General features: G+C 39.0%; 55 protein-coding genes and 2 pseudogenes (2 of these 57 only partly in view). 33 read left to right on the top strand and 24 right to left on the bottom strand.

Annotated elements, in window-relative coordinates; all coding sequences use genetic code 11:
- The 7 genes and pseudogenes from AC1M84_RS10025 to AC1M84_RS09995 all read left to right on the top strand — a co-directional run.
- A protein-coding gene (locus AC1M84_RS10025; RefSeq protein WP_481594918.1) for a PoNe immunity protein domain-containing protein crosses the window boundary here: on the top strand, positions 1 to 1,000 show its 3' portion. Its footprint begins 68 nt before the window's first position; 1,000 of the gene's 1,068 nt are visible here — the last part of the coding sequence; the start codon falls outside the window, past its left edge; it ends in the stop codon at positions 998 to 1,000.
- Between the two features lie 87 nt (positions 1,001 to 1,087).
- A pseudogene (locus tag AC1M84_RS10020) lies at positions 1,088 to 1,204 on the top strand (hypothetical protein); the annotation flags it as partial.
- Positions 1,205 to 1,208: 4 nt separating this feature from the next.
- A complete protein-coding gene (locus AC1M84_RS10015) occupies positions 1,209 to 2,276 on the top strand; it encodes a PoNe immunity protein domain-containing protein (protein ID WP_481594917.1) in 1,068 nt (355 codons plus the stop codon).
- Between the two features lie 93 nt (positions 2,277 to 2,369).
- Positions 2,370 to 2,477 (top strand): annotated as a pseudogene (locus tag AC1M84_RS10010) (hypothetical protein); the annotation flags it as partial.
- A gap of 5 nt (positions 2,478 to 2,482) precedes the next feature.
- Positions 2,483 to 3,550 (top strand): PoNe immunity protein domain-containing protein, encoded by a 1,068-nt coding sequence (locus tag AC1M84_RS10005; protein WP_481594916.1) that lies wholly within the window; start codon positions 2,483 to 2,485, stop codon positions 3,548 to 3,550.
- Positions 3,551 to 3,759: 209 nt separating this feature from the next.
- The gene (locus AC1M84_RS10000) at positions 3,760 to 4,827 is read left to right on the top strand and encodes a PoNe immunity protein domain-containing protein (protein ID WP_481594915.1); all 1,068 of its coding nucleotides are present in this window, start codon (positions 3,760 to 3,762) and stop codon (positions 4,825 to 4,827) included.
- Positions 4,828 to 5,255: 428 nt separating this feature from the next.
- Positions 5,256 to 6,044, top strand: coding sequence for a hypothetical protein (locus AC1M84_RS09995; protein WP_481594914.1), 789 nt, complete (start codon positions 5,256 to 5,258; stop codon positions 6,042 to 6,044).
- A gap of 131 nt (positions 6,045 to 6,175) precedes the next feature.
- On the opposite strand, the gene AC1M84_RS09990 is transcribed toward AC1M84_RS09995, so the two are convergent.
- A complete protein-coding gene (locus AC1M84_RS09990) occupies positions 6,176 to 6,457 on the bottom strand; it encodes a helix-turn-helix domain-containing protein (RefSeq protein ID WP_481594913.1) in 282 nt (93 codons plus the stop codon).
- Positions 6,458 to 6,821: 364 nt separating this feature from the next.
- On the opposite strand from AC1M84_RS09990, the gene AC1M84_RS09985 reads away from it, so the two are divergent.
- Positions 6,822 to 7,907 (top strand): Imm72 family immunity protein, encoded by a 1,086-nt coding sequence (locus AC1M84_RS09985; RefSeq protein WP_481594912.1) that lies wholly within the window; start codon positions 6,822 to 6,824, stop codon positions 7,905 to 7,907.
- Between the two features lie 87 nt (positions 7,908 to 7,994).
- Here the strand turns inward: AC1M84_RS09985 and AC1M84_RS09980 are convergent, their stop codons facing one another.
- Positions 7,995 to 9,707, bottom strand: coding sequence for an electron transfer flavoprotein-ubiquinone oxidoreductase (locus tag AC1M84_RS09980; RefSeq protein WP_481592064.1), 1,713 nt, complete (start codon positions 9,705 to 9,707; stop codon positions 7,995 to 7,997).
- Between the two features lie 183 nt (positions 9,708 to 9,890).
- On the opposite strand from AC1M84_RS09980, the gene AC1M84_RS09975 reads away from it, so the two are divergent.
- From AC1M84_RS09975 to AC1M84_RS09955, 5 genes are all read left to right on the top strand, one after another.
- Positions 9,891 to 10,502 carry a DUF1285 domain-containing protein gene (locus tag AC1M84_RS09975; protein ID WP_481594911.1) on the top strand — a complete coding sequence of 204 codons (612 nt, stop codon included), beginning with the start codon at positions 9,891 to 9,893 and terminating at the stop codon, positions 10,500 to 10,502.
- Between the two features lie 49 nt (positions 10,503 to 10,551).
- Entirely contained in the window at positions 10,552 to 11,436 is an 885-nt protein-coding gene (murI, locus tag AC1M84_RS09970; protein ID WP_481594910.1) for a glutamate racemase, read from the top strand.
- Between the two features lie 72 nt (positions 11,437 to 11,508).
- Positions 11,509 to 12,471, top strand: coding sequence for a DUF4062 domain-containing protein (locus tag AC1M84_RS09965; RefSeq protein WP_481594909.1), 963 nt, complete (start codon positions 11,509 to 11,511; stop codon positions 12,469 to 12,471).
- A 125-nt stretch (positions 12,472 to 12,596) separates the two neighbouring features.
- Complete coding sequence (hemH, locus tag AC1M84_RS09960) at positions 12,597 to 13,613, top strand: ferrochelatase (protein WP_481594908.1); 1,017 nt, start codon at positions 12,597 to 12,599, stop codon at positions 13,611 to 13,613.
- A gap of 14 nt (positions 13,614 to 13,627) precedes the next feature.
- Complete coding sequence (locus AC1M84_RS09955) at positions 13,628 to 14,272, top strand: MBL fold metallo-hydrolase (protein WP_481586765.1); 645 nt, start codon at positions 13,628 to 13,630, stop codon at positions 14,270 to 14,272.
- Positions 14,273 to 14,623: 351 nt separating this feature from the next.
- Here AC1M84_RS09955 and AC1M84_RS09950 read toward each other — a convergent pair whose 3' ends face one another.
- Positions 14,624 to 14,803 (bottom strand): DNA gyrase inhibitor YacG, encoded by a 180-nt coding sequence (locus AC1M84_RS09950; protein WP_035264978.1) that lies wholly within the window; start codon positions 14,801 to 14,803, stop codon positions 14,624 to 14,626.
- Positions 14,804 to 14,887: 84 nt separating this feature from the next.
- Here AC1M84_RS09950 and AC1M84_RS09945 point away from each other — a divergent pair, with 84 nt between their 5' ends.
- Together AC1M84_RS09945 and AC1M84_RS09940 are read left to right on the top strand one after the other, a co-directional pair.
- Positions 14,888 to 15,553: a class I SAM-dependent methyltransferase gene (locus AC1M84_RS09945; RefSeq protein ID WP_481594926.1), complete on the top strand. Its 666-nt coding sequence runs from the start codon at positions 14,888 to 14,890 to the stop codon at positions 15,551 to 15,553.
- Positions 15,550 to 16,776, top strand: coding sequence for a TIGR03862 family flavoprotein (locus AC1M84_RS09940; RefSeq protein WP_481594907.1), 1,227 nt, complete (start codon positions 15,550 to 15,552; stop codon positions 16,774 to 16,776). The genes AC1M84_RS09945 and AC1M84_RS09940 overlap by 4 nt, the downstream gene beginning before the upstream one ends.
- 24 nt (positions 16,777 to 16,800) lie before the next feature.
- Here the strand turns inward: AC1M84_RS09940 and AC1M84_RS09935 are convergent, their stop codons facing one another.
- On the bottom strand, positions 16,801 to 17,133 hold the full coding sequence (locus AC1M84_RS09935) for a HopJ type III effector protein (RefSeq protein WP_481594906.1): 333 nt from the start codon (positions 17,131 to 17,133) through the stop codon (positions 16,801 to 16,803).
- A gap of 119 nt (positions 17,134 to 17,252) precedes the next feature.
- Between AC1M84_RS09935 and crcB the strand changes: the two genes are divergently transcribed.
- Positions 17,253 to 17,633 carry a fluoride efflux transporter CrcB gene (gene crcB, locus AC1M84_RS09930; RefSeq protein WP_481594905.1) on the top strand — a complete coding sequence of 127 codons (381 nt, stop codon included), beginning with the start codon at positions 17,253 to 17,255 and terminating at the stop codon, positions 17,631 to 17,633.
- Positions 17,634 to 17,706: 73 nt separating this feature from the next.
- Here crcB and AC1M84_RS09925 read toward each other — a convergent pair whose 3' ends face one another.
- From AC1M84_RS09925 to AC1M84_RS09910, 4 genes are all read right to left on the bottom strand, one after another.
- On the bottom strand, positions 17,707 to 17,958 hold the full coding sequence (locus tag AC1M84_RS09925; protein WP_481594904.1) for a type B 50S ribosomal protein L31: 252 nt from the start codon (positions 17,956 to 17,958) through the stop codon (positions 17,707 to 17,709).
- Between the two features lie 77 nt (positions 17,959 to 18,035).
- Entirely contained in the window at positions 18,036 to 19,328 is a 1,293-nt protein-coding gene (locus tag AC1M84_RS09920) for an ABC1 kinase family protein (protein ID WP_481594925.1), read from the bottom strand.
- A 144-nt stretch (positions 19,329 to 19,472) separates the two neighbouring features.
- Positions 19,473 to 20,777, bottom strand: a complete 1,305-nt coding sequence (locus AC1M84_RS09915; RefSeq protein WP_481594924.1) for an MATE family efflux transporter — start codon at positions 20,775 to 20,777, stop codon at positions 19,473 to 19,475.
- A 99-nt stretch (positions 20,778 to 20,876) separates the two neighbouring features.
- The gene (locus tag AC1M84_RS09910) at positions 20,877 to 21,338 is read right to left on the bottom strand and encodes a DMT family transporter (RefSeq protein ID WP_481594903.1); all 462 of its coding nucleotides are present in this window, start codon (positions 21,336 to 21,338) and stop codon (positions 20,877 to 20,879) included.
- A 113-nt stretch (positions 21,339 to 21,451) separates the two neighbouring features.
- Between AC1M84_RS09910 and hemW the strand changes: the two genes are divergently transcribed.
- Both hemW and AC1M84_RS09900 read left to right on the top strand, forming a co-directional pair.
- Positions 21,452 to 22,606: a radical SAM family heme chaperone HemW gene (gene hemW, locus AC1M84_RS09905; RefSeq protein WP_481594902.1), complete on the top strand. Its 1,155-nt coding sequence runs from the start codon at positions 21,452 to 21,454 to the stop codon at positions 22,604 to 22,606.
- 125 nt (positions 22,607 to 22,731) lie between these two features.
- Positions 22,732 to 23,145: a hypothetical protein gene (locus AC1M84_RS09900; protein ID WP_179999230.1), complete on the top strand. Its 414-nt coding sequence runs from the start codon at positions 22,732 to 22,734 to the stop codon at positions 23,143 to 23,145.
- 59 nt (positions 23,146 to 23,204) lie between these two features.
- On the opposite strand, the gene AC1M84_RS09895 is transcribed toward AC1M84_RS09900, so the two are convergent.
- The 5 genes from AC1M84_RS09895 to hemF form a co-directional block, all read right to left on the bottom strand.
- Positions 23,205 to 23,810 (bottom strand): SRPBCC family protein, encoded by a 606-nt coding sequence (locus tag AC1M84_RS09895; protein WP_481594901.1) that lies wholly within the window; start codon positions 23,808 to 23,810, stop codon positions 23,205 to 23,207.
- Positions 23,811 to 23,981: 171 nt separating this feature from the next.
- Positions 23,982 to 25,805 carry an acyl-CoA dehydrogenase C-terminal domain-containing protein gene (locus tag AC1M84_RS09890; protein ID WP_481594900.1) on the bottom strand — a complete coding sequence of 608 codons (1,824 nt, stop codon included), beginning with the start codon at positions 25,803 to 25,805 and terminating at the stop codon, positions 23,982 to 23,984.
- A 380-nt stretch (positions 25,806 to 26,185) separates the two neighbouring features.
- Positions 26,186 to 26,974 (bottom strand): shikimate dehydrogenase, encoded by a 789-nt coding sequence (aroE, locus tag AC1M84_RS09885; protein WP_481594899.1) that lies wholly within the window; start codon positions 26,972 to 26,974, stop codon positions 26,186 to 26,188.
- An 84-nt stretch (positions 26,975 to 27,058) separates the two neighbouring features.
- The gene (locus AC1M84_RS09880) at positions 27,059 to 27,271 is read right to left on the bottom strand and encodes a hypothetical protein (RefSeq protein ID WP_035265018.1); all 213 of its coding nucleotides are present in this window, start codon (positions 27,269 to 27,271) and stop codon (positions 27,059 to 27,061) included.
- Positions 27,272 to 27,512: 241 nt separating this feature from the next.
- Positions 27,513 to 28,454: an oxygen-dependent coproporphyrinogen oxidase gene (hemF, locus tag AC1M84_RS09875; protein ID WP_035265021.1), complete on the bottom strand. Its 942-nt coding sequence runs from the start codon at positions 28,452 to 28,454 to the stop codon at positions 27,513 to 27,515.
- A 245-nt stretch (positions 28,455 to 28,699) separates the two neighbouring features.
- On the opposite strand from hemF, the gene hemN reads away from it, so the two are divergent.
- Positions 28,700 to 30,070, top strand: a complete 1,371-nt coding sequence (gene hemN, locus AC1M84_RS09870; protein ID WP_481594898.1) for an oxygen-independent coproporphyrinogen III oxidase — start codon at positions 28,700 to 28,702, stop codon at positions 30,068 to 30,070.
- Positions 30,071 to 30,157: 87 nt separating this feature from the next.
- Here hemN and ribA read toward each other — a convergent pair whose 3' ends face one another.
- Entirely contained in the window at positions 30,158 to 30,760 is a 603-nt protein-coding gene (gene ribA / locus AC1M84_RS09865; RefSeq protein WP_481594923.1) for a GTP cyclohydrolase II, read from the bottom strand.
- Positions 30,761 to 31,077: 317 nt separating this feature from the next.
- On the opposite strand from ribA, the gene dxs reads away from it, so the two are divergent.
- From dxs to AC1M84_RS09825, 8 genes are all read left to right on the top strand, one after another.
- Positions 31,078 to 32,982 carry a 1-deoxy-D-xylulose-5-phosphate synthase gene (dxs, locus tag AC1M84_RS09860; RefSeq protein ID WP_481594897.1) on the top strand — a complete coding sequence of 635 codons (1,905 nt, stop codon included), beginning with the start codon at positions 31,078 to 31,080 and terminating at the stop codon, positions 32,980 to 32,982.
- A 118-nt stretch (positions 32,983 to 33,100) separates the two neighbouring features.
- Complete coding sequence (locus AC1M84_RS09855) at positions 33,101 to 33,931, top strand: inositol monophosphatase family protein (protein WP_035265030.1); 831 nt, start codon at positions 33,101 to 33,103, stop codon at positions 33,929 to 33,931.
- Positions 33,932 to 34,339: 408 nt separating this feature from the next.
- Positions 34,340 to 36,154 carry a DEAD/DEAH box helicase gene (locus AC1M84_RS09850; protein ID WP_180028266.1) on the top strand — a complete coding sequence of 605 codons (1,815 nt, stop codon included), beginning with the start codon at positions 34,340 to 34,342 and terminating at the stop codon, positions 36,152 to 36,154.
- A 422-nt stretch (positions 36,155 to 36,576) separates the two neighbouring features.
- The gene (locus tag AC1M84_RS09845) at positions 36,577 to 37,395 is read left to right on the top strand and encodes an ABC transporter ATP-binding protein (protein WP_035265033.1); all 819 of its coding nucleotides are present in this window, start codon (positions 36,577 to 36,579) and stop codon (positions 37,393 to 37,395) included.
- Positions 37,392 to 38,171 carry a lipid asymmetry maintenance ABC transporter permease subunit MlaE gene (gene mlaE / locus AC1M84_RS09840; RefSeq protein WP_035265034.1) on the top strand — a complete coding sequence of 260 codons (780 nt, stop codon included), beginning with the start codon at positions 37,392 to 37,394 and terminating at the stop codon, positions 38,169 to 38,171. Before AC1M84_RS09845 ends, mlaE begins: the two co-directional genes overlap by 4 nt.
- Positions 38,171 to 38,851: an outer membrane lipid asymmetry maintenance protein MlaD gene (gene mlaD / locus AC1M84_RS09835; RefSeq protein ID WP_035265035.1), complete on the top strand. Its 681-nt coding sequence runs from the start codon at positions 38,171 to 38,173 to the stop codon at positions 38,849 to 38,851. The genes mlaE and mlaD overlap by 1 nt, the downstream gene beginning before the upstream one ends.
- Positions 38,852 to 38,870: 19 nt before the next feature.
- Positions 38,871 to 39,503, top strand: a complete 633-nt coding sequence (locus AC1M84_RS09830; RefSeq protein ID WP_035265038.1) for an MlaC/ttg2D family ABC transporter substrate-binding protein — start codon at positions 38,871 to 38,873, stop codon at positions 39,501 to 39,503.
- Between the two features lie 39 nt (positions 39,504 to 39,542).
- Positions 39,543 to 39,803 carry an STAS domain-containing protein gene (locus AC1M84_RS09825; protein WP_218945337.1) on the top strand — a complete coding sequence of 87 codons (261 nt, stop codon included), beginning with the start codon at positions 39,543 to 39,545 and terminating at the stop codon, positions 39,801 to 39,803.
- 110 nt (positions 39,804 to 39,913) lie between these two features.
- Here the strand turns inward: AC1M84_RS09825 and AC1M84_RS09820 are convergent, their stop codons facing one another.
- A complete protein-coding gene (locus AC1M84_RS09820) occupies positions 39,914 to 40,927 on the bottom strand; it encodes a CorA family divalent cation transporter (RefSeq protein ID WP_035265042.1) in 1,014 nt (337 codons plus the stop codon).
- A gap of 155 nt (positions 40,928 to 41,082) precedes the next feature.
- Here AC1M84_RS09820 and AC1M84_RS09815 point away from each other — a divergent pair, with 155 nt between their 5' ends.
- A complete protein-coding gene (locus AC1M84_RS09815; RefSeq protein WP_092768108.1) occupies positions 41,083 to 41,682 on the top strand; it encodes an LOG family protein in 600 nt (199 codons plus the stop codon).
- Positions 41,679 to 42,080 carry an NUDIX hydrolase gene (locus tag AC1M84_RS09810; RefSeq protein ID WP_481594896.1) on the top strand — a complete coding sequence of 134 codons (402 nt, stop codon included), beginning with the start codon at positions 41,679 to 41,681 and terminating at the stop codon, positions 42,078 to 42,080. The genes AC1M84_RS09815 and AC1M84_RS09810 overlap by 4 nt, the downstream gene beginning before the upstream one ends.
- 17 nt (positions 42,081 to 42,097) lie before the next feature.
- On the opposite strand, the gene AC1M84_RS09805 is transcribed toward AC1M84_RS09810, so the two are convergent.
- Positions 42,098 to 42,730, bottom strand: coding sequence for a ComF family protein (locus AC1M84_RS09805; RefSeq protein WP_092768104.1), 633 nt, complete (start codon positions 42,728 to 42,730; stop codon positions 42,098 to 42,100).
- Positions 42,731 to 42,797: 67 nt separating this feature from the next.
- Complete coding sequence (gene recG, locus AC1M84_RS09800) at positions 42,798 to 44,843, bottom strand: ATP-dependent DNA helicase RecG (protein ID WP_481594895.1); 2,046 nt, start codon at positions 44,841 to 44,843, stop codon at positions 42,798 to 42,800.
- Positions 44,844 to 44,896: 53 nt separating this feature from the next.
- Between recG and AC1M84_RS09795 the strand changes: the two genes are divergently transcribed.
- Positions 44,897 to 45,694: an NAD-dependent epimerase/dehydratase family protein gene (locus tag AC1M84_RS09795; RefSeq protein ID WP_481594894.1), complete on the top strand. Its 798-nt coding sequence runs from the start codon at positions 44,897 to 44,899 to the stop codon at positions 45,692 to 45,694.
- Positions 45,695 to 45,730: 36 nt separating this feature from the next.
- Here the strand turns inward: AC1M84_RS09795 and plsB are convergent, their stop codons facing one another.
- Positions 45,731 to 48,304 (bottom strand): glycerol-3-phosphate 1-O-acyltransferase PlsB, encoded by a 2,574-nt coding sequence (plsB, locus tag AC1M84_RS09790; RefSeq protein WP_035265057.1) that lies wholly within the window; start codon positions 48,302 to 48,304, stop codon positions 45,731 to 45,733.
- A gap of 301 nt (positions 48,305 to 48,605) precedes the next feature.
- Between plsB and AC1M84_RS09785 the strand changes: the two genes are divergently transcribed.
- Both AC1M84_RS09785 and AC1M84_RS09780 read left to right on the top strand, forming a co-directional pair.
- Positions 48,606 to 49,478, top strand: a complete 873-nt coding sequence (locus AC1M84_RS09785) for an acyl-CoA thioesterase (protein WP_035265059.1) — start codon at positions 48,606 to 48,608, stop codon at positions 49,476 to 49,478.
- Positions 49,479 to 49,646: 168 nt separating this feature from the next.
- Complete coding sequence (locus AC1M84_RS09780; RefSeq protein ID WP_035265062.1) at positions 49,647 to 50,900, top strand: dicarboxylate/amino acid:cation symporter; 1,254 nt, start codon at positions 49,647 to 49,649, stop codon at positions 50,898 to 50,900.
- A gap of 56 nt (positions 50,901 to 50,956) precedes the next feature.
- Here AC1M84_RS09780 and AC1M84_RS09775 read toward each other — a convergent pair whose 3' ends face one another.
- From AC1M84_RS09775 to AC1M84_RS09750, 6 genes are all read right to left on the bottom strand, one after another.
- Positions 50,957 to 51,901 (bottom strand): metal-dependent hydrolase, encoded by a 945-nt coding sequence (locus tag AC1M84_RS09775; protein WP_035265065.1) that lies wholly within the window; start codon positions 51,899 to 51,901, stop codon positions 50,957 to 50,959.
- A 133-nt stretch (positions 51,902 to 52,034) separates the two neighbouring features.
- Entirely contained in the window at positions 52,035 to 52,889 is an 855-nt protein-coding gene (gene yihA / locus AC1M84_RS09770; RefSeq protein WP_035265068.1) for a ribosome biogenesis GTP-binding protein YihA/YsxC, read from the bottom strand.
- 86 nt (positions 52,890 to 52,975) lie between these two features.
- Positions 52,976 to 53,422: an RrF2 family transcriptional regulator gene (locus AC1M84_RS09765; protein ID WP_035265081.1), complete on the bottom strand. Its 447-nt coding sequence runs from the start codon at positions 53,420 to 53,422 to the stop codon at positions 52,976 to 52,978.
- A gap of 106 nt (positions 53,423 to 53,528) precedes the next feature.
- The gene (locus AC1M84_RS09760) at positions 53,529 to 54,290 is read right to left on the bottom strand and encodes a globin domain-containing protein (protein ID WP_481594893.1); all 762 of its coding nucleotides are present in this window, start codon (positions 54,288 to 54,290) and stop codon (positions 53,529 to 53,531) included.
- Between the two features lie 149 nt (positions 54,291 to 54,439).
- The gene (locus tag AC1M84_RS09755; RefSeq protein ID WP_481594892.1) at positions 54,440 to 56,023 is read right to left on the bottom strand and encodes a helicase HerA-like domain-containing protein; all 1,584 of its coding nucleotides are present in this window, start codon (positions 56,021 to 56,023) and stop codon (positions 54,440 to 54,442) included.
- 12 nt (positions 56,024 to 56,035) lie between these two features.
- The gene (locus AC1M84_RS09750; protein ID WP_481594891.1) at positions 56,036 to 57,238 is read right to left on the bottom strand and encodes a PLP-dependent transferase; all 1,203 of its coding nucleotides are present in this window, start codon (positions 57,236 to 57,238) and stop codon (positions 56,036 to 56,038) included.
- Between the two features lie 152 nt (positions 57,239 to 57,390).
- Here AC1M84_RS09750 and AC1M84_RS09745 point away from each other — a divergent pair, with 152 nt between their 5' ends.
- Positions 57,391 to 57,671, top strand: partial view of a type 1 glutamine amidotransferase gene (locus tag AC1M84_RS09745; RefSeq protein ID WP_481593797.1) — the 5' portion only. 478 nt of this gene lie beyond the right edge of the window; the window shows 281 of its 759 coding nt (coding positions 1–281); its start codon is at positions 57,391 to 57,393; its stop codon lies beyond the right edge, outside the window.

Here is a 57,671-nt window from a genome sequence, read left to right as displayed (position 1 = left end):
AACAAAATTTAGAGATAATTTTTTAAATGCCCAAGATTATCATGAAAATTTTGAAGAACTTATAAATGGACTATATACCGTTGTAGATGGATTTAGTCATTATAAAAATGATTCTAAGTTTAGTGGATATATCGCAGCTGGTCACCAAAGAATTAGAGATGCTTTAGATTTGATGTCCTTACAATATTCAGCAGGTGGTGATTTAAATTTTACAAAAGAACTTTACCCGTATCTTCTTCATTGGACAGAAGAATATGCTGAAACGAGTCATCTTTATAATTTAAGCCCTGATGCAGGTGGACGTTATGTCTGGCATATTTCCTTGGGAACTGAAGATTATTGGTATATTGCTTTACGATTGATATGCTTTGGTTTACTGACAGGGTATGCAGATCAAATGAGTCGAATTATGACGATTATCGACTACACAGAAGCAACACCTGAAGGACAAGAAAAAGATGGCTTAATCGAGCGATTGGTTGCTCCATTTGTAAAAAATCGAGGCATACCACCGAATGATGCACGTCGTCATTTACCTTATCGTAAGCTCATTAAACTTTTTGATGCTGCACCTGAAAAACGTCCAGCGATGATGTTGCAATACTTAGAAGATTGGTATGAAGCCAGTCGTCGTGAACCTTATCATGATCAACATCCACAACCTGATATTAGATCAGGCATCAGTTATTTTGGTTATTGGTCATGGGAAGCAGCAGCAGTAACATGGCTATTAGATATTGACGATTCAACTTATCGAGAGCATCAATTTTATCCGAAAGATTTAGTCGATTTTGCTAGATCGCAAGCTGAATCGGTTTCAGCAGAAACCACTATAGAAAAAATTAAAATCAAAGGTGGAGAGCAATCCACGAAAACAGGTTTTTGGACGACTCCTGCCCAGCCAAATCAGCGTCAGCACTTTAGTAAAGGTGAGATTTTACCAATGCTTTCAGAGACAGATTGGGGTGAAGTATATTGGTATTTTGATGGTGAAGAATAATTTTAATTTGCCCTTCGGGGCATTATTTTTTATTTATAATAATATTCTCAGTTAGACATTTCAAATAACAAAAGTTTAGACATAACTAAATTTTATCATCAAGAGAAATGCAAAGAATTAAATAAAATTAAGTGCACACGGACAGTAACTGCACACGGTATTAAATTAGAATTTGTTTTACCAAACGAGATGTTGGAGAGATGAAAGTATGTCAATACAAGTAAATGATCAAGAAATAGATTGGCAAAAATGGTTGAGTTTAGAAGTAAAAGATACAAGTTTATTTAGAGATAAGTTGCTTGAGCAAGAAATGTATCACAAGAGATTTGATACGTTTGTTAATGGGTTATATACAGTTGTTGATGGATTTAGCCATTATAAAAATGATTCTAAATTTGGTGGATATATAGCATCTGGTCATCAAAGATTGAAAGATGCTCTGAACTTGATATCTTTACAATATTCAGCAGGCGGGGATTTAAATTTTATAAAAGAACTTTATCCATATCTTCTTCATTGGACAGAAGAATATGCTGAAACGAGTCATCTTTATAATTTAAGCCCTGATGCAGGTGGCCGTTATGTCTGGCATATCTCCTTAGGAACAGAAGATTATTGGTATATTGCTTTACGATTGATATGCTTTGGTTTACTGACAGGTTATGCAGATCAAATGAATCGGATTATGCCGATTATCGACTACACAGAAGCAACGCCTGAAGGACAAGAAAAAGATGGCTTAATTGAGCGATTGATTGCACCATTTGTAACAGATCGAGGTACACCACCAAATGAAGCACGTCGTCATTTACCTTATCGTAAGCTCATTAAACTTTTTGATGCTGCACCTGAAAAACGTCCAGACATGATGTTGCAATACTTAGAAGATTGGTATGAAGCCAGTCGGCGTGAACCATACTTTGAACAGCACCCAGAAACCGACTTAAGATCTGGTAGGAGTTATTATGGTTATTGGTCATGGGAAGCGGCAGCTGTTACATGGTTGTTAGATATTGATGATACAAATTATCGAGAGCATCAATTTTATCCGAAAGATTTAGTTGATTTTGCTAGATCGCAAGCTGAATCGGTTTCAGCAGAAACCACTATAGAAAAAATTAAAATCAAAGGTGGAGAGCAATCCACGAAAACAGGTTTTTGGACGACTCCTGCCCAGCCAAATCAGCGTCAGCACTTTAGTAAAGGTGAGATTTTACCAACGCTTTCTGAACAAGATTGGGGTGAAGTATATTGGTATTATGATGGTGAAGAATAGAATTAAAAATGCCCTTCGGGGCATTATTTTTATATGGATAATATTATTGCCCATTCTTAATATCATAAGTCCAAAGAAAAAAATAACTTCAACCATTATGAGAAATGTAAAGGCTTAAATAAGCCAAAATGTACACGTACAGTAACCGCACATGGTATTAAGTTAGAATTTGTTTTACCTAATGATATGTTACCGGAGTAATAAAATTGACTAATCAAGTAACTGATATAGATATTAATTGGGAACAATGGTTTAAGTTCGAAATAAATGATACGAATTATTATCGTGAAAAACTATTACCAGAAGAAATATATCATGAACGCTATTCAATTTTTCTAAATGGTATTTACTCTGTGACTGATGGATTTCAGAAATATAAATCTGGTGCTAAATCCAGTAAGAAAATGGCAGCGGGTCGAAGAAGAGTAATTGATGTACTAGATTTAATGTCACTACAATATTCAGCAGGTGGTGATATTGCTTTTATCCAAGAGCTTTATCCTTATTTATTAAATTGGACAGAAGAATATGCAGATGTTCATACACAATATCATCAAAGCCCAGATGCAGGCGGACGTTATGTTTGGCATATTGCCATGGGGACTGAAGATTATTGGTACATTGCTTTACGTTTAATTTGTTTTGGATTATTGACTGGTAATGCAGATCAAATGACGAGAATTATGCCAATTATTGATTACACGGAAGCAACGTCTGAAGGACAGGAAAAAGATGGCTTAATTGAGCGATTGGTTGCGCCCTTTGTAGAAGACCGTGGATTACCTCCTAAAGATGCACGTCGTCATTTGCCTTATCGTAAGCTCATTAAAGTATTTGATGCTACACCTGAAAAACGTCCAGCAATGATGTTGCAATACTTAGAAGATTGGTATGAAGCCAGTCGTCGTGAACCTTATTATGATCAACATCCTCAGGCTGATATTAATGAGGGTTTTTCATTTTTTGGCTATTGGTCATGGGAAGCAGCAGCAGTAACATGGCTATTAGATATTGACGATTCAACTTATCGAGAGCATCAATTTTATCCTAAAGACTTAGTTGATTTTGCTAGATCGCAAGCTGAATCGGTTTCAGCTGAAACAACTATTGAAAAAATTAAAATCAAAGGTGGAGAGCAATCCACGAAAACAGGTTTTTGGACGACACCTGCGCAACCGAATGGACGCCAATATTTCAAAAAAGGTGAGATTTTACCAATGCTTTCAGAGACAGATTGGGGTGAAGTATATTGGTATTTTGATGGTGAAGAATAATTTTAATTTGCCCTTCGGGGCATTATTTTTTATTTATAATAATATTCTCAGTTAGACATTTCAAATAACAAAAGTTTAGACATAACTAAATTTTATCATCAAGAGAAATGCAAAGAATTAAATAAAATTAAGTGCACACGGACAGTGACGGCACACGGCATAAAATTAGAATTTGTTTTACCGAATGATATTTTACCGGAGTAAGAAGATTGAATAGTCAAGTAAATGATATAGATATTAATTGGGAAGAGTGGTTTAAGCAAAAAATACTGATTAATAAAAATTACAGAGATAATCTATTACAACATGAAATGTATAGCCGAAGGTTTGATACGTTTCTTAATGGTATTTATTCAGTAACTGATGGTTTTCAAAAATATAAAACAGGTAGTAAAGCTAGTAAAAAAATGGCGGCAGGTCATCAAAGGTTACTAGATGTTTTAAATTTAATATCTTTACAATATTCTGCAGGTGGTGGTATACGCTTTATTCAAGAACTATATCCATACATTTTAAACTGGATGGAAGAATATGCAGATATTCATGCTCAGTACCATCAAAGTACAGAAGCAGAAGGACGTTATGTTTGGCATATCGCTTTGGGAACAGAAGATTATTGGGATATTGCTTTACGATTGATATGCTTTGGTTTACTGACAGGCTATGCAGATCAAATGAATCGGATTATGCAGATTATTGACTACACAGAAGCAACGCCTGAAGGACAAGAAAAAGATGGTTTAATCGAGCGATTGATTGCTCCATTTGTAACAGATCGAGGCACACCACCGAATGATGCACGTCGTCATTTGCCCTATCGTAAGCTCATTAAAGTTTTTGATGCTGATGCAGCAAAGCGTCCAGCCATGATGTTGCAATACTTAGAAGATTGGTATGAAGCCAGTCGTCGTGAACCATACCATGACCAGCACCCTCGGGCTGATATTGATGACGGTTTCCTTTATTATGGTTATTGGTCATGGGAAGCCGCAGCTGTGACATGGCTATTAGATATTGATGACACCATTTATCGAGAGCATCAATTTTATCCGAAAGATTTAGTCGATTTTGCTAAAGCACAATCAGAAAAAGTACAAACACAAGATTCGGTAGAAAAAATTAAAATCAAAGGTGGGGATAAATGTCCAAAAACAGGTTATTGGACGACTCCAGCCCAACCAAATGAGCGTCAGCACTTTAGTAAAGGTGAGATTTTACCAACGCTTTCTGAACAAGATTGGGGTGAAGTATATTGGTATTTTGATGGTGAAGAATAAAACTATATCGCTCAAGGGGAAACTTTCGTATTTATCGAAGTTTAATAAAAAAACTTTAGCGAGGGTTTTAAAAGACATTACATATTCGAATAGCTCATACTAGCTGCACCCTCATGTATAACCTAAGTAATTTTTTATAACGGATCTTTAGTTAAGATTAATTTGGCTGCGGAAAAATATCACCGTTTAATGTTGGATGATAAAGGCGTGTCTTTTTACATCAGGAATTAAAACTAATAACGAGGTGGAGTCAGAGCAAAGCAAACTTTCTCTTTGGAATACATCCAAGTAGTAATGAACGGAAAAATAACGATTTTTTTAACAAAAGTTTCAATATGAAAAATTATCTGAGTTTAATTTTTGGATTTTCGATATGTTGCCTATTATTGGCTTGTACTCCAAATACGAAAAGTAAAGGAAATGAAATCATGCCACCACAAAGTGCTATTTTACATTTTGGACAGCAAGGATTAAAAGATTTTATTCAATATAGTTATGCGCCAATAGACCGCCAACCTGCGGGGATGAATTTTTTGTCACTAGATTGGAGACCGCCCAAACTGGGACAGGTTAAAATTGTAACTGAACAAAGTAACTTTGAAATTGATAATGTTATTAGTGTAATGGGGACGCAAATTGCACGAATGGGCAATGATGGTGTTTTGATTATGGATGTAACCGCTAGTTTACATGCTAATGAATATACGACTAGAGAAGATGCATATCAGGCTTATGTAAAACTTATGAAGCAAATGAGTGAGAAAAACTGGAAGCAATATTTTTTACCTTATTCGGAACGTATAGATAAAAAAGATAATTTAAAATATATGAGTCAAAACATGGGAGAGGTTATTGACCCTAGCTATATTTTAAGTTTTAAAGAGTGGCAAGAAATGATGGATCTGACTAATGGCCATATGTATTTTAATTTATATAATAGTAATATTAATTTGGCGATATCTCTTTCTAAAACATATAAAGATGATAAAAAAGAACAGTATATGCTGAGATACAGTTTTGAGCATTTTAGATATACTGGTTTCAATGCTATTTCTAACTCAGATGAAATGACAGCAGAACAGTTAAAACAAGCCTTTTTAGATGAAAGAAGAGACAATGAAAAAGATCGTAAATTTAAGGAAGAAAAAATTAAACTAGAAGGCTATCATATTGATGACAGCTATGTAGACCCTGATGTTTGGCAATATATGAAATAGGATATTTGGTGGGCTTTGTTTTAGAAAGTTGTTTGTTAGGTTTGATTTAGCAATATAATTGTGAGACGAGTAAGCCCACACCTAAAATCTATTCGACATCCAACTGGCCTAATTACAATAAAAAGATTTAATTAATCGTGGAAATATTTCGATTTGTTTCGATCTTCAGACTCAATACCTTCGCCTTCAGGCAAACTCTTGGGTAAATTAAATAGATTGGACTTGATCAGGAAAGCCTCTACGTGGCGGACGATTCTTGAAGCCGTAGGCTCTGACACACCATAACTCGTTGCGACATGGAATAATGTTCGATATTCACGCCAATAACTTAAGCTCAGAAGGATTTGATCTTCTACACTTAACTTAGATGGTTTACCTTTAGCAGGTACAAGCATTTTTAGCTGTTCAGCCATTAAATCAAAGGTTGGCCATGAGATGCCTGTATATCGCTTAAACTGTGTTTCAGAAAGCTTTTTTTAGTCGATGTATTTCATTCGCAAATTATGCATGAATATTTAAAATTATTCGGTACACATAGTCAGCAAGTGATAGATCGTTTTTTGATTTATGAAAGAGATCTATTGATAAAGTTATTAAAATTCAAAATACAAATTGGAAGGATGCAATCTTACCTAAGGATACAACCGAAACTGTTGAATACCTATTAAATCGAGAAGCTTCAAAGAAAACAGTACAGCAGGGACAAATATTACATGCGACATCAAGTACTAGTCGTGCTAATTCAAGAGAGAGTAGTTCAAATAAAGCAGATAGATAATGAAAGTTGATCAAAAACTGAGATTTAGAGTAATTAATTTTTTAAAAATGATTACAAGTTATAGTTTTTTAAAAAAAATTTACTATCTCAATAAGGAATTTACTGTTGATTTTGAGAATGCTTTAAGAAAATCTAGTGAAGAGTTTGAATTATTAACTAGACATGAGAGAGAATTATTAATGTATCTCTATGTTCTAGATATTGAAGAAAAAACTTTATTAGATTTTCTAGGAAGTAAGTTCAAAAAAGAAGTCTATTCAGATTTTATATCTGAAAATATACACTCTACAATTTTTGGAAGATATGGTGATGAGCGCGGGCTTGAAAATGATCCTCTATATAAAAAATTAGGAATGGTCGGAAGGGATTCTGGTTGGATATTCGAAAATCTACATGAAAATGAAATAAAAAAGATATGTATTGCAAATGAGTTTACAGCATTTATAAAAATAACCCTATCTGATTTTGATAACGAATATTATATTCCTCATTATCCTTTTTTGTATAAAAAATGGAATTTTGAATCATTTAACAAGTTCGTGTATTGGAGTTTCATTCGCAGTATTAAAGTTGAATTAATTTTCGACAATAATCAAATAAATAGTGATATTGAAATTTTTTCAGGTGAAGAGATCCAAATTTCAGGTATATATGAACCTTGGTTTGAAAAATCCGTCTATCAAAAATTAACCAATGACCCTGAATATAATGTGTATGTTGGTTGCCCAAATTATTTTTTGGAAGGTTCGGAAGCTACTCAATATAAATTAGAAGGCACAGATGATTGGTATGACGTGAAATGGCGGCTTATATGGGAAGACAAACGCTATTTAGACGGAACAATTCCAGAAGAAGAAAAGAAATATATCTTTGATATAGAAAATATAGGAAAACATGCCAATCAACCCGAAACTGAATCAAATGAAAAATTAAGTATGGCGGCTGGGCAGGTTAGCCCTAAAGCAGGCTATTGGTATACAACAGCCAAATCAAATTCACGGCAATACTTTAAAAAAGGCGATATTTTTCCTGATTTTGAAAGTGATTGGGGCGAGATGTATTGGCAGTTTGATGGAGAAGAATAAAACTATATCGCTCAAGGTGAAAACTTTCGCATTGATGGAAGTTTAATAAAAAACCCGCTTTCGCGGGTTTTTTGATCTCAAACGAGATTACATATTCGGATAGTTCGGACCACCCGCACCCTCAGGTACAACCCAAGTAATGTTTTGTGACGGATCTTTAATATCACAAGTCTTACAGTGAACACAGTTCGCAGCATTAATTTGGAAACGCTTAGAACCATCATCATTTTCCATGATTTCGTATACGCCAGCAGGGCAGTAGCGCTGAGCAGGCTCATCCCATTGAGGAAGGTTAACGTTTACTGGAATTGATGGATCAGTTAATTTTAAATGCGCTGGCTGGTTTTCTTCGTGTACTGTATTTGAAACAAACACTGAAGATAAACGGTCAAATGTAAGCTTACCATCTGGTTTTGGATAGTTTGGTTTGAAGTTCACTGCATCAACAGTTTTTAAAGCACTGTAATCAGGTGTCAAATCACGTAAAGTGAACGGAACTTTAAATACATTTTGATCGATAAAGTTGAATGCACCACCGAAGAATGTACCAAACTTATGCATTGCAGGGCCAAAGTTACGAGCATTATATAACTCTTCTTTTAACCAACTGTTGTTAAATTTCTCTGTATATGACGTTAACTCTTTAGCAAAGAAATCTTCGCCTTCTGTCACACGAGCAATTGCAAGGTCGCCGCCTTTTTCTACACCAGCTTTAATTGCTTCAAATACAGCTTCACCACATAACATGCCTGATTTCATAGCAGTGTGTGAACCTTTAATTTTTGCAAAGTTCAAGAAGCCAGCATCATCACCAATTAAGCTTCCGCCTGGGAAGGTGAATTTAGGAAGAGAGTTAAAACCACCTTTAACTACTGCACGTGCACCATAAGAAATACGTTTACCGCCTTCCAATACATCTTTAATTAATGGATGTGTTTTCCAACGTTGCATCTCCATGAATGGATACATATGAGGGTTTTGGTAAGATAAGTCGACAATCATACCCAATGATACTTGGTTATTTTCAGCGTGATATAGCCACCAACCACCAGATGAACCAGTTTCAGTTAAAGGCCAACCTGCACCGTGCATGACTTTACCTGGTTTGTGCTTCGCTGGATCAATTTCCCAAAGTTCTTTAATACCGATACCGTAATGTTGAGGATCAGCATCTTTATCTAAGCCGAATTGAGCAATTAGGCGTTTACCTAAATGACCACGGCAGCCTTCAGCGAATAACGTGTATTTCGCATGGAGCTCATAGCCTGGGGTAAAGTTATGTGTTGGCTCACCATCTTTACCAATACCCATATCACCTGTTTGGATACCTTTTACAGTGCCATCAGCATGATACAGAATTTCCGCTGCTGCGAAGCCCGGGAAAATGGATACTTCAAGTTCTTCAGCTTTTTGTCCTAACCAGCGTACAACGTTACCCAGAGAGATGACATAGTTGCCGTCGTTGTGCATTGTTTTAGGTACAAAAGCATGAGGCATTTTTTGAGATTTTTGATCTGAAAGAAGGAAGTACGTTTCATCTTCTGTAACAGGTACGTTTAAAGGTGCACCTTCTTCTTTCCAATTTGGGAACAATTCATTAATAGCGCGTGGTTCAAGCACTGCACCAGAAAGAATATGCGCACCTACTTCAGAGCCTTTTTCAACGACACATACAGATAAATCGTTGAGGTTGTTTTCAATTGCAAGTTGACGGATTTTGATCGCAGCTGAAAGACCCGCAGGGCCCGCTCCAACGATTACAACGTCAAACTCCATCGATTCACGTTCGATGTGTTCCATAAAGGACTCCTCATAAAGTAAAGGGTGGCAACCGATAATTCCGACGGTGCTGCCATGAGTGTTCTTAGTTGCAGGTACAATTTTGCTCTCGTACCTTTTATATATTTTGCGCTAGTATAGGTTCAAACCTTGATCAAGCCAATTGGCTGAGTCGCTTTATTTTCCGTCAGCAGGGCATAAACCATGGTAAAACAAAATGATTCTATAACAGCACAGCCTGATTCACTTGTACCTGATGATAAAAACTTAATCAATATCGTACAATATCTAAAAGATGCACAGTCAAGTCACAAAAGGTCAATCCCACCTCTTGAACAATGGAACCCAAAGCGTTGTGGCTCAATGGATTTGAAAGTAAAAGCGAATGGTGAATGGTGGCACGAAGGTCAATTGATTAAAAGACAAAGCCTCATTGACCTATTCTCGACAGTACTGTGGAAAGAAGACAACAAATTTTACTTAAAAACACCCGTTGAGCAAATCGAAATTGAAGTCGAAGATGAACCTTTATTGGTCAATCAGGTAGATCAAGTCGAGATTCAAGGGCTTTCTTATCTACAGCTAACAACGACCACTCAAGATCTCATTATTGTGGATCAAGATCATCCGATCTTTATGCGTGATTTTCAAGGAGAGATGCGTCCTTATGTGCATGTGCGCTTTGGCATCAACGCATTGATACAACGTTCAGCTTTTTTTCATTTAGTTGAAATGGGGGAGTTGAGCGAAAATGAGCAAGGTGAATCAGTTTTGAATTTAAAAAGTGGTAATCTGCTATTGCAATTAGGGACTTGAGGTTTAAGCTTAGCCCATTCATTTAAGCATTATAAAAGTAGTCGTTGAGATGTCTGCAATTTTACCCCAACCGAGCTCTAATGAGCCTATGCCTCATGCACTTGAACATGCCCCTATTGGTATTTTCGACTCGGGTATTGGTGGTTTATCAGTTGCATTGGAAATAGCAAAATATTTACCCAATGAGCATATCCTTTACTATGCAGATACAGCTCATGTCCCTTATGGTCCGCGCGAAGATCAAGATATTCGTCAGCTCACAGCACATGCAATTGAGTGGTTGTATCGTCAAGGATGCAAAGTTGCGGTTGTTGCGTGTAATACGGCCTCAGCTTTTAGTCTGGATTATTTAAGGGCGCATTATGGTGAGCGATTTCCAATTATTGGATTGGTTCCTGCGTTAAAACCTGCAGTGTTACAGACACAGTCTAAAGTGGTGGCTGTATTGGCGACTCCAGCGACTTTTAGAGGTCAGTTAATCAAGGATGTAATGCAGAATTTTGCAGATCCTTTAGGTGTTAAAGTTCATCAAGTCACCAGTTTGGATTTGGTTCCTTTTGTGGAATCTGGGCAACAAAATTCGCAAGCCTGTATAGCAACATTACAACGAGTACTTGATCCCATCATGCAAGATCAAGCCGATTTTTTGGTGTTGGGTTGTACGCATTATCCATTTTTAAAATCTGCAATTGAGCATCTTTATGCAGAGCGACTGACTTTGGTTGATTCTGGATTTGCTGTTGCACGCCAAACAGCAAGAGTCCTTATCAAAAATAAATTCAATGCTACTCAACCATATGACAAATCAGTGCAGTTGCGTTGTGTCGTCAGTGGTGGAAATGCGCTTGAACTTCAGCCTGTACTTCAAAATATGATCGGGCATCAAATACTATGGTCAATTGAAAATTTAACTGATACATTCGAAGAAGAATGATCAATATCAAGCTATACATTTTAAGCCTTATGAATAGGGCATTTTTACCTAGATGCAGGATTGGATTAAGGCATGCTAGATAAGCGTTACCAAGTGTTTATTACAACTTCTGGTAAAGAGATGCAGCCAGAGCGTATGGTTGTGTCTCAAACGCTGATCGGTATGGGTTTTTTTTCCTGGGGTTTAGAACAAAGAACACCTGTAACAACCGCTTTTGCGCGCCGTCAAATTGATGATTGTGATTATGTACTTCTGCTTTTAGGAAGCCAGTATGGTGAGCAATCTGTCTCTGGTATTAGTTACATGCACTTAGAATATATCTATGCAGTGACTAAGCAAAAGCCCATTATTGTATTTATGCATGAACAGCCAGAATTGCGTGAGGCGCATTTACGAGAGCATGAAGTGGATCTTCAACAGCGCTTTCAAAATTTCCGTCAACAGATCATTAAAGAAGTTGATCAGGTCGTATGTTTTAAAAGTGCTCGTGAATTAGAGCTTGCACTCAGGTCTCATATGCCTCAAATGCTTGAGCGTTACCCTGTTTTGGGTTGGGTAAGACCACAAAGCATTCAAGCAAAACAAGATGAGATTGATCGATTAAGAGCTCAACTGGCACAAGCAAAAATGGAACAAGCCAAATCTGAAGTCGATCCTTTTCTATCTTTGCCTAGAATAGAGTGGGATGATCAATTCAGTTTTGATTATCGTATGCATGCCTATGTTGATAGTCATTTTAAAGAAATTATTTGTATACGATCCATGCGATGGCATGAAATTTATGCTGTTCTTGAGTCTCAATTTTCCCAAGCAACACCAGAAGATTTTTATTCTAAAGTGTTGAATCAGTATTTGACTGATACAGGTTTGGTCGATGCTCAATTGCAACTTCCTAGGGCACATATGGTATCTAGAGCACAGATTAATGTACGTGCATTGCATACCATCAAGCAACAAATGCGTAATAATGAATGGATCGTTCCTGTAGGACGAGATGATCGTCAGCGGATGTTATGGAAATGTATGAATAAATAGATCAAGTTCATATGATAGTTTTTCTCTGTCATTCACATTTTAAAAAGCAATCATAAAATCACGCCGAATTTACTTAGACTCTGATAAAGTATTTCTCAATTAAACAGTGAATTGATGTGGATCAGATGTCTGAGTTAAAGCCGAAAATCACCGTAATTATTGCCAACTTGGGAACACCAGATGCCCCTACAGTGCCTGCGGTACGAACTTTTCTAAAACAGTTTTTATCTGATCAGCGTGTGATTGAGATTCCATCGTTTTTGTGGAAAATTATCTTACATTGTTTTGTTTTACCATTTCGACCAAAGCATGTTTCTGAAGCATATGCGCAGGTGTGGAATGGAGATTCCCCTATGCGTGAAATTCTGTTGAAGCAAACAGATTTAATCCGTCAAAAAGTTATTCAAGATTATCCAGATTTTGATGTTCAGGTCGTTCCTGCGATGACTTATGGTCATCCTAGTATTCATGAGGTTCTAAAAAAACTTTCTCAGACACCGCAAGATCACGTCATTTTATTTCCACTTTTTCCTCAATATTCAGCGACATCTACAGCACCTTTGTATGATGCATTGGCGAAATGGGTTTTAACGCAGAGAAATTTACCTGGCTTAAGTTTAATACGCGATTATTATCAACATCCAAAATTTATTCAGGCTTTGGCAAAGAGTGTTCAGGTTTTTCAGGCGCAACACGGTAAAGCGGAAAAATTATTAATGTCTTTCCATGGGATTCCTCAGCCTTATGCAGATAAAGGTGATCCATATGCGGACCGTTGTAGAGTTACAGCGAAAAAAGTCGCAAAGGCACTGGGATTAAGTGAGGATGAATGGGCTATCAGTTTCCAATCACGATTTGGTAAACAAGAGTGGGTCAAGCCATATACAGATGCGTTGCTGACTGAGTGGGGACAACAAGGTGTTCAATCAGTCCATGTGCTCAGCCCTGCTTTTTCAGCAGATTGTTTGGAGACTTTAGAAGAGTTGGCTGTGGAAAATGCCGAAACCTTTAAAACGGCGGGTGGGAAAGACTATGCCTATATTTCTGCTTTAAACACTGATGCAGCACATATTGATTTGTTGGTCGATTTAGTAGAAGCTCAACTAGATGCACTCAAGATTACCCTCCAACATTCTGCATAAATTTAAAGGTTCCTATGCTTCAAGTTAAAATTATTCCTGTGACAGCATTTCAGCAAAATTGTTCATTGGTTTGGGATCAAGAGACCAAAGAAGCTGTGTTAATTGATGCAGGTGGCGAGCCTGAAAAAATTATGCAAGTTGTGCAAGAGTTAGGCTTAACAGTGAAGGAGTTATGGCTAACTCATGGTCACCTTGATCATGCTGGCGCGGTTGGAGCATTGGCGCGAGAGTGGGGTATTCCAGTAATTGGTCCTCATAAAGAAGATGCATTTTGGTTAGATATGATTCAGGAAGTTTCAGCACGATATGGTTTTCCGATACCTGAACCTGTTGTGGTTGATCAGTGGCTTGAAGGTGGTGAAACTTTAAAATTAGGAGAAGAGTCCTTTGAGGTTCGATTCGCTCCTGGTCATACGCCTGGTCATGTCATGTTCTATAATGCTAATTATGGCTTGTTATGGACTGGCGACGTTCTTTTCAAGGGTTCAATTGGACGAACAGATTTTCCAAAGGGAAATCATCAACAGTTGTTAGATTCGATTGAGAGAGAATGTTTTAGTTTGCCAGATGAAACACAGTTTATCTCAGGGCATGGTCCAATCAGTACCATTGGCTATGAGAAAAAGTTTAACCCGTTTGTGGCAGGTAAAGCTGGTTAATTAAAAACGAAAAAAGTGATCTCGATTGATGTCATTCAATTCCCAAAAGAGAAGGGCAGCGGCTAACACAAATAGTGCAGAGATTAAAATCAAGACGAAATCATGTTGATAAATGCCTAGACCTGCAAAAAGGAGGCCTAGGCAAGATAAAATTATACTGAGTGTGAATGTGAATTTATAAAGTCTCATGTATTTATGAAAGTAGAATTGTTGTTTTAATGTGATTATCATCACAATATCACAACATAAACTTAAATAAAATCACATTTATTGAGTTTTCTTAAAAAAGCTAATTTTTTTGTTTGTGTAAATATAATTGAATTATTCTTTTAATATTGAGCAAAGTTGGCATTATTCATGATATTCCCCTTGATCAGCTTGAGGAGAATCCTGTGTCGGAAGGCGATATTCATCATTTGCCCAAGCCCCTAAATCGATAAGTTTGCATCGTTCAGAACAAAATGGACGAAATTCATTGCCAGTCCATTGACTAGGCTGTCCACAGCGTGGGCACGGAAATGTTTTTGGCATAAATGAATCCTAGTAAAATAAAACAGCTAAAATAGGCAAAAGCATCTAGAGTTGCTAGACTTGTCGCGTTTTCATAAGTTTGATCTGATTATGCCGATTCGTCAATTTCAAGCACAGCGTATGCATGCGCCACGCGACTTTCAACCGATTCTAGCTGAACCACTATGTGTTGAGATTGGGGCGGGTAAAGGTAAACATGCTTTATTGTTTACGCAACAAAATCCGCAAAGACAACTAATCGCGATTGAACGAACTAGAGAAAAATTTCTAGCGATGCAAAAACAGCATCAACTAGAGGGACAAACCAATTTGCGACCTGTACATGCAGATGCAATCCCTTGGATCGTACATGCGCTATTTCCACAGCAAGTTGAAGATTTTTTTATTTTATATCCGAATCCTGAACCTCATAATCCAGCGCAACGTTGGTTGAATATGCCTTTTTTTGAATTTTTACTGTCTCGATTGCAACCGAATGGTACGATCACTTTAGCCAGCAATATTCCTGAATATATTGACGAGGCAGAGCAACAACTGCTTAATGTTTGGAACCTTTCTTATGTTAAAGAACGAATCTCTTCAACTTCGGCAAGAACGCATTTTGAAGTAAAGTATCTAGAGCGTGGTGAATTATGCCAGCAGTTGATTATTCAAAAACCTGAAGCGTACCAAACTCGCTTCGATCACTTTATGCCTCTGCAAGGGCAAATGCCGATCTCTTCTGAAAATCAACAAACGAATAATCTATGAATTTGGAATATTCAAAGCGAATCGCAATCGTAGGCGCAGGTCCAGCAGGTTTAATGGCTGCTGAAGTTTTATCTGCTCATCCTGCATTTGAAGTTCATATTTTTGAACAAAAGCCTTCAGCTGCACGTAAATTTTTGATGGCAGGTAAAACAGGTTTAAATATTTCTCATGCCGAACCTATCGATCAATTTATTGGTCGTTATGATCATGCCGAATGGCTTGCACCTTGGGTAAAAAAATGGGATGCGCGTTGGATTCGAAATTGGATGAAAAACCTAGGGATTGAATCCTATGTTGGAAGCTCTGGTCGTATATTTCCCAATGAAATGAAAGCAGCTCCATTACTGCGTGCTTGGTTAAAAAGTTTAGTAGATACCAAGGTCAATTTTCATTATCGGCATCAAATTACCGCGCTTAATCAAAATGAACTGACAGTTTTTGATACTCAATCCAATTCAATACGAACTGAGCAATTTGATGCGATTGTATTGGCGTGTGGCGCTGTGTCATGGGCACAGTTGGGTAGTGATGGGGCTTGGCAGTCATGGTTGGCTAAAGAAGAGTTAAAAGCGTTTTCCCCGAGTAATGCTGGTGTAGTCAGAGCTTGGTCTTCGTATATGGAACCTATATTTGGCTCGCCACTCAAACGAGTTGAAGCTTGGGTGGATCATCAGCCCAAAGCTAAGGGTGATATCGTGATCACCCATTATGGTTTGGAGAGTGGGTTGGTCTATAAGCATGGTCGGGCACTTCGAACACAATTGCAATATCAAGATTCCATGGTTTTAAATTTAGATTTACTGCCAGAATTATCTGAGCATGAAATCATCTCTAAACTTAAGAATGCTAAGAAGCAAAGTATTAATAATATTTGGCGAAAATTGGGATTAGACACTGCAAAGTCAAATTTATTACGTGAATTGACCCCAAAGCATGATTGGGCGATTGCAGAGAAAATGGCTCAGCATATTAAACATTTATCTATCAAACTAGATAGTTTTAGACCTATTGAAGAAGCCATTAGCTGCGCAGGTGGTGTACGGGAAATTGCCTTGACTAAACAGTTACAGTTGAAAAGTAATCCAATTGTTTTCTGCTGTGGAGAGATGTTGGATTGGGATGCCCCGACAGGTGGTTATTTACTTACAGCATGTTTTGCAACAGGTCGAGCAGCAGGATTAGGTGTAATTGAATACCTAAATAAAACTGTTGAAAAAGACTAGCCAAGCGCTAGTCTTTATTTATGATTATTTCGCAGTGAGTGCATTTCCTTCAAATTTAATGCCATCCCATCCATGAATCATGAATTGACGGATATTCTGATGATCTGATGCTTCAGGTGTCGCCAGAACAGAAGCGTAGTGTTCTGCAAAAAGCTGTAATGTTTGTTCTTGAGAAAGACCATTTAATTTGGCAAAGGAAAAAACTTTAGCACTCCCTTGATTTTCATTACTGGCATTATATTGTTGACCATTACTAAATGCGGTTGGCGTATGTGTATAACCTGCTTCAATAAATGAAATTACGTCGGCAAATTTTGCTTCGCCATTTTTTAATTGTTTCAATAATGCTTGAGCCATAATTGAGTCCTTACACGTTTAAATTTGCTACATCTTAACGAAAAAACGCGTGAATCCAAGACAATAATTCGTTACTTTTTAAGGTGAAAATATGATCAATACACGAGAACGGACATAATATGAGTTGGTTATGGGTAACATGTGGTGGAGCGATTGGTGCAACACTTCGATATATGACCAGTATGTGGTTCATGCAAAATGCAGATCAATTTCCATGGGCAACTTGGATTGTGAATATCTTGGGCTGTGTTCTAGCAGGGGGATTTTTTGCATTCAGTTTACAATATCCTGTATTACAACATGAGGCTCGCCTATTTTTTATGGTTGGCATATTAGGTGGTTTTACCACATTCTCAAGTTTTGGCTTGGAAACTTTTCAATTGATAAAATCTGGGCAATACAATTTGGCACTGATGTATGTTGTGAGTAGTATCATGATTGGACTCTTGGGATTGGTTTTGAGTTTTTCCTTTACTCAATTTTATTTAACCCATAAATAACGATAAGAATAAAAAAAAGCCTAAATTGGAGGAGTAAATTTAGGCTTTAAAATAGTGAGAGTCGAAAATTTTATTATTTACGTTTAAAGCGACCGAAACGCTTATTGAAACTTGCCACACGTCCTTCATTATTAGCTTGACGGACTTCACCAGTATAGAAAGGGTGCGAAGCACTTGAAATATCTAGCGTGACATAGGAGTAAGTTTTCCCTTGATATTCTTTTGTTTGCTTTGACTGAATCGTACTACCGATGATGAAATACTGATCTGCGTTGGTATCATGAAATAGTACTTCATGGTATTCAGGATGAATATTGGGACGCATGGAAACACTCCTAATTATTTATATTTTGTTATAATATAACATAACAACAATGAACATTGTAAGGTCTTGTTAATTTTTCAATTAGGAACGAGCGTTTCAAACAAATCATTGAGATTGTCATCGACTTTTAAGTTAATCAGATTCCAATAGTGTCCAGAAATAGTACGATTGACCATTAATGTGTCTGGAGAGGGCTTAAATGTATCCCAATACTTAAGTGATTTTTTCACTAAAATGACGCCATCATGATGAGATGAGTTTTCAGCAAAATTGTATTGTGTGGTAAGGGGTCTGAGCAACACTTCTAACCATTGTTTGTAAAGTTCCTCAGGGAATTTTCCTGTTTCAGCAAGAGCATCCAACGCGAATAGATGTTGTTCAATCTCTTGGATATTTTCAGCACGACCAGCGCGAACTAATTTTTTAAATCGATCCACCAGTTCAGCAGATAAGGTTTTAACACCACCAAAATCATAGATGATGACACTACCATCTGAGCGGAAAGCAAAATTGCCAGGATGCGGATCACAATGAAAGCGTTTTAGATAGAAAATCTGATGGCCAAGAGCCTGAATTAGTCGACGACCAATTTCGTTACGTGTTTCAAGCGGCCAAGTGCTTGCGGTTTCAATATTGTCACCTGCTTCTAAGCTCAGTGTAAGAACTCGTCTGCTGGAATAATCTTTGAAAACTTGTGGGATAATAATTTTAGAATCCAATGCTTGATGGAAGGTTCTAAATACCTCTAAATTTTGCGCTTCAATTTCATAGTTGAGCTCTTCGTGTAAGCTGTCTTGAATTTCTGCAAATAATCGATCTTGTAATTTTTTATCTACTTTTAATACACCCATCAAACGTAAAGCCAAGCGGACTTGTTTTAAATCGCTTTCGCATGCTTCATCTACGCCTGGGTACTGTACTTTTACAACGACTTCTTGGCCATTTTTTAAGGTTGCTTTATGAACTTGCCCAATCGAAGCTGCTGCAAAAGGTTGTTCATCAAATGTTTTAAAAACATCTAACAGTGGCTGACCAAGTTCTTTTTCAACTTGTTGCTTGATTTGCTGGAAGGGCATCGCAGGGGCTTGACGTTGTAATTTAGCAATAGCCTTTGCGACTTCAGGCGGGAAAATATCTTTGTATTGTGATGCAATTTGACCAACTTTCATTACAGCACCTTTCATTTCCCCAAGGGTGTCTGCAATTTGAACACCAATGTCTTGAAAGAGCTTACTGCGTGCTTCGTTTTTTTTATCATCATCTGCATTAAAGGTGCGGATAGAGTTGGACACGGTTTTAGTAGCAATACTTGCAGTCATACCTGCGAGTTTCATGAAACGACGGCCGGGAGAGCTCGCTTTGTTTGCCATGAGTTGAGAACCTCGATTCATTATTTTCATCTTCTGATTTGATCATAGGCGACAAATCAAAAGATGCATATTTGAAATTGTTAATGAGTTGTAAGTAAATGATTGGCATAAAAAAATAAATCCCGAGCATTCGGGATTTATTGTTCATGATGATTGACTACGCTCAAGTCGCTGATTATTCATATATAAACGTCCGAGTAAGAGTACACAGGCAATACTTAACCCCACGATCAATCCAATCCATACACCCGCAGGACCAATGTTGGTAAATCTAGAGAGATATACGCCTACAGGGAATGCAATCATCCAATAGGCAAGCATAGTAATCCACATAGGACCCTTCGTATCTTGCATGCCTCTTAGACATCCTGCAGCACTGATTTGCCAAGCGTCCATCAGTTGGTAAGCAACAGCGAATAGCACCAAGTAAACCGCAATTTGAGTCACCAATACATCAGAGGTATATAACGCGACAATTTGATGGCGGAAGACCCACAATAAAACCATGGTCATTACTGCCAGTACAGTACTTGTTGCTAAACCCAACCATTGGACTTTACGCATAGATTGGTAATCCTTTTCACCATAATACGTTCCCACTCGGATGGTAAGTGCGATCGCGAGAGACATCGGGATCATAAATAATTGTGACGTAATGGAGATGGCGATCTGATGCGCTGCTACCGTAATTTCACCCAATGGACTCAATACAATTGCAGCGGTACTGAAAATACTGACCTCAAAGAAGATAGCCAAGCCAATTGGGAAACCTAAAGCAAGGATGCGTTTTAACCAGTAGCGATCAATTTTTTCAAAATGACTAAAGGGTTGGGTTTTTTGATATGCCTGATTATTCAAGATATACAATGCCAACGTGATCAGCATCAGCCACTGTAGAATTGCCGTTGCAAATCCACATCCAGCACTTCCCAATGCAGGAATTGGACCTAGACCATACATAAACACAAAATTAAGCGGAATAAGTACGACTAAGGCCATTAAACTGATCACAGTCACTGGGCGTGGATTACCAATCGCCTCAGAGTATCCTCGTAGTGCAGCAAACATAGTGACCGCTGGCATACCGAATCCAATCGCATGTAAGAATAGGCCAGCTTTAGGGTGAAGTGACTCTGGAACGCCAAGAAGAGGAAGCGTATAGGGGAGAATCTGTAAGACTAGACCAGCAATAATCCCGAGAACTAAAGCAACCCATAATGCTTGTCGTGTAATAGTGGCAATTTTCTCTGGAGTCCTCGCACCGTTTGCTTCAGCAACTAACGGCGTTGTTGCAATCATAATGCCGCTAAATAGCAACATGACAGGAATCCAAAGACCGACCCCGACAGCAATTGCCGCTAAGTCTAATGCAGATAAATGTCCTGCCATAATGGTATCAATCAGCCCTAGTCCTGCTTGCGAAAATTGCGTAATCAAGATTGGGATCATGAGATGAAATAGTTTTTTTAATTCATAACTGATGTTGGAAGTTGCAGTCACATTAGACACAAAAATTACTCATCGTTTTTATGTGCTTAGAATGAAGGTTTAGCGTTGTAAAGTGAGAAGCACACCTATAAAAATCACCACGCCACCCAAAATGCGCTGCCAATTAATGGCAATTTTTTCTGTACCTAAAATTCCAAAATGGTCGACTATCATGGACATAACAATCTGTCCAAAGATAATTAATGCCGATAAGGTTAAGAAACCTAATTTAGGTGCGGAATAAATACTAATACTGATGGCATAAACACCTAAAAAACCGCCAAGCCAAAGATGCCAAGGAATTTGTAAAATTTCGCTCAATTGTGGTTTTTCAGTCTGTTGAAAAAAAACCAGTATTGCGAGAACTATTGTACCAATCAAAAATGATAAAAGTGCAGCTTGTAATGGAGAATATAAATATTCACGTAATTGCGTATTAATCGCAGTTTGGAAGGTCATTGCGATTCCGATCCCTAGTGCTAAAGGGATAAAGAATAAAAATTGGCTCGCGACTTTAAACATAAATGCACCCACGTCCTTGTTTTATATTGAGTGTAAAGTAAAAACTGAATCAGTTCTGAGCGTTATGGTGTAGTCATGTTAAAATAAGTTTTTTAAGTTTTTGAGCTGTACGTTTGGCTACTTTGAATCCACAAGATATTCCATTGTCACTTTATATTCATATGCCGTGGTGTGTGCGTAAATGTCCATATTGCGACTTTAATTCGCATGCAGTACCCAATGGGGCATTGTCCATGGCGTTGGAGAAAGAATATTTACAAGCATTGGTTGAGGATTTCAAAACACAGATAAATTTTGCTCAGGATCGTCAAATTCATAGCGTGTTCATAGGTGGAGGTACTCCTTCTCTCATTTCTGCTCAAGGGTATCAATGGCTATTTACTCAGCTAAGCGCTTTGATTCCGTTTGAGGATGATTGTGAAATTACCTTAGAAGCCAACCCGGGCACGGTAGAACATGATCCATTTGCAGATTATTTAAAGGCGGGGATCAATCGATTGTCTTTAGGTGTCCAAAGTTTTAACTCGAATCATCTTCAAAAACTGGGGCGTATTCATTCCAACCAAGATGCAATTTCAGCAATTGGTTTGGCGAAGGATGCAGGCTTTAAGCGAATTAATGTTGATTTAATGCACGGCTTACCTGAACAAACGCTTGAACAAGCATTACTTGACTTAAAACTTGCCGTGGAGCACGGTGCTACACATATCTCGTGGTATCAGTTAACCATTGAGCCCAATACCGTATTTTTTCGAACTCAACCTATATTGCCTGTCGATGATGTATTAGAAGAAATTCAGGTACAGGGTGAGGCCTATTTAATCGAAAATGGTTTTACTAACTACGAAGTGTCGGCTTGGCGTAAAGAAAAACCCTCAGCACATAATTTAAATTATTGGCAATTTGGCGATTACTTAGCGATTGGTGCTGGTGCGCATGCTAAAGTGACGCTAAGTGATGGTGTATATCGTTACCAAAAAACACGATTACCGAAAGATTATCTAGCGAAAGTCCCTGCAGAGCATTTGCAGTTTAAGAAAATTGAAGCTGATGAAATGCCATTCGAATTTATGATGAATGCACTGCGACTTAATCAAGGTGTACCAACCTCATATTATGAAGCTCGTACAGGTTTATCTTTGAAATCAATCCAAGTTCAAATTCAGTCATTGATTGACAGAAAATTAATGGTAGATGATCCAAACCGTTTGTCATGCACTGCTCAAGGACATTTATATTTGAACTCATTGCTTGAGGAGTTTCTGTAAGTTCTATAGTTAAATTCCAATGTAATTTTTAACAGTGAAACTGTTAAATCCACACTTATTTCGCTCCTTTACTGTGAAAATAATGATGGGTTTTTTAATGGTTCTCATCAAGATAGGTAATAAAAATGAAATTAGTTCTAGTGGCTTCAATCTTGGGATTGGCATTCGTTGGTTGTGCTGATAAAAACAAAAATAGTGAGCAAATGTCAGAACAAGAGAGACCAGCGCATTTAAATGCTGAAGCTTCTGCGCCTGTTGATCAAGTTGCTCGTGCTGAAGGTGAACAGGTGATCCATTTTACTGGACCAATGGATTTAACATTAGAGCTAAAAACAAACGACAATTTTCAAACGGCAGAACTCAGGGATAACTCAGATGCGGTTTATCACTTGAAGAGCACGGTTGCTGCAAGTGGTGTGAAACTTGCAAATGAAGATGGAGTTTCAATTCATTTTAAAAATTTCAATGGTTTGAATGAGGGAACAGTTGAACTCGTGAAAGATAAGCCAATAGAGATTAAAGAGTACCGTGAGCATTAAAATATATGCATTAATTTACAACACCTGATTGGATATTCAATCAGGTGCTTTTTTATTCCTTAATTTGAGCGTTGATCTTCAACATATTTTTTTAAATGATTAGCCATTTCCCACTGAGAACCAATAAAACGATACAGGGCTTCAACTTCTTGTTTTGTCGCGCCTTGAATGAATTTATCGTCTAAAGTTACTTCAATAGTTCGTTCAAATTCTGTGCTATTAGCGTTGATACGATCAAATTCATAGGTAATTTTTGAATGGATTGGGACTTGAGCAAATTGCTCTATGGTTGCGATAACAAACTTCTTATCTTTCTCAAACTCAATCACATGCCATTCATTACTCCAATCTTTTATGCCTGGAATCGGGCTGCTAATAAACTCTTTAAAAGTCGTACCTTTTTGAACGCGAATATTCTTAGGCTCGATGGCTTGAGTTGCACCCACATTAATTTTTGGCCAAAGATTTACATTGGTTAAAATATTAAAGACTTCACTCACAGGGCGATGAATAATAACTTCAGCAGAGCCACTCGCCGAGTAATTCAAATTCTTTGTTGAATACGTCGTGGTTTGTTGGTGATGTTTAATATCCGATTCAGCGAAGCTATTTGTAGCGAAAAAGACTGCACTGAGTAAAGAGAAGGAGATCAATGTCTTATGCATATTATTTTCCTTTTTGTATCTTGATAAAAGCTCATTTGGAATATTTATATCGCTTGATCAAGATACCACTGTTGTATTCTTGCTCTAAATGTAATTTCGTATTCTTAAAGTAAGATAGTTTATTCGATCAATAAAAAAAGACCGCCTTGGCGGTCTTTTTTCTATGAAATCTTAGTAATCAAAACTGAAGTGTTCAGCTTCTAAAGACATTAAAGTTTTCGAAGGGTTAACCATAGATTCAGCATGACCTTGAGCACGAGGAAGTAAACGCTCAAAGTAGAAATCTGCAACTTTGATTTTCGCTTTGTAGAATTCTGGAGTTTCTTGACCATCACCTGATGCTAACTTCGCTGATGCCACTGCTGCTTGTTGAGCCCAGTAATATGCCATCATTGCATAACCAGAGAACATTAAGTAATCCACAGAAGCACTTGAAACGATGTCGCGATCTTTGCGTGCAGCAAGCATAATACGTACAGTTAATGCGTTCCATTGTGCACAAATCTTAGTTAAGTCCCAAGCAAAACGGCGCATGTATTTATTGCGTGCGTGCTGGCCACAGAATTTTAAGATTTCAGCTGTATAGTCACGAACGACTTTGCCTTTAGAAGATAACAGTACTTTACGACCGATTAAGTCTAGTGCTTGAACACCAGTTGTACCTTCGTAAAGCGTTGAAATACGCGCATCACGAACGATCTGCTCCATACCATGTTCTTTGATATAACCATGGCCACCAAAGACTTGCATACCGTGGTTTGCTGCTTCTAAACCTAACTCTGTTAAGAAGCCTTTCAAAATTGGGGTATAGAAACCTAATTTATCATCGTAATCATCAAACTTCGCTTGATCACCTTGAGCTAAAGCATCAGTCATTTTGTCAGCAAGCTGTGCAGCATGATAGATCATTGCACGGCCACCTTCAGCAATCGCTTTTTGAGTCAAAAGCATACGACGAACATCAGCATGATGGATAATTGAGTCAGCTACTTTTTCAGGCTCTTTTTTACCTGAGAGTGCGCGCATTGACATACGTTCTTTTGCATAAGGTAATGCACCTTGGAATGCAAGTTCTGCATGTGCTAAACCTTGAACAGCAGTTCCGATACGCGCCGTATTCATGAAGGTAAACATTGCGTGTAAGCCTTTGTTGACTTCACCAATCAGATAACCCGTTGCAGCATCAAAGTTCAGTACGGCAGTAGCAGATGCTCTGATCCCCATTTTGTGTTCAATAGAACCGCAAGCCACAGGATTGCGTTCGCCTACACCACCATCAGCAGTTGGGATGAATTTTGGAACAATGAATAATGAAATACCACGCGTACCAGCTGGAGAGTCTGGAAGACGTGCCAACACAATATGAATGATATTTTCAGTTAAATCGTGTTCACCCGCAGAAATAAAGATTTTAGTACCTGTGATAGCATAAGTACCGTCACCTTTAGGCTCAGCTTTAGTTTTAACTTGACCCAAGTCTGTACCACATTGTGGTTCAGTTAAACACATTGTGCCTGACCATGTACCAGCAGTGAGGTGAGGCATGTAGGTGTTTTTCTGTTCTTCAGTACCAAATTGCATGATGGTATTCATACAACCCATACTTAAGCCCGGATACATCGTGAAAGACCAGTTTGCTGTACCCATCATTTCTGATTTGATCAGGTTCAGCGACATAGGCAGTGCTTGACCACCAAACTCTTCAGGATACGAAAGACCTTGCCAGCCACCTTGTACAAACTGCTCGTAAGCTTCTTTGAAACCTTTAGGCGTTTTGACTTCGCCATCTTTAAAATGACAGCCTTCTTCATCTCCAGACTGATTAAGTGGAGATAATACATTTTCACAGAAATCTGCAGCACCTTCGATAATCATATCGACAGTATCAGAGTCAGCAGCTTCGCCGTTGCTTAGAGTTTTATAGTGCGCAGGATAATCAAAAACTTCGTTCATTAAGAAACGAATATCACGTACGGGCGCTTTATATGCAGGCATTGAACTTTTCCTAATTTGAATAGAGAAAATACTTGTTAGATGATCCGATTATTGACCTACAACACTAAAAAAACATTGATGTAAGTCACGGAAATAAATGTCAGAATTGCGAATTAGTGTTTAGGCTCTTGAATGAATATAAACTGAATTCATTTGTTGTAGTAGGAGTTTATTAGAAAAAATAATATTATTAATACATAAGCTTAGGTTGGTTTTGTTGTGTGGATGATCATATGTTTAATTTGAATTTATTCAATTTGAATATGCACTAAAAATATGTCACTAAAATCAATTCGAAGAGATTTAATCGATATTATAGAGAGAAAAAAGTGCAATTTAAAAAATTGCACTGTTCACAAGGCACTAAACGTGTGCAAAAACTAAATAAAATCTTTTAATTCTGGACGCACACCATTCCAAATCGCGAAAGATTCAATCGCTTGTCCAACGAGCATTCCAAATCCTTCTGCAGTCGGAATTCCACGCTGTTTCGCTTGATCAAGGAAAGTGGAAGGTTTGCCATAGGCCATTTCATAGGCATATTTGAATTTTAACTGTTGAGGTAGAGTGATTGCATCGCCAGATAAGCTTGCCGAGGTAGCATTAATAACAATATCAAATTCACCTGCTATGTGATCAAGACCACAAGCGTTTAGCTCTAGATCTGGGACAGCAGGTTGTAAGTCCTGAATCAATTGCTCTGCGCGAGCAACCGTTCGATTAGCAATCATGATTTTATTTACACCAGCTTTATGCAGTGGATAAATCACGCCACGTGTTGCACCACCTGCGCCTAAAATAAGCACGCTTGCTTGCTCAAGAGGCCAATTTAAATGTTGAATGGCTGCAACAAGTCCTTGGCCATCGGTATTGTCGCCATGCAATACACCATTTTTCATCCATAGTGTATTTACTGCTTTTGCAATTTTGGCACGTTCAGTGAGTACATCACATTGTGCAAAAGCTTGTTCTTTAAACGGCACCGTGACATTCAGACCAATACCACCAGCCTTAAAAAATTCATTGATACTCTGTGTAAAACCATCGAGAGGAGCAAGGCGTTTGCTATATTCAAGGATCACCCCAGTCTTTTGTGCGAACGCATGATGAAGCTCTGGAGATCGAGATTGTTCAATGGGATTTCCAATTACGGCAAATTGTTTGCGCATTGCTCTAATTCCTGATGAAGAAGTAGCAAACAATATACGTCAAATGCAGAAAGTTCCCAATATGAACATATTCAATGAAGTGTATTAATGACTTGGGTTACAAATTTCAAATAGGGTATGAAGTAAAATATGCGCAATGTTGAGCAGTAGACCAACAGCTGCAAACACCATCAAGCTAAAACCAAAGCTATCATTGAGTAGTGTTTCTGAAAATATAGTGGTACTGATTGCACTCAAAAGAGCAATAACCAGTGTCCAAAATACGACAACACGTGCGCGAATAGAGTTGTGTTGCATATCGATTCCTTATGCAGAAGTAAAAACTTCCATGAGTAATACAAGTAAAAATTGATTGTACAGTACTTTGCTTAAATTAAACTTAAGAGCTGTGTCAGAAGTGTGACAAAATTTAATCAATTTATCTATTGTGCCTTTTTTTCTAAGAGAATGTAATGGAATTATTCAATTTCGTTAGACAATGGGATGAATATATTGCTCAACAAAAAAGCCCTGTTTTAACAGGGCGAGTGATTTACATTTAATGCAGTTCAGCGAGCCAATCTCTCGGTTTTAAATAGTAGTCGGTTAATTTTTTTTCAGCAGAGCCTTCATCCCATTCAGGTCTGTATTTCCAACCCGTTAATGGAGGAAGACTTACTAAAATAGACTCAATTCGACCGCCAGTTTGTAATCCAAATAACGTCCCTCGATCGTAAACTAAGTTATATTCCACATAGCGCCCACGACGATACAATTGGAAATCGCGTTGAGCTTCACTATAGGGTTTATCTTGATTACGTTGGAAGATTGGTAGAATCGCATTGAGATATCCATTGCCTACAGCTTGCATGTATTTAAAACAAGTTTCGAAATCCCACTGATTTAAGTCATCAAAAAATAATCCACCGACACCACGTTGTTCATCACGATGCTTCAAATAAAAATAATCATCACACCATTTTTTATGATCTTGGTAGACATGATCGCCAAAAGGTGCACAAAGATCGTGCGCAGTTTGATGCCATGATTTAACATCTTCATCATTCGGATAAAATGGCGTTAAATCAAAACCGCCGCCAAACCACCAAATAGGATCTTGTCCTTCTTTTTCTGCGACAAATAGTCTTACGTTGGCATGTGAGGTCGGCACATTTGGATTTCTAGGATGGATCACTAAAGAAACCCCCATGGCTTGTGCTTGTGCGCCAGCTATATGTGGGTGCCGTTCGGTAGCAGATGCTGGTAACTTTGAAATATTGATGTGCGAGAACATCACACCACCTTTTTCGATCACCGTACCATCTTGCAATACACGTGATCTGCCACCACCACCTTCGGGACGTTCCCAATCATCAATCTCAAATTGGGCATTACCGCCACCTTGTTGTTCTTGTTGTTCAAGCGCAGCACAAATTCGAGTTTGTAAGTCGAGTAAAAATTCACGAACACGTTGAATATCTGCAGAAGTCGGGTGTGACATACCAAGCCTCTTGGGCAATGAAAAACTAGCTACATCAAAACATAAATTGTGTGAAAGATTAAGGTGATTTTATCGATATAGCAGATCGAGATTTAAGTTTAGTCAGGGTAAAAGTACTTTGTGATTTGAATTTACTTATGAATCCTGACCAAGATACTAGGTTGAATTAAAAGAATAAGCTCCTCAAAATAGGACGACTGAAAGCAGTTAAGCTTTTAATATGTGGTAATTTTAAAGGTGGGGATATGTTCGAAAACGTTGTTTCACTGGTGCAAAAATATAATGTTCCAGGTCCTCGATATACGAGCTATCCCACAGTTCCGTATTGGGAGCAGTCGACTTTTGATCAAGTACTATGGCAGCAAAAACTAAAAATACGTTTTGATAAATCGAATACCCAACATGGTATTAGCCTTTACATTCACTTACCTTTTTGCGAGTCCTTATGTACTTTTTGTGGATGTCATAAAAAAATCACTAAAAAACATGAAATGGAACAGCCTTATATTTTGGCTTTGTTAAAAGAATGGAAATTGTATTGTGAGTTATTTGTAGAGCGTCCTTGGATTAAAGAGATACATCTAGGGGGAGGGACACCTACATTTTTTTCTCCTCAGCATCTTAAACAGTTGATTGATGGGCTTTTAGCACTATCAGAAGTAGCTGAAGATCATCAATTTAGTTTTGAAGGACATCCTAATAATACTTCTTACGATCATTTAAAGACGCTGTTTGAATTGGGTTTTAGACGCGTTAGCTTTGGCGTGCAGGATTATAATGAAACCGTGCAGAAAGCGATCCACCGAATTCAACCTTTTGAACACGTAAAGCAGGTTACAGAATGGGCGCGTGAAATTGGTTATACGTCTATTTCGCATGATTTGGTCTACGGGCTGCCCTTTCAATATTTAGATGATGTTTTAAACACAATTGATCAAACCATTCAAATTAAGCCAGATCGTTTAGCCTTTTACAGTTATGCACATGTACCATGGATCAAAGGTAATGGGCAACGTGGTTTTAAAGACCATGATGTTCCGCGCGATGAAGAGAAAAGACAGTGTTATGAGCAAGGAAAACAAAAATTATTGTCTGCTGGATATCATGAAATAGGGATGGATCATTTTGCGCTTGAGCATGATGATATGTATCAGGTATTTCAAGCCCAACAATTACATCGTAATTTCATGGGATATACCGTTTCAAAAACAGAAGTGATGATTGGTTTAGGGATGTCAGCTATTGGCGATTGTTGGCAAGGTTTTGCCCAAAATGAAAAGACGCTTGAAAATTATTATGCTCGATTAGAACAAAATGAAATTCCAGTTTTTAAAGGTCATCTTTTAACAGAAGAAGATTTGAAAATCAGAAAACACATTTTAAATCTCATGTGCCACTTTGAGACGAATTGGCAAGGTGACATGGATTTTGCACAGCGACCACAAGTTTTAGAAGATTTAGCTGAAATGCAAAATGACCAACTTGTGAAGATGAGTGAATATGGATTGAAGGTAACGAAAGCTGGAAAACCATTTGTACGAAATATCTGTATGGCTTTCGATTTAAGGTTAAAAAGAAACAAACCTGAAAATCGGATATTTTCTATGACGATATAGTCATCTTCACAAATTAGATTGAGTCTAAGTGAAAAAATACCCCTAAGCATCGGGGTATTTTTTTACAACGATTAAATTATGCTGTAGTTAAAAATCATCCTTTTGGTACATATGTGACATGCGCTCATGTTTGGTTTTTAAGTATTCTTCATTGAATTTATTCAAACCGACCGTTAAAGGGACACGATCAATCACATCAATTCCTAAATCAGTTAAAGCTTTAATTTTGAGAGGATTGTTTGTGACAAGTTTGACTTGTTTCACTTGTAAGTGATCCAGCATGATACTGCACATATCGTATTTACGCGCATCAGCGGGTAAGTTGAGCATCAGGTTAGCATCCACTGTGTCATGTCCTTGGTCTTGCAAGGCATAAGCACGAATTTTATTGGTTAAACCAATACCACGACCTTCTTGACGTAAATATAAAATTACGCCTTGTCCTGCTTCGTTAATCAGTTTTTGAGTTGCTTGAAGTTGTGGGCCACAATCACATTTTAATGAAGCAAAAGCATCGCCTGTTAAACATTCGGAATGGATTCGAACCAAGACAGGAGAGGTGGGTGCTGTATCTAATCCTTTTGACAATGCTACGTGTTCTTCACCAGTTTTAGGGTCTTGAAAAACAGTGATTTTAAAATCACCAAAGGCAGTGGGTAATTTAGATGTGGCAACAAACTCTATAGGCACAGCGACTTCCATTACATGTTCATAATTTGGCTAAAGTATAGCTGAATGATCAGACCATAGTTGAGTATCATTGTGCAAATTTACACAGAAGATTTCCTTTTTTTTGCAAAGCACAAGATAATAGTTGATAAGTAGCATCGATATTCAGGATAATCTAGCTACCTAACAACGCCCGTTTAGCGAAAGCTCAACACTGGACCAATATAAATGTGGTTGATTTAAGGTGTTTTTTTTCGATTTCTCGATCAATAAGAAGAATCGAGCTAACCCATTTACCTAGCTTAGGATTTGCCAGGCTTTAGAAGGCATTGCCACATATGTTGTATACCGAAATACCTAGTCAACGTCCTGTTACGCCTTTGTTGGATGCGATTGATCATCCAATGCAATTGCGTCAACTAGCCAAAGAACAATTGAGTCAAGTGTCGGACGAGCTACGTCAATTTATTTTGTATGCTGCTGGACAAAGTGGTGGGCATTTCGGTGCCAATCTAGGTGTAATCGAATTAACTGTTGCCTTGCATTATTGTTTCAATACACCGCATGATCGTCTTATCTGGGATGTGGGACATCAAGCATATCCACATAAAGCTTTGACTGGACGTCGTGAGCAACTGACTACAATTCGTGCAAAAAATGGCTTGGCGGCGTTTCCAGCTCGTGAAGAGTCTGAATTTGATACTTTTGGTGTGGGCCACTCATCGACTGCTATTTCAGCGGGTTTGGGAATGGCTTTAGCTCGTCGTTATCAAAAAGATCCTTGTGAAGTGGTTGCAATTATCGGTGATGGTGCAATGACAGCAGGGATGGCATTCGAAGCCATGAATGATGCTGTTGCACATAATGCTGATCTCATGGTGGTGCTGAACGATAATGATATGTCGATTTCATGTAGCACGGGTGGTTTTGCAAAACATTTGGCTGCGATTTGGGAAAAAGGGCAGTCTGTGCATATTGATGAGCAGGGTAATCCATTTATTCAGGATTATCCTGAGTGGGACTACACTTCACGCTTACATTGTGCTGCTACAGAGGCTGCAGATAACTTATTTAAAGCGATTGGATTTGACTATTTTGGTCCATTCGATGGTCATAATGTCGATGAACTTGTTAATGTATTTAGTGCCTTAAAAAAACGTAAGGGGCCGCGCTTAATTCATATCTATACCAAGAAAGGTAAGGGCTTCGCACCTGCTGAAGCAGATCAAATAAAATATCACGCAATTGCTAAATTAAATGCTGCAGCAGCTTCAACAAAAGCGCCCAAATATTCTGATGTTTTTGGGCAATGGTTGTGCGATGAAGCCCAGCTAGATGATAAGTTGTTAGCCATTACACCTGCCATGTGTGAAGGTTCAGGTATGGTGCAATTCGCCAAACAATATCCTGATCGTTACTTTGATGTGGCAATTGCAGAACAACATGCAGTGACTTTAGCTGCAGGTATGGCGTGTGAAGGTTTAAAACCAGTAGTGGCAATTTATTCAACCTTCTTACAGCGTGGTTATGATCAGCTCATTCATGATGTGGCATTACAAAACCTTGATGTCACATTTGGTATCGATCGTGCAGGTTTAGTAGGTGAAGATGGACCAACCCATGCTGGTGCATACGATTACGCATTTATGCGTACAGTTCCGAATATCGTGATTATGGCACCAAAAGATGAAAATGAATGCCGTCAAATGCTACATACCGCTTATTTGCACCCGGGTCCTGCTGCAGTACGTTATCCACGCGGAAATGGTTTAGGTGTTGAAATTCAAAAAGAACTGACAGCGCTTGAAATTGGTAAAGCTGAGTTAACTTTGGAGCTGAATGTAAAAGCCGAAGAAGTGATTACTATTTTAGCTTTCGGTAGCCGCGTGAGTGTTGCAGAACATGCTGCTCAGCTTTTAGTTGATCAATTGGATGTTGCAGTACGCGTTGTGAATATGCGTTTTGTTAAACCCCTAGATGGTCAAATCATTCGACAATATGCAGATCAAACCCAACTTTTTGTAACGGTTGAAGAGCATGCAGTCATGGGTGGTGCTGGAAGTGCTGTGAATGAATTTATAATGGCCGAACACATTCTCAAGCCAGTTTTGAACATAGGCTTACCTGATCAATTCTTAGCACAAGCCAGTCATGGTGAGATGCTTAAAGATTGTGGATTGGATGCAGAAGGTATCCAATCTTCAATTCAACAAGCTTGGTTAAAGCTTGTACAGGTGGTTTAAATACAAGTCATAAAATTTTAGAAACATTTTTTACCTAAAAGCGCCGATATTTGATAAAATGTCGGCGCTTTTATGCATTATTCTTTATCAGTATCTTCAAATTTGTAGTGGGTGTTCAATGGAACCTATGGTGGTGATGGCTGCGCGTGCGGCTCAAACAGTTGGTCAAGAGCTTTTAAAAGCGCATCAGAATCGTCATAAACTTGATCTGCAAGTTGAAGAAAAAGGTATCGAAGGTCCTGTGACTCGCGTTGATCGCTATGTTGAAGAATTGACGATCGATATCTTGCGCAAAAGCTATAAAAATCACAGCTTCCTTGGTGAAGAGTTTGGTATGCAAGAAGGTAAAGGTCACGATGCTGATTGGTGTTGGGTGATCGATCCTTTAGATGGTACTTTAAACTTCATTAATGGTGTCCCACACTTCTGTATTTCTATTGCAGTTCAACATAAAGGCGTGACTCAACACGGTGTTGTGTATGACCCTATCAAAGATGAATTGTTCTCTGCGAGTCGCGGTCGCGGTGCAATGATGAACCAACGTCGTATTCGTGTGAATGTAAAAGATAGTTTAGATCGTACGTTCTTGGCTGTTGGTCATGCATATCGTGCTAAACGCGATGGCGAAGTAGTTTCTTATGCAAAAAATCACTTCGATTCTTTGTTGGCAGTATCTGAACAAGGCGCTCAATTCCGCCGTTTAGGTTCAGCAGCACTCGACTTAGCTTATGTTGCTGCTGGTCGTTACGATGGTTATTTCGAACTTGGTTTGAAACCATGGGATATCGCAGCGGGTGAGCTAATTGTTAAAGAAGCTGGTGGTACAGTAGTTGATGCGCGCGGTGGTTCAAACTCAATGGAAAATGGTCAAGTCTTGGCTTGTTCTATGAAATTATTGAAACCATTGATGCAAGCAGTTGTCCCAGCTTGGGGTGCTGCTGCTAAATAAGCAGATCAAATTTATGAAAGCTCCCTAATAGGGAGCTTTTTTATCTCCAAAACATGATAAATTTGAATATTTGTACTTGAATGCACCAAAAAGCAATTAAACTTAATGACATTATAAAAAAATCTGTTATACTCCGCGCACGCACTAAATTTCGTTCATTACCTGAACATTTCTCTTCTATATTGTGTATGCGCGTCCGGTCCAAAGAGAGGACATTATTTCGCGCCCCACCCAATCGCTAAAAGCGATTCCTTCAGGTTCAGGCTGTAATCATGTGTGCGTTATACGCATCGTCGTTCTCGGATCGCCGCTGATTCTATATTTTCAGCGATTATTGCTGTACCGCTTTTTGCCGATGTCCATCAGACTTTATTTAATGGAGCACCCAATTTTCGGGTGAAAAACTCTATGAGCAAAACTTTTGCTGATTTTCCACTACACGAATCACTTCAACAAGCATTACAAGCATTAGGCTTTACATCGCCTACTCCTGTTCAGGAACAATCAATTCCTGCTGCTTTAGATGGTAAAGATCTTTTAGTATCAAGCCAAACAGGTTCTGGTAAAACTGCTGCATTCTTATTACCTACACTTCACGCTTTAGCGGGTAGTGAAGATACGTTGCTTTCTTTCAAAGAGCGTATGCGTGCTGTAACTGCACCTACAATTTTAGTACTTTGCCCAACACGTGAATTGGCTCAACAGGTGAGCCAAGATGCGATTGCATTTGTACGTCACATGAAAGGTGTTCGTATTGCTGCGATTATGGGTGGTATGCCTTTTGGTAAACAAATCCAACAATTAAAAGGTGCACAAGTTGTGGTAGCGACTCCAGGTCGTTTACTTGATCTTGTAAACCGTCGTCAAATCAAATTAGACAAAGTTAAATCATTAATCGTAGATGAAGCAGACCGTATGCTTGATCTTGGTTTCTCTGAAGATTTAGAGGCGATCAGTGATTTAGCGGGTAACCGTGATCAAACATTAATGTTCTCTGCGACTTTCGCACCACGTATTATTACGTTGGCAGAACGTATGATGAATGAGCCAGAACGTATTGCGATTGAAACTGGTCACACGACGAATACTGACATCACTCAGACTCTACATTGGACTGATGGTTTTGAGCACAAGAAAAAGCTTTTAACACATTGGTTAAATGAAGAAGATCTTGATCAAGCCGTTGTATTTGCTTCTACGCAAGAAGATACAGATATGCTTGCAGAAGAACTGTCTGAAGCTGGTCTTTCAGTTGTAGCACTTCATGGTGCAATGCCACAGACTGTACGTAACCGTCGTTTGCGCAGCATTCGTGAAGGTCGCGCAAAAATTTTAGTTGCAACTGACGTTGCAGCACGTGGTCTAGATGTACCAACAATTTCACACGTGATTAACTTTGGTCTTCCAATGAAGAACGAAGATTATGTACACCGTATTGGTCGTACAGGTCGTGCAGGTCGTACTGGTAAAGCAATCACATTAGCGACTTACCGTGAACGTGGTAAAATTCGTGCTTTAGAAGACTACTTAGATGCACGTCTAGAAGTTTCTGAAATTGAAGGTCTTGAGCCATCTCCACCTCCAGCACGCGGTAGTCGTGATGGCGCTGGTCGCGGTCGTGGCCGTGGTGGTGAAGGCCGTGGCCGTGGTGGTTTCGGTGGTGGTCGTCGTTTTGAAGGTGAATCAAACTTCAAACGTCGCGAAGGTAACCGTGATGGCGAACGCCGTTCGTTTGGTGAAGATCGTCCACGTCGTGAATTCAATGGTGAAGATCGTCCACGTCGCGAGTTCAACAACGACCGTCCACGTCGTGAGTTTAATGGCGAAGATCGTCCGCGTCGCGAGTTCAACAATGATCGTCCACGTCGTGAATTCAATGGTGAAGATCGTCCACGTCGCGAGTTTAACAATGACCGTCCACGTCGTGAGTTTAATGGCGAAGATCGTCCACGTCGCGATTTCGGTGACCGTCCGCAACGTTCATTTGATGATCGTCCAAAGCGTGATTTCGGTGATCGCCCTCGTTCTAACGATGACAATCGTGGTAACCGTGTAGATTATAAACCTCGTGAAAACAGTTTTGGTGACCGTCCAAAACGTGATTTCGGTGACCGTCCAGCACGTCGTGAAGGTGGTTTTGATCGTCCAAAACGTACATTTGGTGATGACCGTCCAAAGCGTGAATTCAATAGCGATCGCCCACGTCGTAAATTTAACGACTAATCGGTATAGCTAAATAAACCAGCCTTCGGGCTGGTTTTTTATTGCTCATATAAAAAAATCTGTTAGAATAAAAGTGAATAAGTTCACATTATTTATGGTAAATGTAAAATATGAATAATAAGATTATAATGCTTGAGACGAAGCAAATGAATGTGGGTGCAATCATGATGTACGTGTTCTTTTTATTGGTATTACTTAATCTTGCCTATTATTTTTTTAGTATCACATTATAAATTTTTAAAAAAGAATAATTTCAAATCATTGTTTCATAAATAAAACACATCTTTCTATAAGCAAAATTAATAAAAATGATCAATAATGCTACAATGTCCGCTTAACCTTGTATTTTATAAATAACATTTAAATTCAGTTATTTCAGAGTATAGTATGCAAGCTGAAAAATTGTAGGAACACGCTCAGCTATGAATAATCAAATACAAATCGATGAGCAAGCGTTGATCGAAGTAAAAAATTTAAGCTTTAATCGTGGTGATCGTGTTATTTACGACCAAGTCAATTTAAAGATTCGTAAGGGTCAAATTACTGCCATTATGGGTCCTTCAGGGACGGGGAAAACCACGCTTCTTAGACTCATTGGGGGGCAACTTGTACCTGATGCAGGCGAGGTCTTGTTGGATGGCAAAAATATTAGCCAAATGAGTCGTCAGGAATTGTTTAAAGCACGTGCTCGTATGGGGATGCTCTTTCAGAGTGGTGCCCTTTTCACTGATATGACTGTCTATGAAAATGTAGCTTTCCCTATCCGCGCCCATACTCAATTGCCTGAACATCTGATTGCAGAACTGGTCGCTTTAAAACTCGAATCTGTGGGATTACGTGGCGCTGAGCAAATGATGCCTTCTGAGCTTTCTGGGGGGATGAATCGCCGTGTGGCGTTAGCTCGTGCAATTGCACTAGATCCAGATTTGATTATGTACGATGAACCATTTGCTGGTCAGGATCCCATCGTAATGGGGGTTTTAACCCGATTGATTCGTTCTTTACGAGAAGCGTTAGACCTAACGACCATTATCGTGTCTCACGATGTTGCTGAAACATTATCTATTGCAGATTACATTTATGTGGTTGCGGAAGGTAAAGTACAAGGCGAGGGCACACCTGATCAGTTAAAGAATCATAGTTCGCCTTTCGTCCGTCAATTCTTAACAGGTTCGGTCGAAGGTCCTGTGGATTATCAATTTAGTCATCAAGCGTATTTAAGTGATGAGGTGCGTACATGAATGCGATAGCCTCACTAGGTAGACGCGTTATAGAGCGTGTTCAAGGTATTGGCGTTGCAGCCATTATGCTAGTTCAAATTTTATTTTCGATGCCGACTTGGATTGGAGTCAAACTCTTTATCTATCAAATGTACCGTGTTGGCGTATTATCATTGCTTATCATTGTGGTGTCAGGACTGTTTATAGGTGCAGTCTTGGGTTTGCAGATGTATAGCATTTTGGTCACTTTCGGCAGTGAAGCGATGCTTGGTGCAGCAGTTTCGTTGACCTTGTTGCGTGAACTTGCGCCAGTGGTTGCTGCACTTCTTTTTGCGGGGCGTGCAGGATCTGCTTTAACCGCCGAAATTGGTTTGATGAAAGCGACTGAACAATTGTCTAGTATGGAAATGATCGGTGTTGATCCACTTAAACGCATTATTTCACCACGTTTATGGGCAGGTATATTTAGTTTGCCTATGCTTGCCGTAATTTTTGCTGCTGTGGGGATTATGGGCGGAAAAATGGTCGGTGTGGATTTTTTAGGTGCTGATGAAGGTTCGTATTGGAGTGGTATGGAAAGTGCCGTTCAATTTTATAAAGATGTCTTTAATGGCACGATCATCAAAAGCTTTGTATTTGCTTTAATCTGTACGTGGATTGCCGTATATCAGGGATATTCATGCGAGCCTACATCAGAAGGCATTGCGACAGCAACAACAAGAACGGTAGTGTATTCATCACTATGTGTTTTAGGATTTGATTTTGTTTTGACTGCGGTCATGTTTGGAGGTGTGTAATGAAATCACGTACGAGTGAGCTCGCAGTTGGAATATTCGTGATTCTATTTGGTTGTGCATTATTTTTCTTGGCAATGAAAGTAAGTGGCTTAGCTGGGACAAATTTAAAAGACAGTTATAGCATGACCGCAACTTTTGATAATGTGAATGGTATTAAACCACGTGCTAAAGTTGCACTGAGCGGTGTAAAAGTTGGTGAAGTTGAGTCGATCAGATTAGATCCGTTAACACGTCTTGCAACAGTGAAAATTAATTTAGATGGTGAGCTGACATCTTTCAATGATGAACAACTTAAAACTGTGCAAGAAGGTGCTTTAGAAGAGTTGCGTTATAGCAGTGACTATGAAGCTGCTACGCCATCGCAACAAAAAGAAATGGAAAAGCAACTGATCGCTAACATGAACTCCATCACCAATATTGATGAAGATGCTTACATTATGGTAGCGACAAATGGCTTACTGGGCGAGAAGTATCTCAAAATTGTTCCAGGTGGTGGTTTAAATTATTTAAAACGTGGTGATCAAATTGGCAACACACAAAGCACAATGGAAATTGAAGACTTAGTGTCTAAATTTGTGACAGGTGGTGCTGGTGATTCAGCTGCGAAAAAAGATTCAAATGGTTCATCAGATGCAGAAACTGTGGAATTCACAGATGAAACTGCTTCTTTTGTTGAATGATTAAATAGAGGAAAAATAAATGAATACGTTCGTAAAGCAAACACTGACTGTTAGCGTTTTATCGACGATGATTGCGAGTACAGCATTTGCTGCACCTACGGAGACTCCTCCTGCATTTATCAAAAAAGTAGCTGATGGCTTAATTTCACGTTTAAAAGCAGACCAAGCTAAGTTGCAAAATAACCCTGCTGCGGTACGCGCAATTGTTCGTCAAAATTTAGATCCATATATTGATTCGCAATCATTTACTCGTATCGTGATGGGAACTTATGCGACGAATCAATATAGTAATGCTGCTCAACGCGCACAGTTTGAGAAGAACTTCCGTGAAACATTGATTGAAAACTATGGTAGTGCTTTCTCTAAGTTTTCTAATCAGACATATACAATTCGTCCGTATAAAGCATCTAACACTAAAAACCCTGTTGTAACGATTGATTTTATTAACAAGGGTGAGAAGATCCCTGTATCGTTCCAATTGGCTGATAAAGGTGATCAGTGGAAGATTCGCAATATCAACGTTTCTGGAATTGACTTAGGTTTGCAATTCCGTAATCAGTTTGCTGCTACGGTGAAGCGTAATGGCGGCGATATCAATAAAGCAATTGCAAACTTCAAGCCTGATGCTGAAGCTGCAGTTGAGAAAAAATAACAGAGAACAATTGTGATTTCACTCAAAGATCAAGAAATTATGGTTTCTGGAAAAATTAGCTTCGACAATGCTGAACAGTATTATCAACAAGGTTTAATGTTGATTCAGCAGGCAAAGCAGTTTCCACTTACTGTAAATTTATCAGGTCTTGAACATGGTAGTACTCTGGCGCTAGCTGTTTTAGTGCGTTTATTGCGTCAAGCACCTGGAACATCGAGTTTACAGTTTAAATCTGTGCCAGAAAAAATGATGAAAATCATTCAATCTTGCCATTTAGAAAATGATTTAAAATTGATTTGATTGAAAAATAAAAAAGCACCTTAGGGTGCTTTTTTATCGCTTTAAAATAGTAATTTAATCAACAGAAGGTACTTCATACGTTGTTTAAAAAACGCGACATCAAAGCGTACTCAAATCCATTTTTTCCATCTAAAATAAATCAGTGGTCCAAATAAGAATACTAGGATAATCAGACTGACAACAACAAAGCTCGTCGTTCCTTGAGCAAAGGGCAGTACATCAGTGTTCATACCATAAATACTGGCCACCAACATCGGGGGAGCAAGCATGCTAGGTAAAATCGAGAATCGACGAATCGTATCATTCTGTTCAGTATTAATGAAACCCGAAGTGGTATCCAATAGGAATCGAACCTTCTGGAACAAGAATGCATCATGTTCTACTAATGAGCGAACATCCTCACTGAGTTCTCGAATATCAGCATCATAAATATGACTGCCTAAGGCACGGGGTCTTGCTAAGAAGGTCAGAACGCGGCGTAAGTCAATTAAACAGAGTTGCGCTTTACCCAACATATCTTCTTTTTGAGCAAGACGGGTAATCATATCATCGAGATCAAGAATTTGTTCACGGTGGCGAACATTCAATACTTCTGTAGAGTAGAGTTCTAGATCCTTGTGGATATCTTCTAAGATATCCGCAAGCTCATCGAGTTTAGCTTCGAGTAAACCCAAAAGTATCCAAGTCGGATCTTTATAGTCAATGTCGTAATCATTACGGCGAGCACGTGCTCGAAAGGCACGGAAAGCAACGAGCTTTTCACCACGTAAAGTAAATAGTCGATCTTTATGTAAAATAAATGCAACGGTTTGAACCGTTCCTAGCATATTGGATGACTCTTCAGGGTCACCATCGACTTGGTAGTTTTTATTTTTCGTTAAAAAATACGTACTGATATGTAAAATGCCATCATCATCACGGTAGAATCGTGCAGATGAAGAAATATCTTCTAATGATTTTAGTGTTGGAAGATTTTGTTTATAGGCATCTAAAACCCATTCTTGCTCATCTTGAGAGGGTGCAATTAAATCGATCCAAACCAATTCAGGGTGTAAATCAAACCCACCATTGATCGTTGCATCTTCTAGACTACCGCGCTCTGTGGCATAAAAGGCTTCAAGCATTTTATCTTTTCTCCCTTGCGCAGTTTGTGTGTGAACGATGGGTGTATTTTAGACAAGGATGCCATGAAAAAAAACCAATTCCATCATTAATTGGGTTAAAAAACACAGAACATATCATTTTAATTGTTGTTATAAAAACTTAAGGCTAATTTTAAATGAATTCTATTGCAATATTTTGTGGTTCAACATTAGGTTCCGATCCTGTTTATGCTGATGCAGCAAAGAAAACAGGGAAATATTTAGCGCAACAAGGCAAGACCTTGGTGTATGGTGGCGGTCGTTCAGGATTAATGGGTATTGTTGCGGATAGTGCATTAGAGGCTGGTGGAAAGGTCATTGGCGTGATTCCACAAGGATTGGTGGATCGTGAATTAGCACATCCAAATTTGACTGAACTTCACGTTGTTACCAGTATGCATGAGCGTAAAACGCTGATGGCAGATTTGTCGGATGGTTTTATTGCCTTACCGGGTGGTGCAGGAACAATTGAAGAAATTTTTGAACAATGGACATGGGCGCAACTCGGTATTCATCTTAAACCCTGCGCATTTTTAAACATCAACGGGTTTTATGATGGTTTATTACAATTCATTCAACATACGACAGATCAAGAGTTTACTCGAGCTCGCTTTACCAATGCATTAATCAATTCAACTTCAATCGAGGATATTGTGTCAAAATTCGAGTCTTATCAGGCACCACAACCGAAATGGGGTGTCCAAGATCGAGAAGATTTGGTGAAACTAGATACATGAGCAAAATCATTACTGTCGCAGCAGCGATTATTTCCAATGAGGATCAGCAGTTGTTGTTGGTTCGAAAAAAGAATACCCAGTTTTTCATGCAGGTTGGTGGGAAGTTAGAGGAGAATGAGCCTTCTGGAGACACGATTCTGCGAGAAATTAAAGAAGAAATTGGCGCTGAGGCAGTAATAGATCAATATATAGGTCGTTTTGAAACCAAAGCTGCAAATGAAGCGGATCATCAGTTGATTAGTTATCTCTATCGAGTTCAGCTTAAACAAGAGCCTCACATTCATGCAGAAATTGCTGAAATGAAATGGATCGATTTAGATGATGATGCTACGCCTTTAGCACCGTTAACTCGAGAAATCGTGATTCCTTGGTGTAGGCAGCATTTTAATGCCGATTAAAACTTAAAGTGACTGTGTCAATATTCTGCGGCTGCAATGCATGCGATCTGAATGTTCTGACAGCCGAGCTTTTCTAGTGCATTGGCCAACGCATTGACTGAACTCCCTGTGGTCACGACATCGTCAATAATCAGGATATTTCTAAACTTTCCTTTTTCTGAACGTATTGGTTTGAATTGAGATTGAATATCCTCGATTCTTTCTACACGTGTTAAGCCTTTCTGTGAGTGTTGTGCTGAACGTTCAATTGGCTGCCAAATGGGTATTTGCAGTTTTTTGGAAAGAATTTTTCCGATGACCATCATTTGATTATAACCACGCTCCTTCAAGCGCTCGTTTGAAATAGGCATAGGTACAATCGCTTGAAAACGTTTCAGTTTAAGTTCTAGCAATGTGTGTGCTAGAAAAGTTTGATAATGAAGTTGTTGTTCATATTTGAATAAGTGAATAATGCGATCTATAGGAAAGCTATAGTCGAAACAAGCATAAATATTTCTTTCATGTCGATGAATGAGTGAAGGGCTTTTCCATGGGAGCATTGTCCAACAGTCATCACATAATCTGTGGGTTTGAGTTGGAGAGAATCCGCATAATTGGCAAGCGCGTCGTGATAATAATGTGTGATAGAGGTTATGAATAGGGCTCAGCATCATGGCTCAAGTTATTTTTATTGTGAGTACCTATGATTATAACTGAGTTCGTTGATTAAGGAACATATTAAACATACGCATATCTAGGTGCTTCTGGTAACCATCGTTTAAGAAGAGCATCCGCTTGATGTGGGTAATCTTTTAAAATTTGAGTCGCGACATAGTGTGCTTGAGTTAACAGATGGTCATCACGTTCCAATTTAGCCACGCGAAAGCCCATGTCTCCAGTTTGTTTCGTTCCTAACAGTTCGCCTGGGCCACGGATTTCCAAATCTTTTTCTGCTATTAAAAAGCCATCATTGGTTTCACGCATAATGCGTAAACGCTCTTGTCCATTCTGCGATAAAGGACTTTTATACAATAATGCGCAAAAACTTGCTTTAGCACCTCGACCCACACGCCCCCTTAATTGATGTAGTTGAGATAGACCCAGTCGCTCCGCATTTTCAATGACCATGATGGATGCATTTGGTACATCCACTCCAACTTCGATCACAGTTGTTGCGATCAGCAGTTGTAATTGATTGTCTTTGAACTGTTGCATGACAGCTTGTTTTTCATCAGCTTTCATTTTGCCATGAACCAAACCAATATTGAGGTGCGGAAAGCGTTCTTTAATCTCCTGATAAGTCGCTTCAGCGGCTTGGGCATCTAACGTCTCTGATTGTTCCACTAATGTACAGACCCAATAAGCCTGCTTACCTTCAGCGCAGTTTGTCGCAATACGCTGCAGGACCTCTTCACGACGATCGAGTGGAATAGTGACTGTTTGGATTGGAGTACGCCCTGGGGGTAACTCATCAATCACAGAAGTATCTAAATCGCCGTACGCTGACATTGCTAACGTACGTGGGATAGGCGTGGCGGTCATTACTAACTGATGTGGTGTCGTATCCTGTGCCCCTTTATTTCGTAATGCTAGACGCTGGTCAACTCCAAACCGATGCTGTTCATCAATGATGACAAGACCCAATTTATGAAACTGGACGTTATCCTGAAATAGTGCATGAGTGCCGACGACCAATTGGGCAGAGCCTTCTCTAATCTGCTGTTCTGCAGCAGCGCGTGCTTTCCCTTTTTGTTTGCCTGATAACCAAGAAACTTGGATGCCGAGTGGTTCGAACCATTTTTTAAAATTTAAATAATGTTGTTCTGCGAGGATTTCAGTCGGTGCCATAAGAGCAACTTGCCATCCCTCTTCGAGTGGATGACATGCCGCAATGCCTGCTACTAAGGTTTTGCCTGCACCTACATCACCTTGTACCAGTCTGAGCATCGGTTTGTTTTGTTTAAGATCTTTCAAAATTTCATTTGAAACACGTTTTTGAGCATTCGTCATTTCAAAGGGAAGTATGGAGAGAAGTTGTTTGGCAAATGTTCGACTGGCTGAAAATGCAGGTGCGGAGATCTGCTGAATGTATGCACGACGAGTCAATAAACTAATTTGATGACTGACTAATTCTTCAAAGATGAGACGTTGCTGCGCAGGATGCTGTCCTTCAGCCAGTTGCAACATATTGGCATCGGTGGGAGGGTGATGAATATATTCTAGTGCTTCTTTTAAAGCATACCCATTGGTAAATTTTGCAGGAATCAGTTCTGGTAAATCATGGGCATGTTGTGCTAAAGCTTGTTTAATATATTCGCGCAGTTTAGGTTGAGTGAGTCCTTCCGTTGATGGGTAAATTGCGGTTAGCTGCGTTTTTGGAAGTGGTGTATGCTCCGTAATCAATTGAATTTCTGGGTGATACATTTCTAGGCCACGAGCGCCTACTCGGACTTCACCAAACACTCTTAAACGATTTCCAGGCTTTGCGCGATCCATCAATGCTTTATAAATATGATAAAAACGTAAGGTGACTTTTCCAAAATCATCTTGTAATAATATTGCCATGGATTTGCGTTTACCGGGCGGCATATCCATTGATGCGACAGTGCCTTCAAGTAAATAGCTTCGACCTACTTGAAGGTGATTCATGGGCACAATAGTACTGCGATCTTCATAATCTCGAGGCAGATGAAACAAAAGATCATCCGTATTCCAGATATTTAATTTTTCGAGTAAAGCGGCAGCGGCGTTTCCTACACCTTGCAACTGATGGACTGCAGTCATGTCCCCTCAACTTTGCTTAAATTGAATTTATAACACTAGAGAATAGGTCTTACATGCATATTCTATTTATCGGTTATGGTAAAACATCGCAACATGTTGCTAAACAATTATTTCAACAAGGACATCAAATTACCACAGTCAGTTTAAGCAGGAAAGATCAAGCAGGTGCTATGCATCTTCAACAAGATATACACCAACTTGATTTATCGAAATTGTCGCCTATTGATGCAGTATACGTGTTGATTGCACCCAAAGACCCATCACTAAACGGGTATAAAGCAGCTTTCATAGATGCGATTCCACATATGAGAAATCAGCTGGCACTGCATCCTATCAAAAAGATTATTGTTGTCTCATCGACACGCGTTTACGGACAAGATCAAGGGGAGGAGATTGATGACCAAACAGAGATCAATCCGCAAGATGAGAAAGCATTAGTGTTAGCCACAATGGAGAAGCTTTGGCAAGAAGCCTTTCCACAGCAATGTATCATTGTGAGACCCACTGGTATTTATGGCGTATCCGTGAAGAGAATGATGCAGCTTGCTCAAAATACAATGGACTATCCCAATGTGCATTGGTCGAATCGAATTCATATCGAAGATTTAGCGGGTTTTCTTGTCCATTTACTTCACGTGGAACATCCAGAAAAAACTTATATTTGTAGTAATAATCAACCCATTCCATTACATGAAATTATTCTGTGGTTCCAAAAGCAGTTAAACATCCCTTCATTAAAATTATTGAGTGAGGCACAGCGTGGAAAGAAAATTTATGCCTCTCGAATGTTAAGCACTGGTTTTAAATTGAAACATGCTCAATTTTTTAAGGATTATCGAGAACTCATTTAGGCATAAAAAAACCCTCACTGGGGAGGGTTTTAGATACTATTTTTTCTTGCGTTTTAAGCGTTTTTTGGCTTGTTGATCAGCAACTGCATCCAAAGCTTCTTTGAGCTCTTCATCGTTAAATGAAGTGATATGTTGCAACATTTGTAAGGTTACATCATCTAGTACCAAGTTGGCATATTGAGCAACCTCTTTGAATTGTGCATCAAAGACTATTGCGCCTTCTTCGTTATTACTGATATAGCCTTGTTGAGTCAGAACTTTGATAAAACTTTGGAAGAGCGCTTTATCAAAGAATTCAGGTGAGTTGAACTCATAAAGTACAGATAAACGCTGACCTAATAGATGGCTTAAATCTTCGACCTGCTTGGTCGTAATATTTCCAGAGCCACGTTGAGTAATTAGGGCAAGTGTCATGTAGTAGCGTTCAATACTTTGCTTCACTGGAGCAGCAAGCACGACTAACTGATTGTGTTGTTCAGAGTTAGGTGCAGGGCTACATAAATTTCCATGTTCATCAATCGTAATCAACTGTGCTTCTACCAGACCTTGAACATAGTTACAGATCTGTTCTTTAAGCTCATCCGTATTCCACTTAAGGAAAAGTTCAGCTTTCAAGAATGGATAAAGTGTACGAATGACATTAATCAAATCGCCCTGTGAAATTTTACCATTGTGCTCGACCATCGCAGCAATCAGTGATGGCAAGACATAAGCATGCAAAATATTATTGCGGAAATATGTCAGTAATACTGCTTGACCATCTTCAATCGCAATAATATCGCCAAGGACATGTTTTACACGCTTAATCAACTTGAGTTTTAAACCATAAGCAATGATTTCTTTACCAGACAGTGGTGTGATTTGAACTCGATGATCATAAGGTAAAGCTGTTAGAAGATTTCGATAGGTATCTAACTGTTTAATACAAATCTCTTCATCAAGCGTGTGCTTGGAAGTCGATAAAAGAATAAGTGACAATAACGAAACTGGGTTGATAACAGCAGCACGGTTAATATTTTCAAGAATTGCATTTGCTGAGGTGTTGACTGCATCAGAAACTTCTTGAGGAATCGGGTCATCATTCTTCTCAATTTTGATATGTTCAGCACCATGCTGTTTCAAAATCTCATCAAGGAAGACGGGTTCACCAAAGTTTACGTGTACTTTACCGAAGATGCGTTCAATCTTTCTTAAGGTTTGTAAAATACCAAAGATAGATTCGGCCTCTTTAGGCTTACCATTCATTTCACCGACGTAAGTTGCACCTTCCATCAGGCGTTCATAACCAAAATAGGTCGGGACAAATACAATAGGTTTAGCACGACCACGCAAATGACTATGCACAGTCATTGCCAACATACCTGTTTTCGGCGGTAATAAACGTCCAGTACGTGAACGTCCACCTTCAATAAAGTATTCTAATGGCGTGTTTCGCGATAGGATACTGTATAGATATTCTTTGAATACAGTGGTGTATAACGCATTTCCACGGAAGGTTCGACGTATAAAAAATGCACCGCCACCACGTAAAAGCTGACCAACGAATGGCATATTCAGGTTATCACCTGCAGCAATGTACGGTACCATCATCCCACGCTTATAAATCACATAAGAGAGTAATAGGTAGTCAATATGGCTACGATGACAAGGTGTATAAATAATTTCGTAGTCTTTCGCTAATTCACGAACTGTATTGAAATTATGTACTTCTACGCCGTCATAGAGTTGAGTCCAAAGACGCGTCAGGGCTTGTTCTGCAAAACGTACTGTTGCATGAGAATAGTCTGATGCAATTTCATTCACGTAGCCGATCGCACGGCGCTCAGCTTCAATCAAACTGATTTTAGAGCGAATACTTTCTTTGCGAATTCCGTCCTGAACATCTTGAGATTTAATCAATGATTGCATCACGTTTCGACGATCTGACAAATCTGGACCTAATACAACTTCACGCTGACGATCTAGATAATCATTGAGTTGATTGACGATATATGTTGCAGGAGACAAGTTTGGATGTGTTACACGTGCGTAATCTACCAATTCGCGCAGTGATTTTGGTTCATGAAATTCAAGAAAAGATTGGCGACCATGTAAACCAATATTCATCAGTTGTTTAACAGTACTTGGCGTTGCCCAAGTGTCCGTAAATAGCAATTTAAATAATGAATCTTCTTTGTCCGGTGAGCGGCCCCACAATACAGTCACAGGTATAAGTTCAATGTCAGTATCTGGATGCTTATCCAATATCTCGATCAATCTGAGGAGACGAGGTGGAAATGCATGGGGTGGCGGATTAAGTAAGTTTGTTTCATCTTGGTGTTGTAAAAATAATACAGCAGCTTTCTCTTTATGGTCCCCGATCATGAGTGGGTCAAGTGCTGGCGCGAGATTTAATCGACGAGTTTCGCCGTCAACCACTAACGCATTACTACGCGAGTAATTTTGTAATACATAGCACACCACTTTTTTGTGAGTCGTATTATTTTCAGTGGGTGGTGTTGAAGGTTGGGTTTCAGTAGGAACCTCTCCAAGAACATGCGGTGTTACTACGAGGTCAAGCAACTTACTGGAAAGTCGACGATACATTTGACCAAAGCCATTCTTGGACATACATACTCCTAGCCAAAGACGAATTTCGCATGACGCGAATGAAGGCAATTATTTTCTTAAATCTGTGATCAAAACAATATGTCATTTTCTAACAAAATGCACAGAATTTGGATGAATTTTCGTTAATAATCGTATTTTTAGCCAAAATATCAAATTTGTTTTATGACAATATAGTCAAGCAAAGTTTAGTTGTTTACTCGGAAATTATGGCAATATAAAGATTGAGTCATTAAATTGGAAAATCTGTTTAAGTTCAACAGGCCCAATTTAATGTCGTAGCAATGAAATATATAGGTCCGATATGAATCAGCTCACGCAAGAACTCGTAGATTTACTCACGCTAGAAAGACTTGAAGAAAACATTTTTAGAGGCAAAAGCCAAAATTTGGTTGGCAAACGTGTCTTTGGTGGGCAAGTTCTAGGTCAAGCGTTACGTGCTGCTTCATATACAACTGATCGCCCTGCACACTCATTGCATGCATATTTCTTATTTGGTGGGGATGTTAATGCACCCATTATTTATGAAGTAGATCGAATCCGTGATGGACGTAGTTTCGTGAGTCGCCAAGTTCGTGCGATTCAACATGGCAAGACGATATTCATGTGTATGGTATCTTTTGCAGACCAAGAAGAGGGTCTCAATTATCAAGTTGCTGAACCAGAATACCCGCCAGTAGATGGGCTAAAATCTGAAGCTGAACTCAAGAAAATGATTGTCGATTTCGTACCAGAGAATGTGCGTGCCAGCTTTATGCGTGATCGTCATGTTGAAATTAAGCCTGTAATGCCAGTCAATCCATTCCAACCACAACCTGAAGCGCCGTCTTACGCGCACTATATTCGTACACACGATCGTTTGGCTGATGATGTAGATGAAAATGCATTACATCAGGCGATCGCTGCTTTTTATTCAGACTTTACTTTGATGACAACTGCACTACGACCACACGGACTCAGTTATATTTCACCGAGTTTACAATGTGCCAGCATTGACCATACCATGTACTTTCATAAACCATTTCGTGTAGATGATTGGATGCTCTATGACATGGAAGCAACGATTAGTGCAAGTTCTAGAGGATTGAACTTTGGACGAATGTGGCAAAATGGACAATTGGTCTGTAGTACAGTGCAAGAAGGTCTAATTCGAATTCGTGAAATCGAAACGCAATAAGATAATTGATCCATGCTTCAAGCCAAATCTTCAGATTTGGCTTTTTAGTTCATATTTGTATTTATAAGTTATTCGTTTCGGTTGCAAAGCTAACAAGAAAAAATGATCGATTCTTGAAGTCGCTCATGGCATAGTGCGACTAATAAATCAAAATGAAAAGCACAGGACATGAGTCTAAATACGCAAATTTTAATTGCTGCAATTTTAGGTGTGGCTTTTGGCATCTTGTTAAATGTATTCCCTGATACAGTATTTTTTAACGGAAGTTTATATGGCTTAGGGATTGCCAGTAGTATTTTTATTGGTCTACTTAAACTATTACTGATTCCTCTCATTTTTAGTTCTATTGTTGTCGGAGTTTCCAATCTGCAGACTGGTGGCCAACTTGGTAGAACTTGGAAAATTACCCTTGCTTGTTGTGTCACAACCACAACGTTGGCGCTGATTTTGGGGCTTGCGTGTGCGCATCTTTTTGAGGTCGGGAAAGGTGTAGACATCACTATTTTTCAAGAGACCATGAATCAGCATCAGACGCCTGATACTTTGACGCCCTCGAGTTTTTTTACCAACTTTATCCAAAATACACTAATAAACCCGTTTAAAGCATTTGCTGAAGGTAATGTGTTAGCCGTTGTCGTTTTTGCACTTTTAATTGGGGTGGCTCTCGTTAAAGGTGGTGAAAAATTTAAAACAGTGAAAGCGTTGAGTCAGCAATTTTTTGAAATCATGATGTTGATGATTGGTTGGGTGATGAAGCTCGCACCAATAGGGATTTTTGCGTTGCTGGCAAAGTTAATCGCGACGGAGGACCTATCTGTTCTGAGTCGATTAGCAGAATTTGCAGCAGTAGTCACGGGAACGACCATCTTTCATGGCCTAGTTGTTTTGCCTTTGTTGCTCTGGATTTTCGGGAGAATGAATCCAATTACATTTTTTAAGGGAACACGAGCAGCCTTGATTACGGCGTTTGCTACTAGCTCAAGTTCCGTAACCATGCCGCTATCAATGAAGTGTGCTCAGGAAAATTTAGGAGTAAGACCCCAGACTGCAGGATTTGTGATCCCTCTCGGGACACAGTTGAATATGGATGGGACGGCATTGTATGAGGCTGCGGCGGCGCTGTTTATTGCGAATTTAATGGGGCTTGACTTAACGTTAGGACAACAATTGATTGTGTGTGCGACAGCAATGATTGCATCTTTAGGGGCACCAGGTATACCTAGCGCAGGTATGGTTACCATGATTATGGTTTTACAATCAGTTGGACTCCCGGCAGAAGCAATCGCGATATTATTGCCGATTGACCGTTTGTTAGATACCGTTAGAACAGTGGTGAATGTGCAGGGGGATATGATGATTAGTGTTGTTGTAGATCGTTACACGAATCCTGATCATGAACCTATTGAAAAAAATACAGCTTAAAAGATTAGATCAGATATAAAAAAAGCAGGGATCACCCTGCTTTTTTATTGAATACATTATGCAACTTTCAGTGCTGCACGTTCCGCTGCTGGTGACTGATTTAGATAGTTGATCGCATCTTCAGTTTTTGCTTCATGAACAGGGTCATACCAAGGCATTAAATAGCCGAGTTGTTGAGAAACAAGCCAGAATGGGTGAGGAAGTAAACCATTGTCTTTTTGGGCAATTCGTGCCCATTCACGCCAAATCCAAGGTTTGTAAACAGCTGGTTTAATTGATTTAAAGCGAGGGTCTTGACCCATAATATGAGCAGCACCATCAACCCATAAACCTAATACAGCAGCAATCACAACTACACTTTGATAATAGCGAGAAATATAACCACCGCCAAGATGACGATATAAGTCAAATGCAACGGTACGGTGTTCAATTTCCTCAGCACCATGCCATTTTACGAGATCGAGCATATTGGCATCAGCACCCAATTCTCCCCATTTTTTGTTGTACAAGGCATATTTGCCGAGGACACAAGTCATATGTTCAACAGTAGCAATAATACCTAATCTAAATAAATCCCACTGATGATCTAAGGCTTTTGGGACGTTTAGACCTAAAGGTTTATCCGCTAAAAGTTTTCCAAAAAGAAAGTCCATGATATCGAGGTTACGTTGAATATCGATATGACGTGCGCTGAGATATTCTTTATTTGCTGAATTATGTGCTTGAGCGTGCATCGCTTCTTGGCGAATAAAAGCTTTCACATCTTCTGCAAGTTTTTCATCAGTAATTTTGGGTAATACTTTGTTGTACAGACGACAAAACCAAAATTCGCCTGCTGGTAAGATGTTATTAATTTCATTGATAAAATAACTAACGAAAGGCTGATTTGGAACCCAATCTACTGGTGTATCCGCCCACTCAAATTTAACTTTACGAGGTTTGATGTGATACTCAATAGAAGATCCAATCTTACTATTTCTTAATCGAGACAATAATTTCATCACACTTTCCTGAATTTTTGTTGTGATTATCATTTTTCAGTATAAAAAAATGCCCTCAAATAACCTTAGCATTTGAGGACATTGATGTATCAATTAGTGAATGTAATGATTTAACCATTCAGTAGGGTAGATACTATTCAGCTTTGTTGGATTCTAGTTCGGTTGTTTCGCTTGGTGATTCATCATCTTGTTGAATATCATGATCAAAATCTTCATCGATGTCTGATTCACTTACTTCAGGAATTGCACTTAGATCAAATCCGTTAGGTTGCTCAAGCGTAAAATTTAAACGACCAGCAATAACGCTTGCGAGTTCTTCAAGACCTTGCTTATTGAGGGATGAGAACAATTGGATAGAGAAGTTAAGCTTCATTTTCTTTAATTGAGCTTTGACTTCTTGCAATGCTTTAGAAGCTGGACCACGATTTAACTTATCTGATTTTGTTAATAAAACATGGACAAATAATTTACGTGAATAAGCCCATTCTAACATCATGACATCGAAATGTTGTAAAGGGTGTCGTATGTCCATTAACAATACAAGCCCTTGTAAACTTTCACGATGAATGAGGTAGTTTTCAAGCTCTTTTTGCCAAACGATTTTCATGCTTTCAGGTACAGCAGCATAGCCATATCCAGGAAGATCAACTAATCTTTGTTCGGCATTGCCCATGCTAAAAAAGTTAATCATTTGTGTGCGACCAGGTTTTTTAGACGCACGTGCAAGTTGTTTTTGATTAGTTAATGCATTAATCGCACTCGATTTACCAGCATTCGAACGACCTGCAAAAGCAATCTCATAACCTGTGTCTTCTACACATAAATTCAGTTTTGGTGCACTCATTAAGAATTCGGCTTTGCGCAACCAGTTGAGCGCTTGAACCGAATATTCAGTAATCGCTGGATCGGCTTTTTTCTCATAGCTGATCTTTTGCTTTGGGGCATTTGACGCCTTACTGTTTTTCGACTTTCCTCTGCTGTGATGCATAGCTCAACTTCAATAACTCAATTTACAATCAGCTATTATAAAGGAAGTCGCGCATGCAAGCGAATACTCAATCGAATTGAGTCAATCTATGGTGTAACTTGGATGAAAGGAATGGGTGAATCTGAATTGAATTTTATACCTGAGGTGGGTATAACATCCTTCAGTTTAAATTGATCTAAATGCTGATAAAACTGTTGGACTGCATGATCTAAAATGCCTTTTAAGCCACAGTCACTTCTTAATACGCATGGCGGGTTATGACACTCTACAATTTGCTGATCGCCTTGAAGTGTTCTCACTAAAGTCCCTAATGAGATATTCAGAGTTTGAGGGGCTAGACGTATACCGCCACCTTTGCCTCGACTGGTCATTAGCCAATTTTGTTTTGCCATAAAGTGAACGATTTTCATGGCATGGTTTTCTGAGACCTGCAATTGGTTTGCCAGTTCTGCAATGGTATAAGGCAAGTCGCGAGGTTGTGCGACATACATCAATATACGCAGCGCATAGTCGGTAAATTTATTCAGTTGCATAGATCATCATAAAAGATAGCTTATTTCCATCTTAACATTGAAAGCCCCGTGAACGGAGCTTTCAATGATCTCTTAAAATCTTATTTCGGTTAAAGATTTAGATGAATTAATTTTTTAGTGGTGCAGATACCTCAACCACATCACCTACTTGATAGTGGTTTAATAAGATATTTGCCACAGAATATTCAGTTGCTTCATCTACCGCTTTTACTGTGATTTGATACTGATCAGCTTGTGCAACATCAAAGCTAAATTGTTGTGGTTGGCGCATCTCTTGCCCCGGTACTTGGACTCGCACCGAAATATATTCACCTGCTTCAGCCGTCGCAATGGTGTGACCGTCTTTGGCAGCTAAAGTGAAGGTTTTGGTGTTAGCTTCAGCTTCAATCGCTGTAATTTTAAATTCACGCCAGCCAGCCCAACCACCATTTTGTGCAGTCAAAGCTTCATATTTTGATTTTTCGACACCAATTAAAATGTCTGCCAATTGCATATACGCGGCTTTCCAAGCAGCAATCAGATCAGAGTCCATTGGCACATCTAATACTTCGCTGATTGAATGCAGAAGGTTTTCACCCACAATCGAGTATTGATCCGCTTGAATGTCTAAACTTACGTGTTTAGTGGTAATTCGCTCAATCGCTTTTGCCAAAACTGTAGGATTTTCAATATTTTCAGCATATGCCAAAACAGCAGCAGCTAAAGCACGTGGCTGACGACCAGTACTTTGATGATCCATGTTAAATGTATTTTTTAACTCGGGGTTGTTGTTCAGCATGCGATTATAGAAATAGGTCGTAAGAGCAACACCATTCTCACGCAGGACGGGAACAGTCGCTTTTACAAGTTCAATATGTTGTGGCGTCATGAGCTTCAACTTTAGTTTTATTAAAAGATATATTTAAAATACATCTTTTAGGGTCGAGCTGCAATATGACTTGCATAGAAAACCTTAAAATAATTATGGGATATTAAAATATCCCATAATGAAGTTAAAAATGATGGGTAAAGGGAGGGCTATTTTTTTCCAAATAATGAGCCCAGTAGACCGCGTACGATTTTTTGCCCAGTGCTTCCGCCGAGGCTTCGTGCAGCACTTTTAGCAAACGTACCGACAATATCTTGGGTGAGTTTTTCGCGTTGTTTGGCTGCACGTTCTGCTTCTTTTTGTTGTTCACGGGCAAGGCGTTCTTGTTCTTTGGCTTGCTGTTTTGCGAAAGCTTCTTGCTCTTTAGCAATTTGCTTCGCGTAGGCCTCTTGTTCCTTAGCTTGTTGTTTTGCTAACGCTTCTTGTTCGGATTGTTGTTGACGCTGAACTACTTTGTTTTGCAGCATTTCAAAAGCACTTTCTCTATCAAGTACTTGCTCATAAACACCTGCAATCACACTGTTTGTCATGAGCGTCTTACGCTCTTCAAGCGTGATAGGTGTAAAAGATGAATATGGGGGCATAACCCAACCGCGTTCAACCATTTGTGGCGTACCTTTCTCATCTAGACAGCTAATCAGCGCTTCACCAACTGCCAGCTCCGTAATAGCATCTTGTACTTTGAATGCAGGATTTGCTCTAAAAGTATCAGCTGCAGTTTTTACTGCTTTTTGATCTTTTGGTGTGAAGGCGCGAAGTGCATGCTGAACACGGTTGCCCAGTTGTCCTAAAACACTTTCAGGTAAATCCAGCGGATTTTGGGTGACGAAATAAATACCTACTCCCTTAGAGCGGATTAAGCGTACCACTTGTTCGATTTTTTCTTGTAAAGCAGGGCTGGCATTGTCAAACAGTAAATGAGCTTCATCGAAGAAAAATACCAATTTCGGTTTATCCATATCACCGACTTCAGGTAATTGTTCAAACAGTTCGGAAAGCATCCACAGTAAGAAAGTCGCATACAGCTTTGGGATATTCATTAATTTATCGGCAGCGAGCAAATTAATATTACCGTGACCTTGTGCATCGGTTTGGATAAAATCCATGAGGTCTAATGCAGGCTCACCAAAAAATTGATCACCGCCTTGATCGGACAGTGCTAGCAAATTACGTTGGATTGCACCCAAGCTGGCAGGAGAAAGATTGCCGTATTCTGCTTTAAAGTCAGCTGCATGCTCAGTCACATAAGTGATCATCGCCTTGAGGTCTTTAAAGTCGATCAGTAATAAACCTTGATCATCCGCGATGCGGAAAATCGCAGAAAGCACACCTTCTTGGGTGTCATTCAAATTCAGCATTCGGGCTAAAAGCAATGGACCAATTTCTGATACTGTAGTCCGAATCGGGTGACCTTGTTCGCCAAATAAATCCCAAAAAACCACAGGTGATGCGCTAAATGGGATTGATTCAATATTGAGGCTCTTGATGCGTTCATCAAATTTTGAATTGCTTTCACCTGCTTTGGCAAGGCTAGAGACATCACCTTTTGCATCGGCTAAAAATACCGGCACACCAATACGAGAAAAGTTTTCTGCCAAGACCTTTAAAGTGACTGTTTTGCCTGTTCCTGTTGCGCCGGCAATCAAGCCATGTCGGTTTGCCAGTTGCGAATGTAAAACAATCTCTTGGGATGTATCTGAGGTTTTTTTTGCGATGACAATTGGTGTGCCCATAATTATTCCTTTTTATTCGATCTTTTGTTGTTGCATTATTTTGAGTGCTTGTTGAATATCTTCTATCAAATCTTGCGGATGTTCCAGTCCTATACAAAAACGAACCAATATTCCTTCTTGTAAATGTGGATGTGCAAGCTCACGCATTTGATCAATTTGATAGAGCATTACTAAACTCACTGGGCCACCCCAGCTAAAACCTAATTTAAACAGGTTAAGCGCATCACAAAAATTGCGTATATCTTGAAGATTATATTTTTTATCAAAAATTACACTGATTAAACCTGCGCTTAATTCTGATAGGCAAACTTCTTTCCAAAAAGTATGACCTGCAGATTTTGGATTGGCAGGGTGCAATACTTGTGCAAACTCATTTTGCTGTTGAAGCCAGTTTAATAAAGTTAGCGCTGATTTAGATTGGTGCGTATAACGGAGTTCCATTGAAGATAGGCTGCGCTGAATCTGTGCGGTGTCATCGCCTGATATAGAAATTCCTTGAATTGCATGCATGCGAAATAGCTTGTGGTATAAATCCTTGTTTTTTGTTACGACACTTCCCATGAGAATGTCACCACCACCGCTTGGATATTTGGTGAGTGCATGGATGGTAATATCGACTGCTAAGTGTTCTGTACCAAAATCAAAAGCATTAAAAGCTAGACCCGCTCCCCAAGTATTATCAAGTGCGGTAAGCATCTTATGAGCTTGAGCTTTTTTCACCAGATTCGTTAAATCTGGAAATTCAAGTGTTACAGATCCTGCAGCTTCTAACCAAATTAACTTAGCTTTATCACTGGGTTTAAAGCTCTCAATATCAATCGGATTATAGACCTTAACGACAATACCATAACGTGATTCTAGGTTTCGCAAATGCTCCATATTTGGACCGTAAATATTGTCCGCGACCCAAACTTCATCACCATGTGCTAAAAAACAAGAATTCACCAAGTTGATTGCAGAGAGTCCGCTTGGTGCAAGTAGACAGTATTCTCCGCCTTCTAATTGTGCAATATTGTCGCCTAGCGTAAACGTGGTAGGGGTGCCATGCGTTCCGTAACTATAGTCATAAGGATCGGTCCAATGGCGATTGAAAAGAGCATCGGTATTTTCAAAAATGATCGTTGATGCGCGATAAATAGGGGGTTGAATACTATTTAAAAGTTGAGGTGCTTTTCTAGGGCTATGTATGAGTTGAGTTTGCGTATTTATTTTCACAATTTACCTGTATAAACCGTCATTTTATAACTAACAAAACATACTACTAAAAAACTGCATAGCTGTGCTTTGTTTAAAATTATTTAACAACCTATAGGTTGGCTTCATTTTTGCAACTGCTAGTGCAATATAAGAAAAGTTCGGGTTGGAAAATGAAGCCATTAAAAGTGCATTACTTTCAGCATATTGCTGGTGAAGGGTTCGGAAGTTGTTATGAATATTTAAAATCAATTGGAGCACAAATTAGTGCTACGGAATTTTTTGCCTTACCTGTTGAGATGGCATTAGAAATCGAGGCGTTACCAGCAATTGAAGATATTGATTTACTCATCATCATGGGTGGAGCAATGAGTGTAAATGATGAGGCTAATTATCCATGGCTAAAAATAGAAAAAAGATGGATCCGTCGATATTTATCACTAGGCAAGCCTGC

The organism is Acinetobacter sp. 24-47-66, from assembly GCF_056779755.1.
This window is presented reverse-complemented; position numbering and strand designations above follow the sequence as displayed.

Bases quoted from the DNA above. Each gene is read 5' to 3' on its own strand.
- AC1M84_RS09775 (WP_035265065.1), bottom strand. From the start codon at position 51,901: ATGAAATTATTGTCTCGATTAAGAAATAGTAAGATTGGATCTTCTATT.
- AC1M84_RS09755 (WP_481594892.1), bottom strand. From the start codon at position 56,023: ATGGGCACACCAATTGTCATCGCAAAAAAAACCTCAGATACATCCCAA.
- AC1M84_RS09985 (WP_481594912.1), top strand. From the start codon at position 6,822: ATGAAAGTTGATCAAAAACTGAGATTTAGAGTAATTAATTTTTTAAAA.
- plsB (WP_035265057.1), bottom strand. From the start codon at position 48,304: ATGTCCAAGAATGGCTTTGGTCAAATGTATCGTCGACTTTCCAGTAAG.
- AC1M84_RS09975 (WP_481594911.1), top strand. From the start codon at position 9,891: ATGGTAAAACAAAATGATTCTATAACAGCACAGCCTGATTCACTTGTA.
- hemF (WP_035265021.1), bottom strand. From the start codon at position 28,454: ATGTCACACCCGACTTCTGCAGATATTCAACGTGTTCGTGAATTTTTA.
- murI (WP_481594910.1), top strand. From the start codon at position 10,552: ATGTCTGCAATTTTACCCCAACCGAGCTCTAATGAGCCTATGCCTCAT.
- AC1M84_RS09950 (WP_035264978.1), bottom strand. From the start codon at position 14,803: ATGCCAAAAACATTTCCGTGCCCACGCTGTGGACAGCCTAGTCAATGG.
- AC1M84_RS09810 (WP_481594896.1), top strand. From the start codon at position 41,679: ATGAGCAAAATCATTACTGTCGCAGCAGCGATTATTTCCAATGAGGAT.
- AC1M84_RS09765 (WP_035265081.1), bottom strand. From the start codon at position 53,422: ATGCAACTGAATAAATTTACCGACTATGCGCTGCGTATATTGATGTAT.
- AC1M84_RS09830 (WP_035265038.1), top strand. From the start codon at position 38,871: ATGAATACGTTCGTAAAGCAAACACTGACTGTTAGCGTTTTATCGACG.
- recG (WP_481594895.1), bottom strand. From the start codon at position 44,843: ATGACTGCAGTCCATCAGTTGCAAGGTGTAGGAAACGCCGCTGCCGCT.
- AC1M84_RS09995 (WP_481594914.1), top strand. From the start codon at position 5,256: ATGCCACCACAAAGTGCTATTTTACATTTTGGACAGCAAGGATTAAAA.
- AC1M84_RS09990 (WP_481594913.1), bottom strand. From the start codon at position 6,457: ATGGCTGAACAGCTAAAAATGCTTGTACCTGCTAAAGGTAAACCATCT.
- AC1M84_RS09920 (WP_481594925.1), bottom strand. From the start codon at position 19,328: ATGGCAAACAAAGCGAGCTCTCCCGGCCGTCGTTTCATGAAACTCGCA.
- AC1M84_RS09895 (WP_481594901.1), bottom strand. From the start codon at position 23,810: ATGCATAAGACATTGATCTCCTTCTCTTTACTCAGTGCAGTCTTTTTC.
- AC1M84_RS09780 (WP_035265062.1), top strand. From the start codon at position 49,647: ATGAGTCTAAATACGCAAATTTTAATTGCTGCAATTTTAGGTGTGGCT.
- crcB (WP_481594905.1), top strand. From the start codon at position 17,253: ATGAGTTGGTTATGGGTAACATGTGGTGGAGCGATTGGTGCAACACTT.
- AC1M84_RS09925 (WP_481594904.1), bottom strand. From the start codon at position 17,958: ATGCGTCCCAATATTCATCCTGAATACCATGAAGTACTATTTCATGAT.
- AC1M84_RS09760 (WP_481594893.1), bottom strand. From the start codon at position 54,290: ATGACGCCACAACATATTGAACTTGTAAAAGCGACTGTTCCCGTCCTG.
- AC1M84_RS09785 (WP_035265059.1), top strand. From the start codon at position 48,606: ATGAATCAGCTCACGCAAGAACTCGTAGATTTACTCACGCTAGAAAGA.
- AC1M84_RS09880 (WP_035265018.1), bottom strand. From the start codon at position 27,271: ATGCAACACAACTCTATTCGCGCACGTGTTGTCGTATTTTGGACACTG.
- AC1M84_RS09850 (WP_180028266.1), top strand. From the start codon at position 34,340: ATGAGCAAAACTTTTGCTGATTTTCCACTACACGAATCACTTCAACAA.
- AC1M84_RS09795 (WP_481594894.1), top strand. From the start codon at position 44,897: ATGCATATTCTATTTATCGGTTATGGTAAAACATCGCAACATGTTGCT.
- AC1M84_RS10015 (WP_481594917.1), top strand. From the start codon at position 1,209: ATGTCAATACAAGTAAATGATCAAGAAATAGATTGGCAAAAATGGTTG.
- AC1M84_RS09955 (WP_481586765.1), top strand. From the start codon at position 13,628: ATGCTTCAAGTTAAAATTATTCCTGTGACAGCATTTCAGCAAAATTGT.
- AC1M84_RS09805 (WP_092768104.1), bottom strand. From the start codon at position 42,730: ATGCTGAGCCCTATTCATAACCTCTATCACACATTATTATCACGACGC.
- AC1M84_RS09910 (WP_481594903.1), bottom strand. From the start codon at position 21,338: ATGTTTAAAGTCGCGAGCCAATTTTTATTCTTTATCCCTTTAGCACTA.
- aroE (WP_481594899.1), bottom strand. From the start codon at position 26,974: ATGCGCAAACAATTTGCCGTAATTGGAAATCCCATTGAACAATCTCGA.
- mlaD (WP_035265035.1), top strand. From the start codon at position 38,171: ATGAAATCACGTACGAGTGAGCTCGCAGTTGGAATATTCGTGATTCTA.
- AC1M84_RS09845 (WP_035265033.1), top strand. From the start codon at position 36,577: ATGAATAATCAAATACAAATCGATGAGCAAGCGTTGATCGAAGTAAAA.
- AC1M84_RS09855 (WP_035265030.1), top strand. From the start codon at position 33,101: ATGGAACCTATGGTGGTGATGGCTGCGCGTGCGGCTCAAACAGTTGGT.
- AC1M84_RS09980 (WP_481592064.1), bottom strand. From the start codon at position 9,707: ATGGAACACATCGAACGTGAATCGATGGAGTTTGACGTTGTAATCGTT.
- AC1M84_RS09935 (WP_481594906.1), bottom strand. From the start codon at position 17,133: ATGGCTCAAGCATTATTGAAACAATTAAAAAATGGCGAAGCAAAATTT.
- AC1M84_RS09915 (WP_481594924.1), bottom strand. From the start codon at position 20,777: ATGATCCCAATCTTGATTACGCAATTTTCGCAAGCAGGACTAGGGCTG.
- dxs (WP_481594897.1), top strand. From the start codon at position 31,078: ATGTTGTATACCGAAATACCTAGTCAACGTCCTGTTACGCCTTTGTTG.
- yihA (WP_035265068.1), bottom strand. From the start codon at position 52,889: ATGCATCACAGCAGAGGAAAGTCGAAAAACAGTAAGGCGTCAAATGCC.
- AC1M84_RS09965 (WP_481594909.1), top strand. From the start codon at position 11,509: ATGCTAGATAAGCGTTACCAAGTGTTTATTACAACTTCTGGTAAAGAG.
- hemH (WP_481594908.1), top strand. From the start codon at position 12,597: ATGTCTGAGTTAAAGCCGAAAATCACCGTAATTATTGCCAACTTGGGA.
- AC1M84_RS09825 (WP_218945337.1), top strand. From the start codon at position 39,543: ATGGTTTCTGGAAAAATTAGCTTCGACAATGCTGAACAGTATTATCAA.
- AC1M84_RS09820 (WP_035265042.1), bottom strand. From the start codon at position 40,927: ATGCTTGAAGCCTTTTATGCCACAGAGCGCGGTAGTCTAGAAGATGCA.
- AC1M84_RS09940 (WP_481594907.1), top strand. From the start codon at position 15,550: ATGAATTTGGAATATTCAAAGCGAATCGCAATCGTAGGCGCAGGTCCA.
- AC1M84_RS09900 (WP_179999230.1), top strand. From the start codon at position 22,732: ATGAAATTAGTTCTAGTGGCTTCAATCTTGGGATTGGCATTCGTTGGT.
- AC1M84_RS09890 (WP_481594900.1), bottom strand. From the start codon at position 25,805: ATGCCTGCATATAAAGCGCCCGTACGTGATATTCGTTTCTTAATGAAC.
- AC1M84_RS09815 (WP_092768108.1), top strand. From the start codon at position 41,083: ATGAATTCTATTGCAATATTTTGTGGTTCAACATTAGGTTCCGATCCT.
- mlaE (WP_035265034.1), top strand. From the start codon at position 37,392: ATGAATGCGATAGCCTCACTAGGTAGACGCGTTATAGAGCGTGTTCAA.
- hemN (WP_481594898.1), top strand. From the start codon at position 28,700: ATGTTCGAAAACGTTGTTTCACTGGTGCAAAAATATAATGTTCCAGGT.